The following is a 57671-nucleotide window of genomic DNA, read 5'->3' as shown; positions in this document are numbered from 1 at the left end:
GGCGCGCGTGACAAACGCTGGCAGGGTGACTCCTACCCCGTGAGATACCGCCGCGATGCGGCGTTCCGCCAGTTTACGTGATGCGGGGCCGGGGATTTCGGTGACCAGCTTACGGCTTTGCTCGACGCTGGTCACATGGATCCTCCTGGTTGCGACACGCTGGTTGCGTCGCGGATAAAGTGTAGCTGTTTAACGGGGTTTTCATGCCGGGTGAGTGGCGCTCGGCCATGTCTCCAGAGGGCGGGGAGTGTGCGCACTGCGCCGGTTGGGTGCTACTTGGGTCCTGCCGGACTAGATGGGCACACACAGGACGGTTACTGGTGCGCGCCTGCCGGTCGGCTTGGCAGCGTTGCGCGCAATACCGATACGTTAAGGACAGGCGGGTCAATGGAGAGTTTGGTTTTATTCTTGCCGTTCCTGCTCATCATGGGTGGGTTCATGTTTTTCGCGTCGCGGCGTCAAAGACGTGCGATGCGGGCTACGATTGATTTGCATGACTCGCTGCAGCCAGGTGACCTAGTGCACACTACCTCCGGTCTGCAGGCTACCGTTGTCGCCATCACAGGCGAAACGGTCGATCTGGAGATCGCGCCGGGTGTCGTGACTACTTGGATTAAGCTGGCGATTCGTGACCGGATCGTAGCTGACGACGAGGACATGGACGAACACGAGGCCGAGTTGGGGGACTTCGCGGACCGCGATGACCTAGAAGAGTCCGACAGCTCCGTTAACGTGGAGAAACGAGTGCTTTAGGGATTCTTGACAGCGCTTGTGCGAAACGGTCCAGTTACGTGACACGTAGGCTCTGTCGGGAAAACCGAATTTCAAGGAGATACAAGGAACGTGGCATCGTCTTCGGCGCCGGTGCATTCTGGCCGTTACTTGTCGGTGTTTCTGGTGTTGCTCATCGGGGTCTATCTGTTGGTGTTTCTCACCGGGGACAAGCGGGTAGCTCCCAAGCTCGGCATCGATCTTCAGGGCGGCACTCGCGTCACGTTGACTGCGCGCACACCAGACGGCTCGCGTCCGAGCCGGGAGGCATTGTCACAGGCGCAGCAGATCATCAGCGCCCGGGTTAACGGGCTCGGAGTCTCCGGTTCGGAGGTCGTCGTTGATGGCGACAACCTGGTTATCACGGTGCCTGGGAACGACGGCAACGAGGCCCGCAATCTGGGGCAGACCGCGCGTCTTTACATCCGGCCTGTGCTCAACTCATTGCCGGTGCAAAGCGGTCAAACACCTGCGCCGGGTCAGCCAGCCGGCACGCCGCCGGCGACTTCTCCCGCACCGGGGGGAGCGGCACCCAGTCCTGCACCGGTGCTGCCTGGCCACCCGGGCGTGCAACCGCATCCCTACCCGCAGGACCCGACGCCGCTACCTAGCCCAGCCCCGCCACCGAAGCCGGGCATTAACACACCGGCACCCTCAGCCGGGGTAACACCACCGGCTGAGGTGCCTCCGGGTGAGCAACCCGCGCCACCGGATCCACGCAAGGACCTCGCCGAACGCATTGCTGAGGAGAAAAAGTGGCGGCAGAGCACCAATCAGAGCATGCAGTTCTTCGCTTTGCAGTTCGAAGCTACCCGCTGTGACAAAGAAGATATTCTGGCCGGCAACGACGATCCGAATCTGCCTTTGGTGACCTGCTCGGCTGAGCATAAGATGGCGTATCTGCTGGCGCCATCGATCATCAGTGGCGATCAGATCCAAAACGCCACCTCTGGTATCAATCAGCGTGGGGTTGGCTATGTCGTCGATCTGCAGTTCAAATCTGCGGTGGCAAATATCTGGGCTGACTTCACCGCCGCCCATATTGGCACCCAGACCGCTTTCACGCTGGACTCTGAGGTGGTAAGCGCCCCGGTAATCAACGAAGCAATCCCGGGTGGACGTACCCAGATCAGCGGTGGAGATCCACCGTTTAGTGCAACAGCCGCGCGCCAGCTGGCCAACGTCTTGAAATATGGATCGCTACCGTTGTCCTTCGAATCGTCGGAAGCCCAAACGGTTTCGGCGACTTTGGGGTTAACATCGTTGCGGGCAGGTCTGATCGCGGGTGTGATTGGACTGATCTTGGTATTACTCTATGCGTTGCTGTACTATCGGGTGTTGGGCTTACTTGCGGCGTTTTCGCTGGTTTGCTCCGGGGCAGTGGTTTTTGCCATCTTGGTGCTCTTGGGCCGATATATAAACTACACGCTAGATCTTGCCGGCATCGCAGGTCTGATTATAGGTATCGGCACCACCGCCGACTCGTTTGTGGTGTTTTTCGAACGAATCAAAGATGAGATCCGCGAAGCCCGCTCGTTCCGGTCAGCGGTTCCTCGCGGCTGGGTGCGGGCCCGTAAAACGATCGTGTCGGGCAATGCCGTCACCTTTCTGGCCGCTGCAGTGCTGTACTTTTTGGCGATTGGCCAGGTGAAGGGATTCGCGTTTACCCTGGGTCTTACCACGATCCTGGACCTGGTGGTGGTGTTCTTGGTGACCTGGCCTTTGGTGTCTCTGGCTCCCAAGTTCTCGATGTTGGCAAGGCCGGCCTACAACGGATTAGATGCGGTTGCGCAGGTTGCCCGTGAACGACGGGCCACTGCGCATATGAAGACTGACTCAGCGGCTCGCTCCGGGGCCACCAAGACAGGACGGGGGTAGCGGATGGCCTCCAGTGCTAAGGTTGGCACCGAGATCACCAAGGGCATCGGCGAACCAGACCGAGATGACAACACCGATGGCGAGAGCGCCGGTGCGGTCTATGTCAACGAAGGCGCCGAAGATGCCATGAAGCTGGCTGACGATACTGTCATACACCTGCCGCGGCACGGCTTTCTTTCCCGGCTCTACACCGGTACGGGTGCGTTTGAGGTGGTGGGACGCCGACGGCTGTGCTACGCGGTAGCAGGTGCCATTGTGGCGCTCGTTGTTGTGTCTATCGTCGTTCGTGGGTTCACTTTCGGGATTGATTTCAAGGGTGGCACCACCGTGTCAATGCCTGTTGCAGGTACAACAGGCACAATTGCGGTTGCGCAAGTTGCTGATCTTTTTAAGAAGACCCTCGGTAGTGATCCGGAATCGGTGGTAATCGTCGGTAGCGGCACGTCAGCTACAGTGCAGATCAGTTCGAAAACGCTGTCCAATGATCAGACGTCGAAGTTGCGTAACGCCTTGTTCGACGTATTCGGACCTACAGGCGCCGACGGTAAGCTTAGCAAGCAGGCCATCAGCGACGCGGAGGTATCGGAGACCTGGGGCGGTCAGATCACCAAGAAGGCAGTGATAGCCCTGGTGGTGTTCCTGTTGCTCGTCGGCCTATATATCACCGTGCGGTACGAGCGTTATATGGCCGTCTCCGCACTGACGACCATGTGTTTCGACCTGACCGTCACCGCCGGCGTGTACTCGCTGGTAGGTTTCGAAGTCACTCCAGCCACTGTCATCGGCTTGCTGACGATCCTCGGTTTCTCTCTCTATGACACCGTCATCGTGTTCGACAAAGTTGAGGAGAACACACATGGCTTCCAGCACACCACTCGGCGTACTTTCGCCGAGCATGCCAACCTGGCGATCAATCAGACTTTCATGCGATCGATTAACACCAGCCTGATCTCGGTATTGCCGGTGATGGCGCTGATGGTGGTCGCGGTGTGGCTGCTGGGCGTAGGCACGTTGAAAGACCTGGCACTGGTGCAGCTGGTCGGCATCATCGTCGGCACCTATTCGTCGATCTTTTTTGCCACTCCACTGTTGGTCACGCTTCGTGAACGCACCGAGCTGGTACGCACTCATACCCGTCGGGTAGTCAAACGGCGCATCCCCGGTTCGCATGTGCCCGCAAAAAACGTTGACAGCAACACTACATCAGACACCGCAAAACCGCAGGATCAAGCGGAATCCTGTGCTGACGCATCGTTGCAGGAGGACACCGAGGCTGCCATCATGTCCGCTTCGACAGCACCCAGTAAGCCGGAACCAGGGGCGCGTCCGGTGCGGCCGACCGGTACTCGACGTCCTAGCGGCAAGCGGAACGCCGGCCGGCGGTAGTCAGGGTGGCCACCCTAGGTCGGCGAGCCGTGGGCGATGGTGACTTGTTGGCCGGCTTACTCGGAGTTTTGCCGTGGATCGCGGTAGGTTTGATCGCGACGCTGGTGACTTCTTTGACGTTGACCGCATGTTCTGGCAGCGCCGCGGGGGAGATCGTCTATGTGGTCGATGGTGCGTTGAGCACCTATAACACCAACACCGTCGTCGGTGCCGCGTCGGCCGGAGCGCAAGCGTTTGCCCGCACGCTCGTTGGTTTTGGCTATCATGGCCCGGATGGACAGGTGGTCGCTGACCACGATTTCGGAACCATTACGGTGGTGGACGGTACGCCATTAGTGCTCGACTATCAGATCGCTGACAATGCTATCTACTCCGACGGCAAGCCGGTGACCTGCGACGATCTGGTGTTGACCTGGGCGGCCCAGTCCGGGCGGTTTCCTGGCTTCGATGCTGCTAACCAGGCTGGTTACCGCGACATCGCCAATATTGAGTGTCTGGCCGGGCAGAAGAACGCGCGAGTGTCCTTCGTCCCGGATCGCGGCGTTGTCGACTACAATCATCTTTTCACCGCAACCTCAATAATGCCGTCACACATCATCGCCGAGCAGCTGGATATCGACGTCACGGCGGTATTGTTGTCCAACAAGGTGCCATTGGTGGCTCAGATTGCGCGATTGTGGAACACCACCTGGGACCTCAAACCAGCTGTCGATTTGAAACGTTTCCCATCATCAGGCCCATACAAGATCGAATCCGTTCTGAATGGTGGCGGTGTCGTCCTTGTTGCCAACGACCGTTGGTGGGGCTCCAGGGCGATCACCAAGCGGATCACAGTATGGCCGCAGGGAGCTGATATCGGTGACCGAGTCAACAACCGAAGCGTCGACGTTGTCGACGTCGCGGTTGGGTCGTCGGGATCGCTGGCCACTCCGGACAACTACGCGCGTACCGACTCGCCGTCGGCGGGCATTGAGCAACTGATCTTTGCGCCGCAGGGGCTGCTGGCTGCGGCTGCCGCTCGCCGTGCGCTCGCGCTATGTACGCCTCGGGATGTGATCGCTCGGGACGCGGGGGTATCGATCGCCAACTCACGTCTGTTTCCGACCACCGAGGATGCCATCGCTGTGACCGACGGTGCCCCTGAAGCCAGCCAGTTCAGCAAGGCGGATCCCGCCGCAGCGCGTGCCACGCTTGGTGGTGCAGTGCTGCCGGTGCGGATCGGTTACCAAGGGCCCAACGCACGGTTGGCGGCCACCGTCGGGACCATCGCCAATGCGTGCGCTGCAGCTGGTATCATTGTGTCCAACGTCACCCTGGATTCCGCGACGGATCCCTCGGGCCCGCGGGCGCTTCGGGACGGAAAGATCGACGTGCTGTTGGCCAGTACCGGTGGTGCCACCGGCAGTGGATCAAGTGGGTCATCCGCGATAGACGCCTACGACTTACACAGCGGCAACGGCAACAACCTGTCAGGCTACGCAAACGCTCAGGTCGACAACACTATCGGTGCGCTGGCGGTATCTGCTAATCCGGCCGAGTGCGTTCGGCTGCTCGCCGATAGTGCACCGGTGCTTTGGGCAGATATGCCGACATTGCCTCTATACCGGCAGCAGCGAATGCTGCTGAAGTCGAGGACGATGTATGCAGTGAACAGGAATCCGACCCGTTGGGGCGCAGGTTGGAACATGGACAGATGGGCGTTAATACAGTGAAACGTCCTAGGGGGGGTGCTTCCGTAGCCGACCTTATCGCTGCTCGGACCCGGGATGTAATCGATTTCCCGACGCCAGGAATCCAGTTCAAAGATCTCACTCCGTTGTTCGCCGACAACCAAGCAATGGCCACGGTGATCGATGCACTAGCCGACGTTGCGGCTGGCGCTAATTTGGTCGTCGGCATTGAATCCCGAGGGACTATGGTGGCGGCGGCTACCGCGGCCCGGCTCGGTGTCGGTGTGCTGGCTGTTCGCAAGGGCGGCAAGCTGCCGCCGCCGGTGTTCAGCGAGGATTACATCATGGAGTACGGCAGCGGCACCGTCGAGATTCCCGCTGACAGTGTCGAGCTGCGCGGCCGCAACGTGGTGATCATTGATGACGTCTTGGCCACTGGCGGCACCCTCGGTGCGGCGTGCCGGTTGCTGGAGCGCAGTGGGGCTGGTGTCATTATGGCGGCGGTGGTGATGGAACTTACGGAATTGGGTGGTCGCGAGGCGGTTGTGCCGCTGCAGGTACACAGCTTGAGCCGTGCCTAGCTTCGCGACCCGAGTACTTCCAACCGCGCCGGAGTAGCCCGGGAACAGTGGGGTAGTTGGACTCAGAGATACCCTCAAGGTCGGAGGTGACCAACGTGGCGGATGACCAGGGCCCGGCGCAAGTTCTGCAACCGTTGGCACCAGCTTCGCTGGTCTTTGGGCCGGCTGTTGAGCCATCGGAGCCGTCTGTCGAAAACTTGAAGACTGCTAGCAGTGCTTCTCGTCGAGTCCGGGCTCGGTTGGCCCGCCGGATGACCGCACAACGCAGCACGATCAGTCCCGTACTCGAACCTCTGGTGGCGGTGCATCGGGAAATTTATCCTAAGGCAAACCTGTCGCTGGTACAGCGAGCCTTTGAGGTTGCCGCCCAACGGCATGCCAGTCAACTACGGCGTTCCGGTGATCCGTACATCACTCATCCGCTGGCCGTTGCCAACATTTTGGCGGAGCTAGGCATGGACACCACTACCCTGGTGGCCGCGCTATTGCACGATACGGTTGAGGACACCGGCTACACGCTGGAAGCACTGTCCGAAGAATTCGGCGAAGAGGTAGGCCATCTCGTCGACGGGGTGACCAAGTTGGATCGGGTGGTGCTGACCAGCGTCGCCGAGGGTGAGACCATCCGCAAGATGATTACCGCGATGGCCCGCGATCCGCGGGTGTTGGTGATCAAGGTAGCTGACCGGCTGCATAACATGCGCACTATGCGCTTCCTGTCCCCGGAAAAGCAGGCGCGCAAGGCCCGAGAGACATTAGAAGTCATTGCGCCACTTGCGCATCGGCTGGGTATGGCTAATGTTAAATGGGAGTTGGAAGATCTTTCCTTTGCGATTTTGCACCCCAAAAAGTATGAGGAGATCGTTAGGCTGGTTGCGGGTCGTGCGCCATCGCGTGACACCTACCTGGCCAAGGTCCGTGCCGAGATCATCAGCACCTTGGGTGCGTCGAAAATCAAGGCGACGGTGGAAGGACGGCCTAAGCATTACTGGTCGGTCTATCAGAAAATGATCGTCAAAGGGCGAGACTTTGACGACATCCACGACTTGGTCGGCATTCGCATCCTGTGCGACGAGATCCGAGACTGTTATGCTGCTGTCGGCGTGGTGCATTCGTTGTGGCAGCCAATGGCGGGACGATTTAAGGATTACATCGCTCAGCCGAGATATGGTGTGTACCAGTCGCTACACACCACGGTCGTCGGGCCTGAGGGCAAACCGCTGGAGGTGCAGATCCGCACTCGCGACATGCACCGTACAGCTGAATACGGTATCGCTGCGCACTGGCGCTACAAGGAAGCCAAGGGCCGCAACGGTCTTCTTCATCAACATGCGGCCGCCGAGATCGATGATATGGCCTGGATGCGGCAACTGCTCGACTGGCAGCGAGAGGCAGCCGATCCGGGCGAGTTCTTGGAGTCGTTGCGTTACGACCTTGCGGTGCAAGAGATTTTCGTTTTCACCCCCAAAGGGGATGTCATCATGCTGCCGACGGGTTCGACGTCGGTGGACTTTGCCTACGCGGTGCACACTGAGGTCGGGCACCGCTGCATCGGTGCCAGAGTCAACGGGCGACTGGTGGCACTGGAGCGTAAGCTGGAAAACGGGGAAGTCGTTGAGGTTTTCACGTCCAAAGCGCTTAATGCCGGACCATCGCGGGATTGGCAGCAGTTTGTGGTGTCGCCGCGTGCGAAGACAAAGATCCGCCAATGGTTCGCCAAGGAGCGACGTGAGGAAGCACTGGAGGCGGGTAAGGATGCGATGGCCCGTGAGGTGCGTCGCGGTGGACTTCCGTTGCAACGCTTGGTGAATGGTGATTCCATGGCGGCAGTGGCCCGCGAGCTGCATTACGCTGACGTGTCCGCGCTGTATACCGCAATCGGTGAGGGACACGTGTCCGCCCGGCACGTCGTGTACCGACTGTTGGCCGAGCTGGGTGGTATCGATCAGGCTGAAGAGGAATTGGCCGAACGGTCGACACCGACGACTGTGTTGCGCCGTCAACGCAGTACCGACGATGTCGGGGTTTCGGTCCCTGGCGCCCCAGGCGTGTTGACCAAGCTAGCCAAATGCTGCACGCCGGTGCCCGGCGATGCGATCATGGGATTCGTCACCCGTGGCGGCGGGGTCAGTGTTCACCGTACCGACTGCACCAACGCCGCATCTCTGCAGCAGCAGGCCGAGCGCATCATCGAGGTGCTATGGGCGCCGTCGTTGTCGTCGGTGTTTTTGGTGGCGATTCAGGTTGAGGCGCTCGACCGGCATCGGCTGCTATCGGACATAACACACGCGCTGGCCGACGAAAAGGTGAACATCCTGTCGGCGTCGGTCACCACGTCAGGCGACCGGGTAGCGATCAGCCGGTTTACTTTCGAAATGGGTGACCCCAAGCATCTCAGACACCTGCTCAATGTGGTCCGCAATGTCGAAGGCGTCTATGACGTTTATCGGGTGACGTCTGCGTCCTGACGTTGCGGTTACACGGTAAGCTCACCGTGCCCCGATGCGGGCGACTGGCCGGTTAGTCGAGCAGTAACGACTTGATGGTGACTTTGATGGCTGGTGGCCCGTCTTCACCGCCGCCGGCGACTCCACCCTGGGCGATCTTGTCCAGTGTAGCCAGCCCGTCGGCCTGGATCGTGCCGAAGACGGTGTATTCGGGCGGTAGCTGTGAATCCTGGTAAACTAAGAAGAATTGGCTGCCATTGGTGTTCGGACCGGCATTGGCCATTGCCAGCGTGCCACGGGGATATAGAACAGGCTGCTGCAATTTGGGGTCATTAGGCGGATACTGATCAGCAGGGTACTCGTTAGCGAACTCATAGCCCGGGCCGCCGGTACCGTTACCTTTCGGGTCGCCGCACTGTAAGACGCCCAGCATCGGGGATGTGGTCAACCGGTGACATTTTGTGTCGTTAAAGAAGCCTTGGCCGGTCAGACTGGCGAAGCTGTTTACCGTGCAAGGTGATTTGGCGTTGTTTAACAGCAGCCCGATATTGCCCTGATTGGTAACCATGCTCGCGCTCACCGTGGCTGGATCGGTAGGCACCTTGCCGGTCCGTGGCGGTTTGACCGGCTTGGTGGCCTTGTCCGCCGATGGCGGGTACTGGCAGTTGGCGCCCAGTTTGTCCGACGGCTGGAACGATGGTAACTGTGGAACCGACGGCGTGACAGCGGAAGCCTTAGTCGTTGTCGCCGAGTTGCTGGCGGTCGTCGAAGCGGCATCGCTCTTATGACTATGCTTATTGGCCACGATGGTAACCACTACCGCGGCGATCATGGCCGCCACCACTACCACACCACTACTGATCACGAGGACTCGGCGCCATCGGGCCTGCCTAGCGCGGCGTTCCAGCTGCCGTTTGAGTTTACGTTTGGCGCTCACGCGTCGCTGTTCGTTGGTCGGCATGTCCGGTATGCCTCCATGGTTATCCGATAGTGGGAGCCGAGTTTGCCAGCCCAGGCTAATGTGGTCGCCTTGACCCGTGTCAAGTCTTCATTTCCTGGCATCTTGTCCGGCTGCTGAGCGGGCCGTCGCAGCCCGCATCGTCGACGGCGGCTAGGGATGGGAAACTGGGGCCGTGTTAATCACCGGATTTCCCGCCGGGATGCTGCAGTGTAACTGTTATGTGCTGGCCGATCGGCCGGGCACGGATGCCGTTATCGTGGATCCTGGCCAGCGTGCGATGGGTCCGCTGCGGCGCATCCTCGACCAGAATCGTTTGACCCCGGTTGCGGTGCTGCTCACCCATGGACACATCGACCACATGTGGTCGGCTCAGAAAGTGTCCGACACCTATGGTTGCCCGACGTACATTCATCCCAAGGACCGGTTCATGCTGACTGATCCGATCTTCGGCTTCGGTCCGCGGATGGCACAGGTCGTCACGGGGGCGTTCTTCCGCGAGCCTAAGCAGGTCGTCGAGTTAGACCGGGATGGTGACAAGCTCGACTTGGGCAGTGTGACCATCAATGTCGATTACACACCCGGACATACCCGCGGTTCTGTGTGCTTCCGGGTCACGGCAGACACCGATGTGGTGTTGACCGGCGACACGTTGTTCGAGCGCACCATCGGCCGCACCGACCTGTTCGGTGGCAGTGGCCGTGACCTATACCGCTCCATCGTCGAAAAATTGATGGTACTCGACGACAAGACCGTGGTACTACCCGGGCATGGCAACTCCACCACTATAGGCGCTGAGCGTCGTTTCAATCTGTTTCTCGAGGGTCTATAGCTTGTGATAGAGGTGTTTACTGCGTTTTCTGGGCCCAAAGGGGTGCCAGACTATCTTCCGCCGGACTCGGCGCAGTTTGGTGCGGTACGTGATGGGTTGCTTACTGCCGCCCGTCGGGCCGGTTACGGCGACATCGAGTTACCCGTCTTCGAGGACACTGCGCTGTTCGCGCGTGGTGTTGGTGAATCCACTGACGTGGTGGCCAAGGAGATGTATACGTTCGTTGATCGTGGTGACCGCTCAGTGACGTTGCGTCCCGAGGGCACCGCTGGGGTGATGCGGGCAGTGATTGAGCACTGTCTGGATCGCGGCATGCTGCCGGTGAAGTTGTGCTACGCGGGTCCGTTTTTCCGATATGAGCGCCCCCAGGCCGGCCGATATCGTCAATTGCAACAGGTCGGCGTCGAAGCGATCGGTGTCGATGACCCGGCCCTAGACGCCGAAGTGATCGCCATCGCCGACGCAGGCTTCCGGTCGTTGGGTCTGGACGGGTTCCGACTGGAAATCACCTCGCTGGGTGATGAAAACTGCCGCCCCCAGTATCGAGAACTGTTGCAGAAGTTCCTCTTTCAGCTCGATCTTGACGAGCACACCCGCCGACGCGCCGAGCTCAACCCGCTTCGGGTGCTCGACGACAAACGACCCCAGATTCAAGCGATGACAGCCGCAGCGCCGGTGCTGCTTGACCACTTGTCCGATGTCGCCAAGCAGCATTTCGATACTGTGCTGGCTCATCTGGACGCCCTGCGAGTGCCATACGTCATCAACCCACGGATGGTGCGAGGGCTGGATTACTACACGAAAACAACCTTCGAGTTTGTCCACCCTGGCTTAGGCGCGCAATCCGGCATCGGAGGCGGTGGACGGTACGATGGTTTGATGCGCCAACTCGGCGGACAGGACCTGTCGGGCATCGGATTTGGACTCGGGGTGGACCGGACCCTGCTGGCGCTGCACGCCGAGGGCAAGACCGTGGCGGAAACCACTCGCTGCGACGTGTTCGGCGTGCCGCTGAACGAAGCCGCTAAGCTCAAGGTGGCGGTGTTGGCCGGACGGTTGCGTGCTGCTGGGGTCCGTGTTGACTTGGCTTATGGGGATCGCGGGCTCAAGGGCGCGATGCGCGCGGCTGACCGTTCCGGTGCCCGCGTTGCGTTAGTAGTCGGTGATCGCGATATTGAGGCCGGCAGCGTCGGGGTAAAGGACCTGGCCACCGGTGAGCAGGTCTCAGTATCTGTAGATTCTGTTGTTGCCAAAGTGATTTCGCTTTTGACGCTGGGTTAGCTCGGCCGAGCTCGTCGAACGAAACTTATCGTTCGTCTGAACCAGGCATTGCCGTTATTTGCCATACGATTGAGGAATTGATGCGGCTGTAGAAGCCGGTTCGTGAGGATGCTTAGGTGTTGGGAGCAGGGGCATGTCGTTTGTGATTGCGGTCCCCGATCTGGTGGCGGCCGCAGCGACGGATCTGCACGAGATCGGTACTTCGCTGAGCGAAGCCAATGCCGCAACTGCTGCCCAGGTAACCGGAGTGCTGTCGGCCGGAGTTTATGAGGTGTCGGCAGCTATTGCGGCGTTGTTTTCTGGATATGGCCAGTCCTACATCAAGCGCTCAGCACGTAGATAGTGCAATTTCACCAACAGTTAGCCTAGGCATTAAATGCCGGTGCGGCGCAGTACGCCGGCGCTGAGGCGACGAACGTCTCGCAGTTGCAGACCCTGGAGTAGGACCTGTTGATCTGATCAACGCTCCCGCCAAGGCGCTGCTGAGATGCGCGTTGATTGGCAGCGGTATCTCCGGAGACGGCGGCATAGCCCAGCGAGAGCCCGGAGGCTTGTTGTATGGCAATGGTGGCAATGGCGGTCAATTGCCGGGCACTTCAGGGATGAATGAGGTGATAAAGCGCTTTCGGTCGAGACCTTGACGAATTATCGAACAAATGTTCGTCTATGGGCATACGCTGGGCTGATCAGACCGTCGCGGTCAACAGGATGCCCGTCGATGACGGGGACGCTTCCGGGGCTGCAGCGGATTGGCTTCGTCCGAAGTGTCCGCATTCCGCGTTTTGCGGACATCATCTCTCACGAGGTGCTATGTAAATCAGTGCTGAACAAGCTGCCAGACTCGGCCGCGTTGCCGTTTCAATATACTGTTAACAGTTACGATGGCTGCTCGCATGGCTGTCGTTATTGTTTCGAGCTTCTCAGCCGCGAATGTCTGGATTGCAACTGCGGTAACGACTTGGACACCCAAGTGGTGGTGAAGACCAACGTTGCCGATGTTTTTTGCCGTGAGCTGCGGCCACCGTGGTGGTGGCATGAAACGGTCGCCCTGGGTGCCAACACCGATCCTTACCAGGGTGCCGAAAGCCACTATGCCCTGATACCCGGTATAACCAGTGCGTTTGTCGGGTCCGTTACGCCACTGTCAATCTTGACCAAGGCCGCCTTGTTGCGCTGAGACCTGCCGCTCGTCGCCGACGCGGCGCAACAGATCCCGGTGTCGGTGTCTGACGTGGAACTGCATCGTGACGTCGAACCGAGCACACCAACGCCGCAGGCGCGTCTAGGGCTGATCAGCGCGATCTGCGACGTCAGCTTGGACTACCATGTGATAGTGGCACCGAGTCTGGCCGCATCGCACTGACTCCATAGAACACCTCAATCGGCTGCTTGGCCAGATCGCGGCTGCCTGGCACCACCGATGTGACGGTTTTCGGCCTACATCTGCGTGGCTCAATTTCTTGGCTGACCGGTGCGTCTCCCGAGCTTGTCGGCCAATACCGTGAGCTCTACTGGCATGGCCGTGTACAACACTGCGACAATGGTGTTCTCGTCACACAGCCCAGTTGGCCACCCGCGTGCATCATTCGTTTTGGGTGGCTTTGACTGCCAGTACCAGAACATCGACCGGGCTGGTCACTTCGTTGGGATCGATGCCTATCGGACCGGGTACCATGATCCGATTGTTGCCGTCGGGTCGCAATTTGATGCTGTCGCGCGAAGCGTGGCCACATACCAGTACCAAATGCTCGGCCGTATGCAAAAGTGCGGTGACCGTCGTTCCGGCAGCGTCGGGACCGACCAATCTGATTTTGGTTGTGGGGTTGGTGGCGGCATGGTCGAAATTACACCGCTATCTAGACTGGGTAGTCGTTAGTTGTCAAGTACAAAGGAGGTGTTTGTGCTGCGTAGCCACGGTGCTGGCATGGTGCGGAAAAGCGATGCCGGGCAACAGGTGACATTAGCCGGCTGGGTGGCTCGCCGCCGCGATCACGGCAGTATTATCTTTATCGATTTGCGAGATTCTTCGGGCATTGTGCAGGTGGTGTTCCGCGAACCCGGAGTGATGACTCAGGCGCATCGGTTGCGCGCTGAATTCTGTGTCGCGGTCTCCGGTGTAGTCGAGATTCGCCCGGAGGGTAACGCCAACGTCGAGATCTCCACCGGAGAGATTGAGATCAACGCCATCTCGTTGACCGTGCTCGGCGAGAGTGCACCACTGCCGTTCCAGCTCGACGAGCCCGCGAGCGAGGACTTACGGTTGAAGTACCGTTACCTCGATCTGCGTCGTGACGGCCCAGGTGCGGTAATTCGATTGCGTTCCAAGGTGAATGCCGCTGCGCGTGTGGTGCTGGCGCGGTACGACTTCGTCGAGATCGAGACACCGACGATCACTCGCTCGACCCCGGAGGGGGCACGCGACTTCCTTGTGCCGGCCCGGTTGAGGCCAGGTACGTTCTATGCTCTGCCGCAGAGCCCGCAACTATTCAAGCAATTGTTGATGGTGGCCGGGATGGAGCGTTATTATCAGATCGCCCGCTGTTACCGCGACGAGGACTTCCGCGCCGACCGTCAGCCCGAATTCACCCAGCTTGACGTGGAAATGAGCTTTGTTGGTGCTGAGGACATCATCGCGATCTCCGAGGAGATCCTGACCGAGCTGTGGGCGCTTATCGGCTATCAGATTCCGACGCCGATCCCACGGCTCAGCTATGCAGATGCCATGCGACGGTTTGGCTCTGACAAGCCCGACCTACGGTTCGGGCTGGAGCTCGTGGAATGCACAGAGTTCTTCTCCGAAACTACGTTCCGTGTCTTTCAGGCGCCGTATGTCGGTGCGGTGGTAATGCCTGGCGGTGCTGCACAGTCGCGACGTACGCTGGATGGATGGCAGGATTGGGCCAAGCAGCGCGGGCACCGCAGTCTATCCTACGTGCTGGTAGCCGACGACGGCACACTCGGTGGTCCAGTGGCCAAGAACCTCAGCGACGCCGAACGTTCTCGGCTGGCTGCTCACGTGGGTGCCGAACCCAGGGACTGCATTTTCTTCTCAGCGGGTACAGCTAAGTCGTCGCGAGCACTGCTGGGGGCTGCTCGTGGCGAGATCGCCAACAGGCTGGGCCTGATTGACCCCGAGGCGTGGGCATTCGTTTGGGTGGTAGACCCGCCGCTTTTCGAACCCGCCGAAGAGGCCACTAAGGCTGGTGAAATGACAGTGGGCTCTGGAGCGTGGACCGCGGTGCATCACGCTTTCACCTCGCCGAAACCAGAATTCGAGGACAGCATCGAATCCGATCCTGGCGGCGTGCTAGCCGACGCCTACGACATTGTCTGTAACGGTCACGAGATCGGCGGCGGTTCGGTTCGTATTCATCGCCGCGATGTTCAGGAACGGGTGTTTGCGGTGATGGGCCTGGACAAGGCCGAGGTAGCAGAGAAATTCGGATTTCTGTTGGAGGCGTTCACGTTTGGCGCACCTCCGCACGGAGGGATCGCATTCGGCTGGGATCGTATCAATGCCTTGCTGGCCGGGATGGACTCAATCCGTGAGGTGATCGCGTTCCCAAAGACCGGCGGTGGGATTGACCCGCTCACCGATGCGCCGGCACCGATCACCGCCCAACAGCGCGAGGAGTCCGGAATAGACGCTAATCCCAAAGAGGTTAACGAGGCGTGATCGAATTACCGGACGCTGATGCCCTAATGCATTCAACAAAACCATCGTCGACGAATGTCGGGCTAACGGCAGTGAGGTCAGCGGGCAATTTGTCAATTTGAGTTTGCTGCTGCTCATCACGACGGGCGCCAAGTCCGGCCAACGCCGGGCTTCGTCGCTGGCTTATTTCCACATCGACGGCACATTGGGTCCTTCGCCGGTGTCCCGGTCAGTGCAGCCTGGGTTTACAACTTGCGTGCTAGCCCGCCGGCACACATCGGGATCGGGGTGGACGCGTTCGACGTGACAGGGCGCGAACTTCTGTCGCCGGAGTACGACCAGGTCTTCCCGAAAGTTACCGCGGTGGCACTAGGGACTCTCCTACTGCCAGGCCAAGACCAGCCGGGTGATCCCGCTGTTCGAGCTGTGCCAGGTCTAGCGGTGGGTAATCGGGACGAGCTCTTGTGGCTTTGCAAAAGCTCACGTTCTAAACACAATTCGGCGGTTTCACGGCGTAGGGGATCAGATCCTGCGCGTGCATTAACACCCAGCTTATGCCAGCATAGCCCAACCTGACCGTTTGGTGTTGGAGGCGGACAACCTGCTCCCAGAGGTCAACCCCACTGTCACGGATAGGGGGAGGAGAGTACCCCTTCAGGGCTGTGCACTTTTGTAACAGTTTTCATGTTAGATGCCGGGAGTGTAGATGGATTTAACCTGTTGTGCTTGTCGCATCCCTGTGATGCATCGGTCACGACTTGGCATCGTGAGCTCCGGTGGTGCGGACAGTACAAGCGAAAAGCATTGACCACTCCCTGGCAGTTCGTTCGTAATGTTGAGCAGGAGTGGAGGTTGGCATGTCTTTGGTGATCGTAGACCCGACGACGTTGCAGGCAGTCGCTAATGTGTTGAGGCAAGTTGACAAGCAATGAGGTGGTTAGCATCGAGCTTAGGATGGTACCAGTAACGACCAGCGTTTCGTGCCCCAGGTTACGACGTGGTCCCAATAATAAACATGTAGAGCGTTTCTTGGTCGCGCACACAAAAAATTTAGCACGAAGTCAGCACCCGATCCTGGTCAGGGATTCTTGACCAGTTTGCGAGGACAGCTATTTGACCGCTGAGGAGAATGCCAGGTCCTCGTTGTAGGCGATTCCTGCACAAGCTGACGCGACACGAATAGTGGCAGCTGTTACTAGCTAAACGGGGCAAAGCGGTTGTTTGAATTTGAATTTGGTGGACTTTAGTGCGCTAACGTCAGAGGTGAACGCTGAGTTACTGGGTGACGCTGGGGGTGCTAAGTCGTTGTTTCTTGCTTTAAGGTCTTTGGTGTGACCTGTAACGTCAGCTGTGGATAGCGGTGGGCAATATTTACGGGTGCTTAGGGCACTGTCGAGAGCGTGGATGGTCCTACAGCGACGGGAATGGTCAAGGCAGGCACGCGGTGCTTGGTTTGGCTGTTGGATACCACAACTTATGTCGAAGTGACTGAGGCGCAGATCGAGCGTATCGCTGTAACCTACGCTGCGGCGATGGTGCCCACGCAGACCTGCACTGCACTTCCGTGCTGATATTGACTTGCAGATCGCTCAGGATCGGTTCGGAGAAAATTATCCATTGATCGCGGACAAAAAGGCCATGTACCTAGCAATACTAGGAAAATGGCTCTGAGGTAATAAAGACCCATGCCTAAAGAGGTGTCAACTGTGCTGTCGTGGATGATTCTGCGTGCGGATACGCCGCAAAGCATTCTAAGACCAAGCTGGTTAAGATGTCGTTGTGCCGCGTGCAATAGCGGGCAGCAGAATCAGTGTGTATGTGCTGTTCGCCGAATATTATCCGGGCCTGCGTCGAGACTTGCAGAGGGTGATCGATCTTCGGCAGTGTTGATCCGTTGGGCGACTTACGGCAAACCCTACCGATTGTGCGCCAGCTATGGTCCGCTTAGTGTCGCTTGCCGGCCGAGCCCACGCGAGGTATGAGTGTGATGTGATCGACTTTTACCATCTACCGAGCTTGTCTCGTGGAGTAGGTCGGTATCGAAACGCAGGAAGTTGCTTTTTGCCAGGAGATAGCACATTGTCGTCTGATACTTTGTTAGACTTGTCGCTAGCCACGCATCTGGTCGGTCGGTCCCAAGGTTTCTGGCCAGTTGTTGGCTGGTTACTGCCCGGTGTGGGCGCACAAGCCGTTATTTGACGTGCGCGATAGCCAGTTCGGTTTCGTTGAATACGACGAGTGCGTTGACTGCCGCCGGCAACGTCCGGCCGGGCTGGCGCGAGCTGGCCGAAGTCATTGGCGAGCACGGACGTGCTTGCCTGAGCTTGCTGTGCGCAACGGTAAGTGCGTTGGTTGGCAACGATGACATCATCATGTTGCTATCAATCGCAGCGACCTGTCCGGTCGGCACTCCAGCGTGCCTGTATCCTGGAGCCTAGATGCGTTACCGTTCTCGCTTACTTCGTAAGACTGGGCCACGCTGGAATTCGTTGTTGTGCAACACAACAGGTTGCTCGATGTGGTGTTGCTGACCTCTACTGGCTGCGTCACCAGTGGAATGTTGCCGGCTACACTGCTGCTCGGTCACCCTGACTGCGTTCGGGCGGTCAATGCCATCGAAGTACCGGGCCAGCACCAGCTTTTTATGCGCGGCTGCGACATCAGTCGGAACTGGTTCGGGAGCTTTCTGGTCAATGCGGACTGGATGCAGGCACCGTCGGGAGCCGGATGTGCGCTGGCTGACCGTCAGGTCGTCGCGTACGCAGCTCCCGACCGATACGAACGGGTCGGGCTGTGTCCGGCGTAACTGTTTGTGCAGACATTGCGGCTGGCGCTGATTGATGCCGCACCCGAAGCTGCCGAGGATCCGGTGGTCGTGATGGTAACCACTGACATTCACTCCGAGACAGTGTTCGACCAGGTCTACCTGGCATCCGTGTCGGGTTTCCCGCTGGTGGGAAGCGCTGACCTGATGGTGTGCGACGGCAAGCTGTGGGTGCGGTCGCTGGGCACCCTGAAACAGGTCGACGTGGTATTGCGCCGGGTCGACGTTGCCTATACTGATTCACTGGATTTGCGATCCGATTTGAAGCTAGGCGTGGTGAGGTTGGTCGAGGTGCTGTGGCGCAGGGCTGTGGGTCAACACACTGGACAGTGGCGTCCTGGAACATGCGGGGCTCATCCGGTTCCTTCCGAGTCGCCGCTATAGCTGCTTGGTGCAGCCCCACTGCTGCCGACGGCCACGCTGTACCGGACCCCGGTATCGATAGTGAGCTTTCGTACCTGCTGACACACTCTGTCGTTGTTGGCCATCAAGTCGACTGTCGGCGGCGAGGCGATCGTCGGTCCCATGTTGTTGTTGATGCAGCACCAGAAGTTGGCCGTGCGTGTGTTGCATTGAAGCCGGGCCCTGGCAGTGGGTCGGTCAGGAGCTGACACAGTTTTCTTTCGCGCCCACCGAGCCACTACCTGGGCAGGTTGACTGTTGCCGGTGTTGGGATGCGGTTGTTTACTGTCTCCCAACGCAGTAGTTACGCACCGATGACCGGTTGGCCTGGGGTATACTTTATCTCGGGTAACGTTGCGTACAGCCCAGATGCCGTTGCGGTTAAAGATATCTGGGTCAGGCCGCCGACCCGGGCCCGTGCTGAGGTCGCCATTTCATCGGTTGAGTTGACGGCGAAGCCCGGTGGCACTCACTGAATCAGCTCACCACGGGTGCTGTCTGACATGTTTTGAGTCGGACGTTGCGCCAAGCGCGCTGAAGGCATGGCTTGATTACTGGCCGCTATTTGCGAGCGGTACCACAAATTCCATCACCGCGAGGACACCGACGGCAGTGAATGCGTGTCGGTACTGCTTGCAGCACTTGGGCAGGTTACTGGCACCGATACCGCCGGAACCGGTGTGTCAGCGACGCTGTGGTTGTTGACCGCTGACCCAAGGCGTCCAGAATCGCTAGTGTAGTCGGTCGCACGGCTTGGGTTGGCTGCGTTGGCGGTGCGGGATTGTAGTGTCGAAGGGCACCTGGGATGGTGCTCGGCAGTGTCGAGTGGTCACTGGCGTAGCTGTCGACACCGGTCTAGGCGGTGTCTAGGTAGTCCCTCAAGCTAGCTACTCTGGTTAATCATCCATACTCGCCGACAACGCCGAATTGGCCGCGGTGCAGGTCATGATGCTGGCCGGCATGCTGGTGTTGTCTGGGGGTGGTGGTTGAATCGGTGGTGCGTGATGTCGACTGGGCCATGACTGATATCGGCAAACGGATCGAACGCGGGCAGTAGCTGGCTGTGCTGTTGGAGGCCACTTTGCTTAAGGTACGCAGCCGCGCTGCCGAGCGAAGAGCATAGAGTCCATGCTGCTGGCCTGCGAGTCGTTGGTGATCTACATGCGGCGCAACTTCGGCGCAGTCAGCATTGTCACGGTTGCCGAGTTGGTGCTTTTCGAGATGGAGAACCCGCGGTCGCTGGTCTGCCAGCTGGAGTGGCTGCGGGCGTTCTCTGGGACGTCGGGCTCGTTGCGAGCCGAACGGTTGGTCGACGACATCAGTACCCGGCTGCATCGGCTTGATCCGGCAGACCTCGAGGTGGTCACCGCCGATGGGGAGCACACCGAACTGGCCAGGTTGCTGACCGGAATCTACAACGGGCTGCTTGACCTGGCCATCACCATCACCCCCAGTTCTCGCTGCCTAGCGGGATGCAGCCACTGTGGGGCCCAGATCAGCGTCAGGTGATGTTATAGATGAACGCAGTTGACAGCGCGGCGATCTGGCGCTATGCCCCTGCCCGCTATACTGACCACTGCTGTTCTGACGTTGTCGCCAGTTCTCACGGCTGCGGATTTTTTTTACTTCTCGCGATTCACTGAGCCAACGCTGTGTTGGCTATCGGTTGCAGATCGCGCCAAACCCCCGCCGACAGCTCAACTACCCGCGATGGCTACGGAAACGTCAGCTCCTACTTCTACGTCACCAAGCCGCATCGTGCTCTGACCGTCACCAGCGAATCCATCGTCGACGTGTATCCGACCTCGCCCGAACTGTTGACCAGCTGGTCGGCATCTGCACCATGGTAAGCAGCTCGGCTGGCCTGGCCGCGGGGAGTGCTAGCAACTGAATTCACCATTGAATTTTAATCCACCGGAGATAAAAGCACATATAATACACTACGCTCAGTTTCGAGCCGCAGTGTCCATTGATCTGAGGTGATGCGTGACTTCACCACGCGTATCTACATCGATATCGATTGCACCTATCGATCGGGTTCCACGACGATTTCCATCGGAGTCAACGAGGTTCTGCTGGCCCGAGATAAGGGTATGCAAGAATTTTACTTGGCTGGCTATTGTATGCCTGCGGGCCAACGGTCTGACAGCCACCTACATATCCGAGTACTTGGCACCGAACCTCTGTTGGGTAAGGATCGGATGATTTGGTCTCGATGTGACCCATGCCTGGACCTCGGTGTCGATGCTGCAACAGCCCGGCCAGTTCGAGTGGCTGGGACTAGATCTCACTAATGACAAGCTGGTCAATGAGCGATACGTCGTCGTCGGCCGGGGCCGGCGACAACGCGGACGTGCTGCCGTTGCGCGGCATCATTTACACGGACTCCCAGCACAGTGCGATCAACGTTGCTGTTGACGTAGCGCAGTGCGAAGGTAACGTGTTATATGTGTGGTTTACGATTTCCTAAATTGTGGGTAACGCCTGGCGTTCGAGAACTCCGCTGTGTTTGTCTTGCGGCAGCGTGTTAGGGTTTTCGCTGAAGGACATGGTGTTGCTGGTGATTGGCGACGCCGATCACGTCGGTGCCGTTGCTTCCGGCGATTATCAACTGTTTGCCAATCTTCTTCTAGCCGAAAAGAACTGGCTAGTCACCGTCGCCCAACCTGGCGGGCTATGCACGTCATGTGTGTTGACACTAACAATGGCCGTACGATGTGGACATTATTGGTCTGACGGAGTTCACCCGAGCCGAAGCAGCTAAGCGGTGGTTGATCGTGGAGCTCAACGAGCTGAAGCTGCCGGTTTTTGGGCGTAATCAGGATCCCGACTTTGGACTGACGTTTCATCTGTTGTCCAGTGAGCACGAGAAGGTGGTCATCGGGCATGACGGCGGCGTAATCACACTGGATTTGGCCGATGGCAGCGATGTTCACCGCGCGCAGTGACGGGTTGAGATGGACGAGACCTACTGCACCCGGCTCGGGCACTTCCGCCATGAGATCGACGCATTACATAACTTCTACCGGCTGATCGCCAACTCGAGTGTGTCCCTGGAGTACTTCTGTGAACTATCTTGGTGATCTTGGCACCGACTACTCTAAGGTGTTAGACTAACATTACCGTGACGGTGTGCCTGCGTATTGGCAGGAGCATTTCGTGTTTTCGTATTGTGGGCATGCACGCCGCCAAGGATTGGGGGCCGATATATTCGCTCACTACCTGCAGATCCACGACGCCCTGGCATATTTCAGCTTGGTGTGGTTTGGTGCCAGCAACCTTTGAGCGACGAGCATTGTTTCCCAGTGCTTTCCTGCCACATCCACGTGTGGCTACCATTGTTGTGGTCGCTGAGCATAGTCAACCGTTCGGTAGGCCATGACGAGCTAGATCCTTTTGTGTTGCTGCTCAACGTTTTAGACAAGATTCAGTTTACCCACGCCGTCATCGACGAGGTGCCTTCAGTCCAAACGGTAGCATCGAGGTACGTGGCCGGGGTTGGCCCAGCTCGTATGCGGGGTGAGGGTCCAGGTTGGTGTACCGGCTGGTTCAGCGCAACGACCTGACCGCTGGAAAGCTTTCTGTTAGGTGTAGGTCTGAATAAGTGCGGACATCGGGAAGGCGACGAGCAGACCTATCACGCCGAGCGCTTCATCAGCGAGCTCCGCAGTAACCTGCACCAGTCAGGACAGTAGCATGTTGTCGAGGTTGCCACGGATCGTCGAGAAGCTGGTCTTCACAGCATTGGCGGGCGCAAGGGATTGATCGGTCACAAACGTGATAGTGAACTAGCTTACGAACTCGAGAGGCACCGCCGGGATGACGCACGCCAGCGCGAGGATTGCGGTGGCAACGAGCAACAGTGGACCGGTTACCATGACACTGCTTAGATTGCGCGGCTTGATGAACGTCCCGACGGTCACTGGTTTCTTGTCCGCACTATCGAGGCAGCCCGTGGTGATTCCGGTGTGGATGAAGATCCCCATCGCGTATAGTGGACGATCAAGACAACGATCGCGGCGGGAGTCAGCGCCATGTTGATTGGTTCGCCGGTGACATCGTAGTCGCCTATGTTGATGTGGTGCTCGTACTGTTCGAGAGGTCGAAGACCAACGTCACAGCCGCGCCGGCGAATAGTGCCACCGTTACTCGGTAGGCGAGGACTGATTTACGCTAGTGTGCTGGAATGTGTTCTACGATCAGCTGATTCTGTCATCGACATCGAATTGCGGTGTCAACGGGTGGCTCGGCGGTGGTGGATAGCCGGGAAGGCTCTATTCTTCCCGCTCTGTGGGTCGGGTGGGTTAATTGTTTTATAGTCTGGAGCTGGCTAGTTACTTACCGTCCTGATTTGATTTATGGCTTACTGCGCTCAGTACGTGTGCGGGACTTGGCAATCTGGAACTTAGCAGATATGATGGAAATCATACTTTTGATCTTATGAGAGATTTGCTACAGCGCCCGTCGGGAACCTGACTATCAGGGGTTTATCCCCGAACGACGTGTCTGTTCTTCGTGGTATTTCTACTGTCGTGTCCGACAGTTTGTTTGACCTGTTTGAGGCGCCGCAGCCGACCGATCACGCTTCAGAGGCCTCAGTTGGGACCCCGCTGGCGGTGCGGATGCGTCCGGCATCACTGGACGAGCTGGTCGGGCAGGGTCACTTGTTGACTCCTGGGTCGCCGCTGCGTCGTCTCGTCGAAGGTTCGGGTGTGGTGTCGGTCATCCTTTACGGTCCGCCAGGATGCGGTAAGACGACCCTGGCAGCGCTGATTTCGCGGGCGACTGGGTGCCGGTTCGAGGCGCTGTCGGCGTTGTCGGCGGGTGTCAAAGATGTTCGAGCTGTTATCGAGAGTGCGAGAACGGCACTGCTTCGCGGTGAGCGGACTGTGCTGTTCGTCGACGAGGTGCACCGGTTCTCCAAGACCCAGCAGGACGCCCTGCTATCCGCGGTAGAGAACCGGGTAGTTTTGCTGGTTGCCGCAACCACCGAAAACCCGTCGTTTTCCGTGGTGGCGCCGCTGCTGTCTCGATCACTGATTCTGCAGTTGCGGCCATTGACCGCCGACGATATCCGTGCTGTGGTGCAGCGGGCTATCGACGATCCCCGCGGTCTGAGCGGACAGGTCGCAGTGGCGCCCGAAGCTGTTGATCTGTTAGTGCGGTTGGCAGGTGGCGACGCCCGCCGGGTTTTGACCGCGTTGGAGGTGGCTGCTGCAGCCGTCCAAGCCGGTGACGAGTTGACGGTCATGGCCATCGAGCAATCCCTGGACAAAGCTGCGGTGCGCTACGACCCGGACGGCGACCAGCACTATGACGTCGTCAGCGCCTTCATCAAATCGGTGCGTGGCTCCGACGTGGATGCTGCGCTGCACTACCTAGCGCGCATGTTGATCGCCGGAGAGGATCCACGGTTCATCGCGCGCCGGCTGCTGATCTTAGCTAGCGAAGATATCGGTATGGCTGACCCAACCGTGCTTCCGCTTGTGGTCGCCGCTGCGCAGACTGTGCAGCTAATCGGCATGCCCGAAGCCCAGCTGACGCTGGCACATGCCACCATTCATCTGGCCATTGCGCCGAAGTCGAACGCCGTCACAACCGCGCTGGGTGCCGCGATCGACGACATTAAAGCCGGCAAGGTCGGTTTGGTGCCGGCTCATCTGCGCAACGGGCACTATTCTGATATAGCGGCGCTGGACGACGCTAAAGGCTACAAGTATTCCCACGATGACCCCGATGGTGTTATCGCCCAACAGTATCCGCCGGATGAGCTGGTGGGAGTCGACTATTACCGGCCCACCGGCCGCGGCAGTGAACGTGGGATCGCCGATCGATTGGGCTGGCTACGAGCGATCATCCGCGGCCGGCAGAGCTAGCCGTTCGAGTGTGCCGCTGGCCCACACATTCGGCATCAGCCCAGTTCGGGCACCTTGATAGTGTGCGATTGCCAGGTTCAATTCGGCTACGTCGAGTACCTCGGCTCCCAAATCCCGGACTCGCTTGCTGCACCACTTGGTCGCCCGATTGCGGTTGCGTGTCATTGTGTCTACGCTGTCGAATGTCGAACAGGACACCGCACGCCGGGATGCGGGATGGTTGATCACTAGGCTGGCGCTGCAGAGCCCGTCGAGTTTCTCTAGTTTCGGAAGCATCGATGTTCGGTAGAAATCCAGCGATCGGCTGCGCTGGTCCGATACCATTTTGAACTAGGTGGCCCGCACCCATGTACCCTAGTGCAAGCGACAGTCGCGATGTAGTAGAGCAATCTCCTATCTTCGATTCTGTGCATTGCCGTCGAACATTAGTGCAGCCTGATCGGCGAAGAGGTGCTACCCGCGCAGCGCTAAGATGCATCGCCTGGCCGCTCTCTCAAGAGCTGGTGGCGATGCATCTGCCGAACTACCGGTCGACCAACAGTAACAATTCGACACACCTGGCGATCTCCTGCGGTACGCAGCATTATGACATCGCGAACGTGCACAATATTCCCTAATGTCGACCGGCAGGGGTTACGCCTGGATGGTGTTAGAGTGTGCGTGCACGATTAATCTTAATTATTTTATTGGGGCAGCGCTCCGGTGGCGGCCTACCAACTACTTTTCTTTTCTCCAACCTGACAGTGCTTCTTGGTGGGCTTTCTTGAGGGTTGCGCATCGGATTGGCAGGCCGGCAAGCCGCGCCCGTCGGCTGGATTGCGTGCATACCGAGGTGCCGGAGGTAGACACAGCCCATCGCCGCCCATCGCCGCATCGTGGATTTCATCGACGCGGTATGCGGATTCTGTGCGGCTCACAGCGTCGGTCTATGCAACATGTTCGTCTCGCACGCCACGGCGGAGCTGGCGATCGTTGAAACTGGTGTGGGCTCAGACGACGACTTGATCGACATGCTGGAACGGCTATTGCCGCGCGACGGTTGTTACCGGCATACACATGGCTCCGTGAGCCACGGCCCCGACCATAGTTATTGCCGGGGACCTGGTAAAGCGTCGTTCTGATCGATCTCAACCGAGATAACCCGCGGTGGTCGGTGTGGTTGACTTTACGTGGAGGCATAACTGGCGCTACACGGAGCACACGTCGATAACGTCAGACCGGTAATCTGTGCGGTCGAAAGTGTCGTTAGACGGCCTTTCAATTGTCTGGCACATAGGTTTGGAAATCGACTTCAAGCACATTGCCGGGTGCTGTCCCGGCAGAACTACCAGAATTTAAGGGAACTAGGGAAGAAGAGTTAGAGTGCAGACACACGAGATCAGGAAGCGGTTCCTTGATCATTTCGTGAAGGCGGGCCACACCGAGGTGCCTAGTGCGTCGGTGGTCCTCGACGATCCGAATCTGTTATTCGTCAACGCTGGCATGGTCCAGTTCGTGCCATTTTTTCTGGGGCAGCGCACACCACCGTACGCGACGGCCACCAGTATCCAGAAGTGCGTCCGCACTCCCGACATCGATGAGGTGGGTATCACCACTCGGCACAACACCTTCTTTCAGATGGCCGGCAACTTTTCGTTCGGAGACTACTTCAAGCGCCAGGCTATCGAACTGGCCTGGACGTTGCTGACCAACAGTTTTGCTGATGGAGGATATGGTCTTGACCCGGAAAGGCTCTGGGTAACGGCGTATCTTGATGACGACGAAACTGTCGTCCTATGGCAGGAGATCGCCGGGCTGCCACCCGAGCGAATCCAGCGCCGCGGTATGGCCAATAACTATTGGTCGATGGGCATCCCTGGGCCATGCGGTCCCTCCTCAGAGATTTACTACGACCGCGGTCCTGAGTTCGGCCCCGAGGGCGGTCCTATCGTCAACGAGGACCGCTACCTTGAGATTTGGAACCTCGTGTTCATGCAGAACGAGCGTGGCGAGGGCATCACTAAGGAGGACTATGAAATCTGCGGTCCGTTGCCTCGCAAGAACATTGACACTGGCATGGGTGTCGAACGGGTAGCGTTGGTCTTGCAGGACGTGCAGAACGTTTACGAGACCGACCTGCTGCGGCCAGTGATCGACCTAGTGACCACTTGTGCGCTGCACCCGTATAGCCCCGAAAATGAAGAAGCTAACCACGTCGACAACGTTCGTTACCGCATCATCGCTGACCACAGCCGCACCGCCGCAATCCTCATCGGCGACGGCGTCAGTCCCGGCAACGATGGTCGTGGTTATGTGTTGCGTAGGTTGCTGCGCCGGGTGATCTGTTCGGCCAAGCTGCTAGGTATCGATGGCCCTATCATGGGCGACCTGATGGCCACTGTACGCGATTCGATGGGTCCGTCCTATCCCGAGCTGGTTGAAGATTTCGATCGGATCGACTACATGGCCGTCGCCGAGGAAACGGCGTTTAACCGCACCTTGGCCTCAGGTTCGAAGCTGTTTGACGACGTTGCCGGTGCCACTGTGGCGTCGGGCTCCACCGTGGTTGCCGGTTCGGATGCCTTCACCCTGCACGACACCTACGGCTTCCCGATTGAGCTTACTTTGGAGATGGCGGCCGACGCCGGCTTGACCGTGGACGAGAAGGGATTTCACGAGTTGATGCTGCAACAGCGTCAGCTTGCCAAAGCCAACGCTGCCGCCCGCAAGCACGCACACGCCGACCTGACTGCATACCGCGATCTGGTCGACGTTGGTCCAACCGAGTTCACTGGTTTTGACGAATTGACTACTAAGGCAAGAATTCTAGGAATTTTCGTCGATGGCAAACGAGTTCCGGTAGTCGCGCACACCGTCCGCGGCGAAGCCGGCATCGTCAATCGGGTGGAGCTGGTGTTGGACCGCACTCCACTTTATGCCGAGTCGGGTGGTCAGATCGCGGACGTCGGCATTATCAGAGGAACTGGTGCCGGCGAGAACGCCCGGGCGGCGGTAATCGACGTGCAAAAGATCGCTAAAATTCTTTACTTGCAACGTGTTAACATCGAGTTCGGAGAATTCGTCGAGGGCGACACCGTCGTTGTGGCAGTAGATCCGGACTGGCGTCGGGGTGCCACGCAAGGACACTCGGGCACCCACATGGTGCACGCCGCGCTGCGCCAAGTACTGGGGCCCAACGCTGTGCAAGCGGGATCGCTGAATCGGCCGGGCTACTTGCGCTTCGACTTCAATTGGCAGGGTCCACTGACCGACAAGCAACGCACCCACATCGAAGAGGTGACTAACGAGGCCGTGCAAGCGGACTTTGAGGTACATACCTTCACCGAGCAGCTTGACAAAGCCAAGGCGATGGGAGCGATGGCGTTGTTCGGTGAGAGTTACCCCGACGAGGTGCGGGTGGTGGAGATGGGCGGACCGTTCTCGCTGGAGCTGTGCGGTGGCACGCACGTACACAACACAGCGCAGATCGGCCCGGTGACGATCTTGGGCGAATCATCGATCGGCTCCGGAGTGCGCCGGATGGAGGCTTACGTCGGACTGGATTCGTTTCACTACCTGGCCAAGGAGCGTGCACTGATGGCCGGGCTGGCCGCGTCGCTGAAGGTGCCTTCCGAAGAGGTGCCCGCCCGGGTAGCCACGCTAGTGGAGCGGCTGAAGATCGCTGAGAAGGAACTTGAGCGCGCTCGGCAGGCAAACGCCCAGGCGGTGGTGACCAACGCTGCGGCAGGTGCGGAACGGATCGGGAATGTGCGGGTCGTGGCGCAACAGATATCCGGTACAATGACACAGGCCGATCTGCGTTCCCTGGTTGGCGATATCCGCGGCAAGCTAGGAAGTGAGCCGGCGGTGGTCGCGCTGATTGCGGTGACTTCGGACGGGCCGACCTCAACGGTGCCGTACGTGGTCGCCACCAATCCCGCTGCCCAGGATTTGGGAATTCGCGCTAACGATCTGGTCAAACGGCTAGCCATGGTCGTCGACGGGCGTGGTGGTGGTAAAGTCGACCTAGCGCAAGGTTCGGGAAAAGACCCGACTGGCATCGACGCCGCGCTTGATGCGATACGTGCCCAGATAGCGCGGGTTGGTTGAGTGATATCGTCACAGCAAGCCTCTGGGCGGGGACGGCGGCTTGGCATCGATATGGGCAGTGTTCGCATCGGTGTGGCTTCCAGTGATCCGGACGGCATCCTGGCCACCCCGGTGGAGACACTGCGCCGCGACCGTTCCGCCAAGCACCTGCGCCGATTGGTTGAACTCGTAGCTGAACTGCAGGTGGTCGAGGTGATCGTCGGCTTGCCGCGGACGCTGGCCGATCGAACCGGCCCGTCGGCGAAAGACGCGATCGAAATCGCCGAAGCGCTGGCACGCCGTGTTGCTCCGATACCGGTTCGACTCGCCGATGAGCGGTTGACTACCGTCAGCGCGCAGCGAACGCTACGCGCCGCAGGTGTAAGAGCCAAAGACTGGCGGGCGGTGATCGACCAGGTGGCGGCGGTGGTGATCCTGCAAAGTTGGCTAGATCAACGCCGTGCGTCGGCGGTTGCGTCTATAGTTGTATCGGCGGCTGAAGAAGTCATCGATGGCTGATTACCTAGCGCGCCACCGTACCGTGCCTGAGGCGATCGGGATGGGTCGTCACCAGATGAGCAGAAGGGACCGGGGTGGGCGCTATCTGGTAAAACGCGGACATCGTCGGCGGCGCTTCACAGGCAAAGTAGCCTTTGGCTTGCTCGTTGTGGTCGTGGTGGTCGCTGCCTTTGTTGGAGTCAGACTGTGGCACACGCTGTTCAGGTCTGCTGACGATTACATGGGCGCCGGCAAGCACGACATCATGATTCAAATCCATGCTGGTGACTCAACTACCGTGATCGGTGAGACGCTGCACAACCGGGGGGTGGTCGCCTCGGTCCAGGCATTCGTCGACGCTTCGCGCGGTAACGCCGCGATTTCGTCGATCCAGCCGGGCTTCTATCGGATACGCACCGAAATCCCGGCGGCTGCTGCGGCCGCGCGGCTTGCTGATCCGAAGAACCGGGTGGGGAAGCTGGTCATCCCGGAAGGTCGTCAACTTGATGACACCACCGACATGAAGACCGGCAAGGTGAATCCTGGTATATTCTCGCTGATTTCTCATGCCACCTGCGTGGATCTCGACGGCAATAGACATTGCGTCTCGCTGGACGACCTTCGCGCGGCGACGAGCGGAACCTCACCGCCCAAGCTGTCGGTGCCAGCTTGGGCGCTTGAACCGGTGATGGAGTTGGGCAACGATCATCGCAGGATCGAGGGGCTCATCGCGCCGGGAACGTTCAATGTTGATCCGTCGGCCTCAGCCGGGAGTACGATGGCCAATCTGATCAGCGCCAGCGCCGTGGGGTATACGGAATCCGGGTTGGTAGACACCGCGCATTCCCTGGGCTTGTCGCCCTACGACATCCTTGTGGTGGCGTCGCTGGTGCAACAAGAGGCCAGCCCGCAGGACTTCCCGAAGGTAGCGCGTGTCATCTATAACCGTCTTTATGAGCATCGCACGCTGGAATTTGATTCGACCGTGAACTATCCGTTAGACCGCCGCGAGGTGGCTACCAGCGATGCTGATCGTGGCCTGCGAACGCCGTGGAACACCTATGTGTCGCAAGGACTGCCAGCCACCGCGATCTGTTCTCCCGGCATCGACGCGCTACACGCTGCCGAGTATCCTGAGCCAGGTGACTGGCTGTATTTCGTCACTATTGATGCCCAGGGGACGACGCTGTTTACTAGGGACTATCAGCAGCATTTGGCCAATATCGAACTCGCGAAACACAATGGTGTCCTCGACAGCACGCGTTAATACGATGCCCCGAAAAGCTGGCATTCTCGGTTCGAGAATCGAGCATTCCCGTTCTCCGTGCCTGCATCGGGCCGCTTACTGTGCACTGGGCTTGCAGGACTGGACGTATGAACGGATCGAATGCGGCGCCGACGAGTTCCCGGTTGTCGTCGGTGGGTTGGAGTTGCAGTGGGTCGGCGTCTCAGTGACCATGCCGGGCAAATTTGCCGCGTTGCGGTTCGCCGATGAGCACACTGCACGTGCCGGCCTAGTTGGATCAGCTAACACACTGCTGCGGACCCCGCGCGGCTGGCGGGCCGACAACACCGATATCGACGGCGTGATAGGGGCGCTGGCGGCGATCGGGCCGTTAGCGGGGCGTGCTCTGGTGTGTGGGTCGGGTGGCACTGCCCCGGCGGCTGTGGTGGGGTTGGCCGAACTCGGCGTCACCGATATCACCGTTGTGGCACGCAATCCGGACAAAGCGGCTCGGTTGGTCGATCTCGGGGCGCAGGTCGGTGTGGCAACCCGATTTTGCGGTCTGGACAGCGGTGGCTTAGCCGATGCGGTGGCAGCCGCCGAAGTTCTGGTTAGCACTATCCCGGCCTACGCGGCTGCGCAGTATGCCACTACCTTCGCAAGGATCCCGGTGCTGCTAGATGCTATCTATGATCCGTGGCCCACGCCACTGGCCGCGTCGGTGGCCGAGGCAGGCGGTCGAGTGATCAGTGGTTTGCAAATGTTGCTGCATCAGGCGTTCGCGCAGGTGGAGCAATTCACTGGTATGCCTGCACCGCGAGAGGCGATGGCTTGCGCTTTGGCGGCTCTCCATTAGCGTGCCGCGTATGCGAGTTGGAGTCGCGTGTGTTGCTGGTCTAGCCGGCGGTACTGAGCTGTTTATGACATCGCCGAACAACCGGTTACCGAACGTCTTGACGTTACTCGGAGGGGGTGTGATTCTGTTGATCGGCGTCAGCGTCGGCCGCGGAGGGTCCGTGCTGGCCGGTGCGGCAGCATTGACTGGGGGTGTATCTTGATGGCGCTGGCAGCGATAGAGGTCGGTAGATGTCAAGTTGGCGATCGGGCTGGGCGGACTAACTGGCTGTTTTGGCGTCGAAGTGTGGTTTCTGGTAACGCTGGATGTGGCCGCTCGGTTTTTAGGTGCCGCCAGGGTTTTGTTGTGTGGTCCCTCGATGTGTTTGGCTGCCGTAGGCGCTGTGAGCCGGCTTTCGTGTGACCTCACTGTTGAAATCCACGCCAGCACGGAAAGTGCGAGAGAACCATACGTTGGTGCCGGTTTCGATGAAAGCGCGCATTTTGGGCGGATCCAAAACGGCATGGGAGGATAGTCAAGTGCTGCGCTGGATCACCGCAGGGGAGTCGCATGGCCGTGCGTTGGTGGCCGTTGTCGAGGGCATGGTTGCCGGCGTGGAAGTCACCTCTACCGCCATCGCTGATCAGCTGGCGCGTCGCCGGCTCGGCTACGGTCGCGGTGCGCGGATGGCATTCGAGCGTGACGCGGTGACGGTGCTGTCCGGGGTACGCCACGGCATCACTATGGGGGGGCCGATAGCCATCGAGATCGGCAACACCGAGTGGCCGAAGTGGGAATCGGTGATGGCAGCTGATCCGGTCGACCCCGCGGAATTGGCAGATTCTGCGCGCAACGCCCCGCTCACCCGGCCACGTCCTGGCCATGCGGACTATGCGGGTATGCTCAAGTACGGTTTCGACGATGCCAGACCGGTGTTGGAACGGGCTAGCGCCCGGGAGACCGCCGCCCGCGTTGCGGCGGGAACGGTCGCGCGGCATTTCTTGCGTCAAGCGTTGGGGGTCGAAGTGCTCTCGCACGTTATCTCGATCGGTGCGTCGGTACCCTACTATGGGCCACCACCAGGCCCAGGAGACCTCACCGCGATCGACGCCAGCCCGGTGCGCGCATTTGATGGGCAGGTTGAAAAATCCATGCTTGCTGAGATCGAGGCGGCCAAGAAAGACGGCGATACTCTCGGCGGAGTGGTGGAAGCTGTGGTGCTGGGCCTACCAGTCGGGCTGGGATCCTTCACCAGCGGTGACGACCGGCTCGACAGTCAGCTGGCCGCAGCGGTGATGGGAATTCAGGCGATCAAGGGTATTGAGATCGGCGACGGTTTCGAGACTGCGCGTCGCCGCGGCAGCCGTGCCCACGACGAGATGTATCCTGGCCCTGACGGTTTCGTCCGCTCCACTAATCGAGCAGGCGGAGTTGAGGGTGGTATGACCAATGGTCAGCCGCTGCGGGTGCGCGCAGCAATGAAGCCGATCTCCACTGTGCCACGGGCGCTGGCCACCGTCGATTTGGCAACTGGTGCGGAAGCTGTCGCAATCCACCAGCGCTCGGATGTGTGTGCGGCGCCGGCCGCCGGGGTTGTTGTCGAGGCCATGGTTGCGCTGGTGCTGGCCCGCGCAGCGTTGCAAAAGTTCGGCGGTGACTCACTGAGCGAAATCCGTCGCAACCTGGAGGCGTACCAGCGCGTGGTTGTCGACCGGGAAACGCCAGCTGCGCAGACCCCGGCGAGCCGGGGATAGGCGGGTATGGGCGCGATGGCACCCAAGGCGGTACTTGTGGGCTTGCCGGGATCCGGCAAGTCCACCATTGGGCGGCGGCTGTCCAAAGCACTGGGGGTGAGTTTTCTCGATACTGATGCGGTTATTGAGCAGCAGACAGGTCACAGCATCGCCGACATCTTTGCCGCCGATGGGGAAGAGGAGTTCCGTCGTATTGAAGAGGGTGTGGTGCGGGCGGCGTTAGCTGAGCATGACGGTGTGGTGTCGCTTGGCAGTGGTGCTGTCACTAGCCCTGGGGTGTGTGCGGCGCTCGCCGGTCACACCGTTATTTATCTGGAAATCAATGCCGAAGAGGGTGTGCGCCGCACCGGCGGCAGCGCCGCACGGCCGTTATTAACCGGGCCCGACCGGGCGGAAAAATTCCGGGCGTTGACGGTCAAACGGACTCCCTTGTATCGGCGAGTTGCGACCATCCGGGTTGACACCACCAGCCGCAATCCGGGTGCGGTAGTCCGCTACATCGTGGCGCGGTTGCAGGCCAAACTGGTCACTCCTGCTTTTCGTGGTAATCGTAAGCGCGGCGAAGCCGAGTGCGGTGGGGCGTCGCTCAGCAAATTTAATCGGGTCACCAAATGACAAGTATCGACGCACCGGTCACCGTACAGGTGGCCGTTGACCCGCCATACCCAGTGGTAATCGGCACTGGGCTGTCTGACCAGTTGGATGAACTGCTCGCTAACCGGCATCGTGTCGCGATACTACATCAACCGGTACTGATCCAAACCGCGGAGGCGATCCGAAGACACTTGGTCGGCAAGGGCATCGACGCGCACCGCATCGAACTACCCGACGCCGAGGCCGGCAAGGATCTTCCTGTCGTGGGCTTCATCTGGGAAGTATTGGGCCGCATCGGACTTGGACGTAAAGATGCACTGGTCAGCCTTGGTGGCGGCGCCGCTACCGATGTCGTTGGTTTCGCGGCGGCTACTTGGCTACGCGGCGTCTCGATTGTGCATGTGCCCACTACGTTGCTCGGCATGGTCGATGCAGCCGTCGGGGGCAAGACCGGTATCAACACTGAGGCCGGCAAGAACCTAGTCGGCGCTTTTCATCAGCCGCTCGCCGTGTTGGCTGACTTAGCTACTCTGGAAACGTTGTCGCGCGAAGAAATCGCGTCTGGGATGGCCGAAGTGGTCAAGGCCGGATTCATTGCCGACCCAGTTATCCTTGACCTCATTGAAGCTGATCCGCAGGCTGCCTTGGATCCGGTGAGTAATGTGTTGCCGGAGTTGATCCGGCGGGCTGTTGTCGTCAAGGCGAATATCGTTTCCTCCGACGAGAAGGAATCGGAGCTGCGTGAAGTCCTGAACTATGGACACACTTTGGCACACGCGATTGAGCGCCGGGAGCGCTATGAATGGCGTCATGGTGCGGCCGTGTCGGTGGGTTTGGTGTTCGCCGCGGAGCTGGCCCGACTTGTGGGCCGTCTCGACGATACTACGGCGCAGCGACACCGCACCATCCTGGCTTCGCTTGGCTTGCCGATCAGTTATGACGCTGACGCGTTGCCGCAGCTGCTGGAATATATGGCTGGGGACAAGAAAACCCGGGCCGGCGTACTTCGATTCGTAGTCCTCGATGGGCTGGCTAAGCCGGGGCGGTTAGTGGGGCCGGATCCCAGGCTATTAGTGATGGCCTATGCGGGACTGAGTGCCTGATGACGATCGTAAACGTCATTAACGGCCCGAACCTGGGTCGGCTGGGCCTGCGTGAACCTGATGTGTACGGCAGCATCACTCACGACCAGCTGGTGGTTCTGATCGAGCGTAAGTCCGCCGAGCTTGGGATTAAAACTGTTGTGCGGCAAAGCGATAGTGAGTATCAGCTATTGGAGTGGATTCATCTGGCCGCTGATGCCGGGGAACCGGTGATCCTCAACGCCGGCGGATTGACGCACACGTCAGTGGCGCTGCGCGACGCGTGCACTGAACTTAGTGCCCCGCTGATCGAGGTACACATCTCCAATGTGCATGCCCGTGAGGAGTTTCGGCGCCATTCCTATCTCAGCTCGGTCTCGACAGGAGTAATCGTCGGTCTGGGAGTCCAGGGCTATCTGCTTGCTTTGCGTTATCTGGCGGAGACGTTTGGGAGTTAGTCTTTCTTCGGGATATCGCGCGGCGCGGTAGCGTCAGCGTCGTCTTTGGTACGGATCACTTCGGTGGGTGTGTCGTCCTGCTCGCCAGTACTGGATGTCTCGCGTTCGGCCGTGACAACCGCTGCGCCCTGTTCTTCAGGATGCGCCTCGGCGAGCTCTCCAGTTGGCGCGGGCAGCGGTGAAGATGTCAGTGTCAGCCTGGTCCTGTTTGGATCTACCGTGCTCGAGGCTTGGAGGCTACTGCGGTCAACGCGCCAACGCCCGAACGCCACACCGATGATCCCAGACAGAAAAACAATGAGGGCGGTAAACGACGCGAACGTTGTCAGCTCGTTGATCAACCCTCCGGTGTAGATGCCGTTGTGCAACAGCGAAATGAGCCAAGCGACCGCGCCGCTGGAGATCCCCGCTAGTATGCCAGTTAGCAGCCAGGTCATTGCCAGATCCTGGCGTCGGTCCGGATCTAGGCTCGCGGTGGCGTCGGCGTGGCCGTCGCGCACCGCCCACACGATCACCGCGATGATGAACACGGCCAGCAACACCACGCTGATTAATTCGGACTGTGCTTGACACGCGTTGATCATCGTCCCCTGAACCAAGCGGATGACGACCATCAAGGCGGCGAACACCGACCCGCGCAGCATCCAGTTACCCATGGGGTCTCAGCCTAGCTTGGTGACGATTCAGAGCGAAGCGATGAGGAGGAGCCGAGCAATTCAATCCAGCGAGTAGCGTCACAGCTGTGACACATTCCCAGCGCCGAGACAATCTCAAATCACAAATGGCTGCCACCAGGCTAGACGCAATGTTGGTTACAGATCTGATTAATGTGCGTTACCTGTCTGGTTTCACTGGGTCGAACGGCGCTTTGCTGGTGTTCGCCGACGAACGTGCCGCCGTGTTGGCCACCGACGGCCGCTACCGAACTCAGGCCGCACAGCAAGCATCTGGGCTCGAGGTTGTCATCGAGCGGTCTTGCGGACGCTATTTGGCTGGCCGAGCAGCTGACGACGGTGTGCACAGACTGGGCTTTGAAAGCCATGTGGTCACGGTCGACAGCCTGGACGTGTTAACCGGCGAGCTCGAGGGTCGCCACACCGAGTTGGTGCGCGCCTCCGGAGCCGTGGAGACGCTGCGCGAAGTCAAGGACGTTGGCGAGCTTGCGTTACTGCGGCTGGCCTGCGAGGCGGCCGACGCCGCACTGGCCGAGCTAGTGGCGCGTGGCGGCGTGCGTCCTGGCCGTACCGAACGTGAAGTGGGCCGCGAGCTGGAGAGGTTGATGCTCGACCACGGTGCTGACGCGCTGTCGTTCGAGACGATTGTGGCCGCTGGGCCGAATTCGGCGATTCCACACCATCGGCCGACTGACGCGGTACTGACGGCAGGCGATTTCGTTAAGATTGACTTTGGTGCGCTGGTCGCTGGGTATCACTCCGACATGACCCGCACCTTCGTGCTGGGACCGGCCGCTGACTGGCAGCTGGAAATCTATCAGTTGGTTGCTGATGCACAGCGTGCCGGTCGGGAGGCGTTACGACCGGGTGCCAAGCTGTGCGACGTGGACGCCGCGGCACGCAAATTGATAGTCGACGCGGGCTACGGTCAGCAGTTCAGCCATGGTTTAGGCCACGGTGTGGGACTGGAAATCCACGAAGCACCAGGTATCGGCGCCACTTCTGTAGGTACACTACTTGAGAGCTCCGTCGTGACGATAGAGCCTGGCGTCTACCTGTCCGGCCGCGGCGGTGTGCGTATCGAAGACACACTAGTGGTGGCCGCTAAGGCAATGTCAGAGACGCCGATAACGTCTAGACTCACCGGGCTCACGCCGGAATTGTTGACCCGGTTTCCCAAAGAACTAGCCATCCTGTAGGAGACTCATCGACCGTGGCGACTACTGCTGACTTCAAGAACGGGCTTGTGCTGGCGATCGATGGACAGCTTTGGACAATCATTGAGTTCCAGCACGTCAAACCTGGTAAGGGCCCGGCCTTCGTGCGCACCAAGCTCAAAAACGTCCTTTCTGGCAAGGTCGTCGACAAGACGTATAACGCTGGGGTGAGAGTGGATACGGCCACCGTCGACCGGCGCGACACGACCTACCTGTACCGCGACGGTGCCGACTTTGTGTTCATGGATAGCCAGGACTATGAGCAGTATTCACTGCCGGAGTCCCTGGTTGGCGAAGCGACACGGTTTCTGCTGGAGGGGATGCCGGTACAGGTGGCATTTCACAACGGTGTGCCGCTATACATCGAGCTGCCGGTGACCGTTGAACTAAAGGTAACTAACACCGAGCCAGGACTGCAGGGCGATCGGTCCAGTGCGGGCACCAAGCCGGCCACTTTGGAGACCGGCGCCCAGATCAATGTGCCGTTGTTCATCAACACCGGTGACAAGCTCAAGGTGGATTCGCGCGATGGCAGCTATCTCGGACGCGCGAACGCCTGATCATGTCTAAGCCGGTCAAGGGACGCCATCAGGCCCGTAAGTGTGCCGTCGAACTGTTGTTTGAAGCCGAGGCCCGTGGTTTAAGCCCACTCGAGGTGGTCGAGGTTCGTAGCGCACTGGCGGAGTCTCAGCCGGATGTGGCGCCGCTGCATCCGTATACAGTCGTCGTCGCCTACGGAGTTAGCGAGCATACCGCCCATATCGACGAACTGATCACCTCACATCTACAGAGCTGGACGCTCGATCGGCTGCCAGCAGTGGACCGCGCCATTCTGCGGGTCTCGGTGTGGGAGTTGCTCTACGCCGACGACGTACCTGAACCGGTCGCTGTCGACGAGGCGGTCGAGCTGGCCAAGGAGCTCTCTACCGACGACTCACCCGGCTTCGTCAATGGAGTGTTGGGCCAGGTCATGCTGGTTACGCCGCAGATCCGCGTGGCCACTCAAGCAGTCCAGCAGACAGTGCGCACGACCTCTGGCGCTTCTGAGAACCACATACCGCAGTCATGGGCAGGTTGCTGACCGACCCGGCCGAATCGCACCGCGAAATGATCGCGTGCTGAGCGCAGGCGGGTCACAATACTTGCTGGATCCAGCAAGTGGCTTGGACGGAAGCAGCATGAAACTCGATGCGGATAACCCGTTGTTGCATCGCCGTAGACGAACGTCGAATGTGTACGAACCGCGAAACCGCACATGGGTCACGCAGCTTCGCCCGATACCCACGATAATGATGAGTTGTACTGACGGCGGCTACCTGCACCAGAAGAGGTGACGACATGAATCGAGACAGTGGCCATCCGCGACGACTTCGTGTTTCCGCGTTAGCGGCAGTAGCAAACCCGTCATACACGCGCATCGACACGTGGAACGTGCTCGACGACGCATGCCGTCACCTGGCTGAGATCGACCGCGCCGGGTTAGACACCGCCCACGACGTTGCGCGGATCAAGCGCCTGCTCGACCGCATAGGTGCCTACGAGCGGTACTGGCTGTACCCTGGCGCGGCGAATCTGGCGGCTTTCCGCGGCTATCTTGCCGCCATGGCGACGGTTCGGCTATCGTTGGCCGTACGCTTGTTGTCTGAATATGGTGACCGCACAGCTCTTTTCGATACTTCAGCGCCGCTGGCCGACCAGGAACTGGTGGCTCAAGCCAAGCAGCAGCAGTTCTACACTGTGTTGCTCGCTGACGATGCTCCGTCCACGGCGCCCGACTGTTTCGCAGAGAGCTTGCGGGAGCTGCGCAATCCATCCGACGATGTGCAGTTTGAGCTCCTTGTGGTATCCAGTGTTGAAGACGCCATCACCGCAGTAGCGGTGAACGGCGAGATTCAGGCCGCGATCATCCGCCATGACCTGCCGCTGCGGTCCCGTGACCGGGTGCCGTTGATGAACACTTTGCTGGGAGCCAACGTTTCGGAGGGTGCGCTGGTTACCATCGATCGTCCGCACGACTGGGTCGAATGTGGTGAGTGGATCAGGGAGCTGCGTCCCCATATCGACCTCTATTTGCTCACCGACGAGTCGATTGCGGCGGGCAATGATGACGAACCCGATGTCTACGATCGGACGTTTTATCGGCTAAACGACGTTACCGACCTGAACAGCACTATACTGGCAGGCTTGCGTAATCGTTTCGCCACACCATTTTTCGACGCTTTGCGTGCTTACGCGGCGGCTCCGGTTGGCCAATTTCATGCTCTTCCGGTCGCGCGTGGCGCCAGCATCTTTAACTCTAGGTCGTTACAGGACATGGGCGAATTCTACGGTCGCAACATCTTTATGGCCGAGACGTCGACTACCTCCGGTGGTTTAGATTCGTTGTTGGACCCGCACGGCAATATCAAGAAAGCGACGGACAAAGCCGCGGTTACCTGGCGTGCTAACCACACCTACTTCGTCACTAACGGAACCTCCACCGCCAACAAAACTGTCGTACAGTCATTGACCCGGCCGGGTGACATCGTATTAATTGACCGTAACTGCCACAAGTCGCACCACTATGGCCTGGTATTGGCCGGTGCATACCCGATGTACCTGGACGCTTATCTGTTGCTGCAGTTCGCAATCTATGGTGCGGTTTCGTTACGCACGATCAAGAAGGCACTGTTGGATCTCGAGGCAGCCGGGCAACTGGACCGGGTCCGTATGTTGTTGCTCACCAACTGCACTTTCGACGGTGTCGTCTATAACCCGCAGCGGGTGATGGAGGAGGTGCTGACGATTAAGCCAGATATCTGCTTCCTGTGGGACGAGGCGTGGTATGCGTTTGCCACCGCGGTGCCGTGGGCCCGGCAGCGGACCGCGATGGTGTCTGCCGAGCAACTCGAACAGAAGTTATGGTCTGCCCAATACACCGAGGAGTACCGGAGTTGGTGTGCATCGATGGACGGGGTTCCCCGGTCAGAGTGGGTTGACCAGCGGCTGCTTCCGGACCCCAATCACGCGCGGATTCGTGTCTACGCTACGCACTCAACTCACAAGTCGCTGTCGGCACTTCGGCAGGCGTCAATGATCCATGTCCGCGATCAAGACTTCAATGCGCTGGCCCGGGACGCGTTCGGTGAGGCATTTTTGACGCACACCTCGACGTCGCCGAACCAGCAACTTCTCGTGTCGTTGGATCTGGCGCGCCGCCAGGTTGACATCGAGGGATTTCAGCTGGTCCGACTGGTGTACGACATGGCGCTGGTCTTTCGTCACCGCGTTCGCAAAGATCGGCTGATCAGCAAGTGGTTCCGTATCCTCGACGAGTCCGACCTGGTGCCCGACGAGTACCGGGCGTCTGCGGTTAGCTCGTACCGCCAGGTTCGACAAGGTGCCCTGGCGGAGTGGAATGAGGCGTGGCGGTCCGACCAATTCGTGCTTATGCCGAAGTAGGATCCACCAATGACCACCGTGTAATTCAGATCGCTGAAGTGAGTCAGACATAAGTAGTTCGATCCATATCCGTAAGTGTTTATGAGGCTCTTGATATCGGGCGTGCTAAAAGCGCCAACAATATGTTACACACTGTGTAAACCACGAATATGCAATCAAGAGTTCTGACCTCCGACACCAGTGGTGCGGGAATGGTGCGCCGATGGTAAACGACAAGCTGTCGGTGTAGGCACTGTTGTAGATGCCCGGTGCCGGGTTGCGATTCTTCAGGATAACGATCGCAACCGCGCTGCGGGTGTCTGTCGGAGTAGTTCTATTAGGTACTGCGTTCAAGCAGCGCAATCAGAAACCGGCGATCCAGCATTCCGACCGGCCTGATCTTTCCGGTGCCCGACCGCTGCTGGTCCGGCGCCAGAAAATTGACGGTGATCTACGCCTCCGACGGGTCATTTACCCAACCGCAGCACCGTCCGCTTAATGTGTAAGGCACTCTGTCGGCGTCAATCTCGGACACCGTGCGGTGGAGATTTATCGTTTGCGTGAGTGTGAAAGTTTCTACATTTTCGCAGCCGAAAAATTGATTGCCGACATTGGGAGGGTGACTGGGACAATCCCAGCGGTCACGGTAGTGGTAATGTCGGAACCGAAAGGTGTGATGGCGAACGGGACGTGGTGCCGTATTTGATTACTGTCGGTGTGTCGGTCACAGTCCAGCCTGAGATGGACATCGAACTGGATCCGTACAATAACGGGTCGTAGAATTCGGTGTTCGGGTTGACAAGTAAATTCGGGATTTCTGTAGGATATAGGACCATTATGAGGGCTGTCGTCATTGTCATGACCAGCTCAGTGATTCCAAATAAATACGCCGGCCACATGATGAAAACATGGTGCCAAAAACATTACTTTTATAGGTATATTAGGGTAATTTGACTACCAAAATTGCTGTGTAACGGTATCAAGAAAGTTTGTTATGCGGGTTGTGTGCACGTTATTGATGGGTGTGCCGATTTACCGACAGATGAATGCTTTACCTCGTCTACCAGAAAAAGACTGTATGGCACTTGGTATTCCGCGATATCGTAGTTCACAGAAAATTATCTAGCTTGTGCAATGACGACTGGCATTGGTCAAAAACAGCGTTACTGACATCCGCAGCGGGACCGGAGATAATCAAGGTTATGGCAACATAACTAGAACTTGTTTTAGTGCGTCGCAAGGTCATTCTGGTCACAGGCACAATGTGTCGACTGCGAGTGTCTTGACAGCCAGCTAGGTCAACTCAAGATATTTGAGTAAAGCAGGTTGTCGCGCGGTTAAGAGTCCATGGACCGGTAGACGGTGTGGCGGGCAAGCTTGTCCTACTAACGCGAAGCCGGCTTGTTTCGTCATTGCACCGAGAGCGTGTTGTCGACACTGCAGGTAGCCCGGACTCGGTACACATCCGAGTCGATGGTAAGCGCAGTAAGCAATACGGTGAGCACTTCCTATCAAAATCTCTATTCCACCACTGCCGACTGAGGCAGTAACCGATTTCGACGGAGTGCTGCACCGGGTGTTGACAGCTGGTCAGTCCGATGACTTAGCTGCTGTTTCGTAGCGTGATGGCTAGGTCCGCTTGCTGTAACTGACATTGGTGCGCTCGGCGATGACCCGTCGCGTTGTCGCGACGTCAGGGTGTGGCGTCCACAGCAGGCATCGCGTTATCTTAGGATCGTGGTCGACTCTTTGAAAGAGCGGCCCGGTGATCTGTTTAGGTGGGTAATCAACCATCTCCACTACAGCCCTAGCGTACGACTAGGTGTGATGGACGAACTTGAGTTGTGCTGTTTGCAGTTTCGCCTGCGAAGTGTTATCGACGGCGTCGGAGGACAGCATAGGCAAATTCTAGTAGAATCAGGTCGGCCTGCTACCCACGTCCCCTAGGCATCAGGTTAATTGAAAGTTCTGAGCCCGCCCGGCCTAGATAGTGGCGCATACTTTATTGGGTCGGTTGCCATCAACAGATTTCAACCTAAACCCACAACCACCCAGGGGTGGTACCCCAAGGAAGGTGTGTCTTTGCATGTTCGTCGGTTTGTGCACATCAGGCGCGTCGACTCTGCGGATAGCAGCCGCACGCCGTTGGTCATTCCGTCGCAGAGCGGCATCCGCGCGGACCGCATGTAGTCGTCGGCGGTAGACCGCAATCTGCCGTCGGTATGACATAATGATGGTAATTTGACATAGAGTGGTCTTATGACTTTGTGTCGTAACTGGTCTTTCTCGTTGAGTTAGTACATGGTCGTTGTGCGTCGTATGTCAGCAGAGATGAGGAATCTGGTTTCAGGCATGATATTTTGGGCCCAGGATTTGTTCGTCGAGAACCTGGTCAAAGGGTTTGCCCCTCGATGCGGAACGCGATGACGCCCAGCACGTCTGTCGAGTGGTTGTAAATGACTTGGTTGTTGGGCTAATCCACTAGCGAGAGCGTCGCCAGCTCGGTCAACCAGGCGTCTGAGTCTCAGACCGAATGGCAGTTGCAGGTATGTCCGTGGGATTGGTTCGAATGCCGAAAATCTGTAGGCCAGGACACTGGTATGGGTGAGCAGATTCTCGAGCAGTCTGGGGCGCCGCGTAGGGTATATTTGGTTTAGCGGATTGCCCTGTTAGTTGAGCACTCACGGCTCGGTCCATTCCGGCGCCCAGCGGGTGATTGGGTTGTGCAGTGCCAGCTTGTTTTCGTCGATCAGACGCATCGTCGCGGCCACCGTGACCGGCTTGATCATCGACGCGATACGAAACAACGTGTCTCTTTAGCAGCGGCAGGACTGCATCTTATGTCTCGGTAGCCGATCTCATTGAACTGCAGTTTTTTTCATAATACCAGACCACAGTCAGCGCGCTGGCCAGTAGGCCAGCATCGCAAACCTCGCGGATAGAGGTTTGATTACCATCGAGGTTCTACCTGGTTCAGCCCAGTTCGTGTCGCTGCGTGCGGACATACCAGAACGTCATTTCGATTTCGGCACTGTCCTGTTCGCGGCGAGCCGTGGTGGGTTCCAGTGACGCAATATCCCAGTTCGCGCCGCCGAGGACGTCTTGTGACATCTTCCGGGAGAAAGCGAGCAGTGGCTGTTCCACGTCCGACGGGTTGTCGTCGGAGAAGCAGTTGATCAACAGAGTGGCGTCGGGCCTGGTCGCACGATAAATCGTGGCAGCATAGCTGCGTTTGCCATCGTCGTTCGGCCAGTGGAACATGCCGCTGTTGATGACAATATTGATGTAGCTGTCGAGCTTGGTGGAGTCGGTCACCGCGAATGCTACCTCTACTTCGGCGTCCTTGGCCCGCCACTCGGCGGCGATAAACGCAGTCAACGAAATATCCAACCCGTTCACTTTAAAGCCGTTTTTGGTCAGGTAAATGGCGTTGTCGCCAAATCTGTGGCCGGTGTCGAGAACATCGCCTTCCACCCAACCGCTACTGTGCCACTCGATGACATTATTTTTATCCGCCTTGCTATCCCATGGCAGTGTGGACATCGGCAGGATGCCGTTGCCCGGGCTTTCACTCACGAAAACGGACATCGAAGTCCGCCGTCCGTCCGGGGGAAGTTCGTAGCCTAGCGTGGCTGTTGGATTACTTAGGCAACGTGAAATTCGGCCAGTGCAACAGCGATTCTGGTCTGTACCTCACTGACGAGTATCTCCAGCCGAACCGGTGATGGTGGTGCGGTGGAGTGGTAGTTAATTCTGATGGGCGTGGTTAATGTGTCTCTACGCCAGCGGTTTTTGTCTATCCTTGTGTTGACAGGCCGATCGGGTGCTTCCTTGATATGGCTGCAGCAGTCAGAGGATTCGACTCCGTTTGTTACGGTGGTTGGTCCACCGCGGTGACGCGTATTGGCTTGGTCGCGGTGACGGATTGGGGCATCCCAGTAGGGGTGTGACAGCGCTGATTCCGTAACTCGATGAAGTGAGCCAGCCCTTTCGGCAAGCGGCGTGTCCGCGATGCCATGACTATCAAGGCTCCTGAGCGCGGGTGACACTAGAGCTGGCGCAGTGTGGCTCGCGACCGAGTATCGGTGCCTGCGTCGATGACCAGGGTGCACGTCATCGCCAGGATGGGACCGTGCCTGTCGACCACCGCCGCGATGTCGTCACTACCTAGTAGCGTCTCGTCGGAGATGAGCAGGTTGACTGCTACAGATTGAGCCACTTCCTAGGTCGACCCGTGATGCGCTTGACTAACGTATAAGCTATCGTCTATCCACGTGCGTGGCCGTCGAATGCGGTATCGGCGGTCCGCTAAAGCGCCGCATATACCGACACATCGTGGAGGACTGGAAGTAACGCCGTCATCCAGTTCATGGCGTCGAGGCTGGCCGAACAGTCACGATGTGTTCGGCTTCGGCCTTGGCGGCCTGATCCATCACTGCTGTGCGTTGAGTCGATAAGCAATTTGTTTTGCTGCGGCCGCGATGCGCGCATCACTCATGTTGTCCAGTTTCGACATGTCGGCGCAGGGCTCTACGTTCAGTGCGTGGCGATTCTCAAGGTCCAAGCACGCTGACTCCCGTACGATCAGTGTGTCCTGCTACTCAGACAGCCACCCGGCCCCCAACGCGGCGAGCGTTTTTGACATCTCGTACATCCACACCTTCGCGAATACCAAGATGCCGCCTACCCCGAACGGGAGAATCCCGCTGCGCTAAAAGCGATCTCAGTGGCTACCCCCACAGTCACGCTGCTGACATCCTCACTTCAGCCTTGTGTGAGCGACGCGCTGTAGCCAGCACCGCGGCTGCCCGCATCTGATCTGCGGTGACTGCCGGTTCCACTTGCTCCAACTCAGCGATCCGAGCGACCAGCATAGCCTCATCGGCATGCAGACCCGTCGCCGTCAGCCCCCTAACTAGGACATACTTACGGTACTAGATCGTGGGCCGACAGAATGGCTTGGCAGGGATTAGCTGTCGATCCCGCCGGGTGCTCCGCATCGTCGCCGAGGGTCAGTAGTGCTACAATGCTTAGAGCAGTCGACGTCCTTTAACGATCCGTCCGGAGAGACGGAGAAGGAGGTCTGCTTACCACTATGTCTCCCATGGCTGCCGCGGATGACCCCAGTCCTGGCCTGGGATCCAGAGGTCTTATGTCCGCGACCGACGTCGGCCGCACCATTTCCCGCATTGCTCACCAGATCATCGAAAAGACCGCGTTAGACGGCCCTGATGCGCCGCGGGTAGTGCTCCTGGGAATCCCAACTCGCGGTGTCATCCTGGCCAAGCGCTTGGCCAGCAACATTGGCGAGTACAGCGGAATTGAGGTGGGTTGCGGAGGGTTGGACATCACCCTGTACCGCGATGACCTGATGATGCAGCCGCCGCGGCCGCTAGAGGTCACGTCGATCCCGGCCGGTGGCGTCGACGACACACTGGTGATCCTTGTCGACGATGTGTTGTACTCTGGGCGCTCGGTGCGCGCTGCTCTTGATGCGTTGCGTGACGCAGGTCGGCCTCGGGTTGTCCAGTTGGCCGTGCTGGTCGATCGCGGTCACCGGGAACTGCCGCTCCGTGCCGACTACGTGGGTAAGAACGTGCCTACCTCGCGCCGTGAGAGCGTGCATGTATTGCTGCGTGAGCACGACGGCTGCGACGGGGTGGTGATCTCCCGATGAGTCCAAGACATCTGCTGGCCGCCGGTGACTTGAGCCGCGACGATGCCACCGCAATCCTCGACGACGCTGACCGTTTCGCGCAGGCTTTAGTGGGTCGCGAGATTAAGAAGCTGCCGACACTGCGTGGTCGCACGATAATCATGATGTTCTACGAGAACTCGACTCGCACTCGAGTGTCGTTTGAGGTGGCCGGCAAGTGGATGAGCGCCGACGTGATCAACGTTAGCGCGGCCGGATCGTCGGTGGGTAAGGGCGAATCGTTGCGCGACACCGCGCTAACTCTGCGTGCGGCCGGGGCCGACGCGCTGGTCATCCGGCACCCGGCCTCTGGTGCTGCGCATCTGCTCGCCGAGTGGATTTCGATGAAAGACGATGGCCCGGCGGTGATCAATGCTGGCGACGGCATTCATGAGCATCCGACCCAGGCGCTACTCGACGCGCTCACCATTCGCCAGCGGCTCGGCGGCATCGAAGGCCGGCGCGTCGTGATCGTCGGCGACATCTTGCATAGTCGGGTGGCGCGGTCCAACGTTGTGCTGCTGGACACCTTGGGCGCTGAGGTGGTGCTGGTGGCGCCGCCAACCTTGCTGCCGATTGGGGTTGACGGCTGGCCCGCCACCGTCTCAGCTCACCTCGACGCCGAACTACCCGCCGCCGACGCGGTGTTCATGCTGAGGGTACAGGCTGAACGGATGAATGGCGGGTTTTTCCCGTCGGTCCGCGAATATTCCTATCTCTACGGGCTAACCGAGCGGCGCCAGGCAATGCTGCCTGGCCATGCCGTGGTGCTGCACCCGGGGCCCATGCTGCGTGGCATGGAGATCGCCTCTTCTGTGGCTGACTCGTCGAAATCAGCTGTTTTGCAACAGGTTGCCAATGGTGTGTATGTGCGGATGGCAGTGTTTTTCCATGTGTTGGTTGGGACCGAGTCGACCGAAAACGAGGGTGTGGCATGAGCGTGTTACTTCGCGGTGTTCGGCTTTATGGTGAGGGTGAACGAGTCGATGTCCTAGTTGAGGACGGTCAGATCATCAGCATTCGTGCGGGTCTTGATATTCCTGACACCGCTGACGTCATTGATGCAACAGACCAGGTGCTGCTACCTGGATTTGTCGACCTGCACACCCACCTGCGCGAACCGGGACGCGAATATGCCGAAGATATCGAAACTGGTTCAACAGCAGCGGCTCTCGGTGGTTACACTGCTGTTTTCGCGATGCCCAATACCACCCCGGTAGCGGACAGTCCGGTGGTGACCGACTATGTCTGGAGCCGCGGACAGCAGGTTGGTCTGGTTGATGTTCACCCCGTTGGTGCGGTCACCGTCGGGTTGGACGGAGCCGAGCTTACCGAGATGGGTATGATGGCTGCTGGGGCCGCGCAGGTGCGGATTTTCTCCGACGATGGCAACTGCGTGCATGACCCGTTGGTGATGCGCCGTGCTCTAGAGTATGCCACTGGTCTGGGGGTGCTGATCGCCCAGCATGCCGAGGAGCCGAGGCTGACCGTCGGCGCTGTTGCGCACGAGGGGCCTACTGCTGCCATGCTGGGACTGTCCGGATGGCCCAGGGGTGCTGAGGAATCGATCGTTGCCCGCGATGCTCTGCTGGCCCGAGACGCTGGCGCTCGGGTGCACATCTGTCACGTCTCTACCGCCGGCACCGCGGAGATCTTGAAATGGGCTAAGGAACAAGGTATTTCGATAACTTCTGAGGTAACTCCACATCACCTGTTGCTCGACGACAGCAGGTTAGCCGGCTATGACGGGGTGAATCGGGTCAACCCGCCGTTGCGGGAAGTCGCCGACGCAGTCGCACTGCGACAGGCGTTGGCCGACGGGGTCATCGATTGTGTGGCTACCGACCATGCCCCGCATGCCGAGCATGAGAAATGTATCGAATTTTCTGCGGCGCGCCCTGGTATGTTGGGTTTACAGACAGCGCTGTCGGTGGTGGCGCACACGATGGTGGTGCCTGGCCTGTTAAGTTGGCGCGATGTCGCCCGGGTGATGAGCGAGAATCCGGCTCGCATCGCCGGGTTGTCTGATCATGGTCGGCCACTGGAGGTGGGTGAACCGGCTAACCTGACGGTAGTGGACCCGGACGCTACTTGGACGGTCACCGGCGACGGCTTGGCCAGCCGGTCGTCAAACACACCGTACGAGTCGATGACCCTGCCAGCCACTGTGACTGCAACCCTACTGCGCGGGAAGGTCACTGCCCGGGATCAGAAGAGTGCGGTGTGAACTCCAGCACGCTGGTGGGATTGCTGGTTTTTGCGGCAGTACTGGTGGTGTTGATCGCAGTGACGATCCAACTGATGATGCACGGATGGCGGCGTCGTGGGCAGCGGCAGACAGAGCTGATCGACATCCTGCCCGACACGCCCGACGAGGTGGACTCGGTAACTATTATTACCCGCGGCATGTACGTCGGGTGCACGATGGTGCCAGCCTGGAATGAGCGGATCGCAGCCGGCAACCTTGGATATCGCAGCAAAGCGGTGTTGACCCGCTATCCCGGAGTAATCATGCTGCAGCGCATCCATACCCGTCCGATTTGGATTCCGCAGGATTCGGTTATTGTCATCCGTATCGAGCGTGGCATCGTCGGAAAGGTCGTTGCTCGCAATGGGATATTTGCGATCCGGTGGTGGCTGCCTTCAGACGTTGATATCGATGCTGGGTTTCGGGCGAACAACCGTGACGAGTATTCAGATTGGCTTCGGGAGGAGGTCGCGTGACTAAAGCCCTACTGATACTTGAGGACGGCCGAGTCTTCACTGGCACGTCATTTGGTGCGATTGGCCAAACGTTGGGTGAAACCGTGTTCAGTACCGGCATGTCCGGCTACCAAGAAACGTTGACCGATCCTAGCTATTACCGTCAGATCGTGGTGGCGACCGCACCGCAGATCGGCAACACCGGCTGGAATGACCAAGATGGCGAGAGCCGCGACGACAAAATCTGGGTCGCCGGTTACGCAGTGCGCGACCCGTCGCCGTGCGCGTCGAATTGGCGCGCCACCGGCACGCTGGAAGACGAGCTGGTGCGCCAGAATGTCGTTGGGATCTCCGGCATCGATACCCGGGCGGTAGTACGTCATCTGCGCAACCACGGTTCGATGAAGGCAGGGGTGTTCTCTGGCGGGGCAGTGACCGAACCTTTAAATATCGAAACGTTGGTGGAGCGGGTGCGGACCCAGCAGTCGATGTTGGGTGCCGATCTCGCCAGCGAAGTCAGCACACCGAATACATATGTTGTTGAACCCAAAGGGTTGCACCGGTTTACGGTGGCTGCACTCGACCTTGGGATCAAGACCAACACGCCGCGCAACTTCGCCCGACGCGGGATCCGCAGCTATGTGCTGCCGGCATCGGCGACATTCGACCAAATTGCCGAAATCAAACCGTGTGGCCTGTTTTTGTCGAATGGACCCGGCGATCCGGCTACCGCCGACCACGTCGTAGCGCTCACTCGGGAGGTGTTGGGTGCCAGAATTCCTTTGTTCGGCATCTGTTTCGGCAACCAGATCTTGGGCCGGGCGTTAGGCCTGTCGACTTATAAGATGATGTTCGGCCACCGCGGGATCAACATCCCGGTGATCGATCACGCTACCGGGCGAGTCGCGGTGACCGCGCAAAACCACGGCTTTGCACTGGAAGGTGAGGCGGGTCAGTACTTCGACACGCCTTTCGGCCCAGCGATGGTCAGTCACACCTGCGCCAACGATGGAGTGGTGGAAGGTATAAAACTTGTTGACGGTAGCGCATTTTCGGTGCAGTATCACCCGGAGGCGGCCGCTGGACCGCACGATGCGGAGTACCTCTTCGAAAGTTTTGTTGAACTCATGGCGGCTCAGCGATGACCGCGAACGCGCATATCTGTACAGTGACGTGCCGCGATCGTCGTGCACATGGGTACGCTCGTGCCCAGAAAGGGGGTCGCTAGTGCCGCGGCGGACTGACCTGAATCACGTACTGGTGATCGGCTCGGGGCCGATCGTCGTCGGGCAGGCATGTGAATTTGACTACTCTGGCACCCAAGCATGCCGGGTGCTGCGTGCCGAAGGGTTGCAGGTCAGTCTAGTTAACTCTAACCCCGCTACCATCATGACCGATCCGGAGTACGCAGACTTCACCTACGTCGAACCGATCACCCCGACCTTCATCGAGAGGGTTATCGCTCAGCAGGCCGAGCGCGGAAACAAGATCGATGCATTACTAGCCACTTTGGGTGGTCAGACCGCGCTCAACACCGCGGTTGCGTTGTATGAAAACGGGGTGCTAGAGCGCTATGGTGTCGAACTGATCGGTGCCGATTTCGATGCGATCCAGCGCGGCGAGGACCGGCAACGGTTCAAAGACATCGTCGTCAAGGTCGGCGGTGAATCTGCCCGCAGTCGGGTCTGTTTCACCATGAATGAGGTCCGTGAGACGGTTGATGAAGTGGGCCTTCCGCTTGTGGTGCGACCAAGCTTCACGATGGGTGGCCTGGGTTCGGGTATGGCGTACTCCGCCAAGGAAGTCGAGCGGATGGCTGGTGCCGGGCTGGCTGCCAGCCCCAGCGCCAATGTGTTGATCGAGGAATCGATTTACGGCTGGAAGGAATTCGAACTTGAGCTGATGCGCGATGGCCATGACAACGTGGTGGTGGTGTGCTCGATTGAGAACGTCGATCCGGTGGGTGTGCACACCGGTGACTCGGTCACTGTCGCACCAGCCATGACGCTGACCGACCGAGAATACCAGCGGATGCGCGACCTGGGCATCGCGATTCTGCGTGAGGTTGGTGTGGACACCGGCGGCTGCAACATCCAGTTCGCGGTCGACCCACGCGACGGCCGGCTGATCGTCATTGAGATGAATCCACGGGTGTCGCGATCTAGTGCGTTGGCGTCCAAGGCCACTGGTTTCCCGATCGCCAAGATCGCGGCCCAACTGGCCATCGGTTACACTCTTGACGAGATCGTCAATGATATCACCAAGGAAACGCCGGCCTGCTTCGAGCCTACCCTGGACTACATCGTGGTCAAGGCACCCCGGTTTGCGTTCGAGAAATTCCCGGGTGCCGATCCCACCTTGACTACTACGATGAAATCCGTTGGCGAAGCAATGTCGTTGGGCCGCAATTTTGTCGAGGCGCTCGGCAAGGTGATGCGGTCGCTGGAGACTAGTCGTGTCGGGTTCTGGACTACGCCTGACCCGCAGGGCGACGTTGAGGAAGCCATGACCCGGCTGCAGATCCCGACCGAAGGTCGACTCTATGATGTCGAGCTGGCGTTGAGGTTAGGTGCTTCGATTGAAAGGGTGGCCCAGGTCTCTGGCATCGATCCCTGGTTTGTTGCGCAGATCGGCGAACTGGTGAAGCTGCGCGGCGAGCTAGTTGCTGCCCCGGTCCTTGATGCTGAGCTACTGCGGCGCGCTAAGCATAACGGGCTGTCAGATTGCCAGGTGGCCGCGTTGCGACCGGAGTTAGCCGGAGAGGACGGAGTTCGGTCGTTGCGAGAGCGGATGTACATCCACCCGGTGTACAAGACGGTCGATACCTGCGCCGCAGAGTTCGCGGTTAAGACACCCTACCACTACAGTAGCTACGAACTCGACTTTGCCGCCGAGACGGAGGTGGTTCCGCAAACCGCGAAGCCCAAAGTGTTGATCCTAGGGTCCGGCCCCAACCGTATCGGCCAGGGCATCGAATTTGACTACAGTTGCGTTCATGCAGCAAAAACTTTGTCGCAAGCTGGTTTTGAAACGGTAATGATTAACTGTAACCCAGAGACAGTATCCACCGACTATGACACTGCCGACAGGCTGTACTTCGAGCCGTTGACGTTCGAAGACGTCCTTGAGGTGTTCCGTGCCGAAGAGCAGTCTGGGGCGGGTGGCGCCGGTGTCGCCGGCGTTATCGTGCAACTCGGCGGCCAAACTTCGCTCGGGCTTGCGCAACGGCTCGCCGATGCTGGGGTTCCTATTGTGGGCACCCCGCCGCCTGCCATCGACCTCGCCGAGGATCGCGGCGCGTTCGGCGACATGCTAGCGACCGCCGGGCTATCAGCACCAAAGTATGGCACTGCAACGACTTTCGCGCAAGCACGCCGCATCGCTGCTGAGATTGGCTACCCAGTGTTAGTGCGACCCTCGTATGTACTGGGCGGTCGTGGCATGGAGATCGTTTACGACGAGGAGACGCTGAGGGACTACATCACGCGTGCCACCGCGTTGTCACCCGAGCACCCGGTTCTGGTGGACCGCTTTCTCGAGGATGCGGTCGAGATCGACGTCGACGCACTATGCGACAGCACCGAGGTGTACATCGGCGGAGTTATGGAGCACATCGAGGAAGCCGGTATCCACTCTGGTGATTCGGCCTGCGTGTTACCGCCAGTAACATTGGGTCGCAGCGACCTCGAGAAGGTGCGTCAGGCGACTGAAGCTATAGCACGGGGGATCGGCGTGGTGGGACTGCTCAATGTGCAGTATGCTCTTAAAGACGACGTGCTCTATGTCTTGGAAGCTAACCCGCGTGCGAGCCGTACTGTGCCGTTCGTTTCTAAGGCGACCGCAATCCCGCTCGCCAAGGCCTGTGCTAGAATCATGTTGGGCGCCAGTATTTCCCGGCTTCGTTCCGAAGGCATGTTGGCAGCTTCCGGGGACGGTGGCAACGCAGCGCCACACGCCCCGGTCGCGGTCAAGGAAGCCGTGTTGCCGTTTCGCCGGTTCCGGCGCACCGACGGAGCCGCTATCGACTCCTTGCTCAGTCCAGAGATGAAATCGACCGGCGAAGTCATGGGAGTCGACCACGATTTCGGCAGTGCATTCGCCAAGAGCCAGACTGCTGCGTATGGCTCGTTGCCGACCCAAGGTACGGTATTTGTGTCGGTGGCCAATCGGGATAAGCGGTCGTTGGTGTTCCCCATTAAGCGGTTGGCTGACCTGGGGTTTCATGTTATAGCCACCAAGGGAACCGCGGAGATGTTGCGCCGCAACGGCATTCCCTGCGATGAGGTTCGTAAGCATTTTGAGCAACCGAAAGCGGGTCGCCCCGCGTTGTCTGCGGTCGATGCGATCCGGGCTGGTGACGTTGATATGGTGATCAACACGCCCTATGGTAACTTCGGTCCGCGTGTCGACGGCTACGAGATCCGCTCGGCCGCAATCTCGGTCAATATTCCATATGTTACTACGGTGCAGGGTGCTTCCGCTGCGGTGCAGGGCATCGAAGCGGGGATCCGCGGCGACATTGGAGTGTGGCCACTGCAAGAGCTGCACAGTGCTATTGGGGCGGGCAGTGCTGCTGATAGGGCCGATCAGGAGGTCCAATGACCGGTTTCGGTGCGCGACTGGCTGAGGCGACGTCACGCTGTGGGCAGCTGTGTCTGGGCATAGATCCACATCCCGAGTTGCTGCGCGCATGGGACTTGCCGACCACCGCGGACGGGCTGGCTATGTTCTGTGACATCTGTGTAGAGGCGTTTTCCGGTTTCGCCATCGTCAAACCGCAGGTAGCGTTTTTTGAAACCTACGGCGCCGCCGGGTTTGCGGTGCTGGAGCGCACCATCACTGCGTTGCAGTCTGTCGGCGTGCTGGTGTTGGCCGACGCCAAGCGGGGAGATATCGGATCGACGATGGCGGCCTATGCCGCTGCTTGGGTGGGCGATTCAGCGCTGGCCGCTGACGCGGTGACGGTCTCGCCCTACCTCGGGTTCGGCTCGTTGCGGCCACTGCTGGAAACCGCTGCGGCACACGATCGGGGTGTGTTCGTGCTGGCATCAACCTCCAACCCCGAGGGTGCTACTGTGCAACGCGCCACGTTTGACGGTCGTGCAGTGGCTCAGCTGATCGTAGACCAGGCCACTTTGATCAATGGGGAAGTGAGCCGATCCGCCAATCTGTCCGAGCCGGGATACGTTGGGGTAGTCGTAGGGGCAACGGTTTTCGAGGCGCCCGATGTTAGTGCGCTGGGCGGACCAGTGCTGGTGCCTGGGATTGGGGCGCAGGGTGGGTGTCCCGAGGCGCTCGGCGGTTTAGGTGGGGCGGCACCGGGACAGCTGTTGCCTGCGGTGTCACGTGCAGTGCTACGCGCCGGCCCCGGCGTCTCAGAGCTGCGAGCGGCGGGTGAGCGGATGCGCGACGCCGTCGCCTATCTCGCTACTGTTTAGTGGGTGCCGCAGCTCCGCAGACACGAGGTCTCGAGGTAAGCGGTAATGTGTACACTCCTCAACCGTCTTTGGTAGTGCGCTATGTTGTGCCCTAACCTCTCGCTAGTAATGGTATTCATATGCAATAGTGGTGTGAACTGCCTGTTGAATCCCTGTTGCATCCTTAATAGATGGAGTGTTTGTCATGACGTTGCGAGTCGTTCCCGGAGGCTTGGAAGGTGCCAGTGCTGCTATCGAGGCGTTGGTTACTCGGCTAGCCGCGGTACACGCTGAGGCGGCTCCGTTTATCGCGGCGGTGATCCCGCCTGGGTCCGATCCGGTGTCGGTGCAGAACGCGGTTGGGTTCAGTGTTCATGGTTGTCAGCATGTGGCAATGGCCGTTCAGGGGATTGAGGAGCTTGGCCGCTCGGGGACCGGGGTAGCTGAATCGGGTGCTAGTTATGTGATGGGGGACATGCTGACGGCAGCGTCGTACCTCGGCAGTGGGTTGTGATGGACCCGTGGATGGCCTTTCCTCCAGAGGTACACTCAGCGATGCTGAACCTCGGTGCGGGGGTCGGGCCTATGTTGAACTCTGCTTCGTGCAATTCACAGCTTGCCATGAAATATGAAGAGGCGGCATCAGATGTTGAGGCATTATTAGGAGAGGTATGGTCCTGGGGATGGCAGGGGCAAGCTGCCGAGGCGTTTGTGGCCGCGTGCCTGCCGTTTCTGACATGGCTGATGAAAACTGCCGCCGTCTGCATAGAAGTGGCTACACAACAAGAGGTCGTGGCTGCGGCTTACACCGTTGCGGTAGCCGCCATGCCGACTCAGCTTGAGCTGGCCGCCAACCGTGTCATGCGTGAGGTGTTGGCTGCGACCAATTTCTTTGGCGTCAACGCCATCCCCATTGCGATTAATGAGGAAGAGTATGTGCAGATGTGGGTACGGGCCGCCACCACGATGGCGACCTATTCGGCAATCTCTCAGTCGGCGTTGGCTTCGACGCCGCAGACCGGCGCCCCGCCGCTGATCCTGAAATCTGACGCGCAACTGGATAACGGCGAGGAGGCCTTCTTCCATGACGGTCACGGCCATGGCGGTCACAGCCATGGCGGTCATGCCAGCGTGATCGATAACGCCTTTGCGGAAATCCTGCGTAACGTCAGTGCAGGACGTTTAGTTTGGGATCCCCTCCACGGCACTCTGAATGGACTGGACTACGACGATTATGTCTTTTCAGGCAACCCGATGTGGTGGCTTGCTCGAGGCCTTGAGTTTTTTCAAGATGGTGAACAGTTTTGGGAACTGTTGTTCATTGATCCGACGGCGGCTTTTCGGTTCCTCCTTTACATTCTCGTGTTGGATTGGCCTACGCATATTGCCCAGCTTGCGCCCTGGCTGGCCGAGTCCCCACAGTTGCTGGCGGTTGCTCTCGGTGGTACCAGCGCTAGCCTGGGAGTGGTAGCCGGCTTGGCAGGGCTATCTGGCCCGGGTACTTTTCCGTCTGCGGTGGTTCCGACGTTGGCACCTGTTGCGGCTGTGCCTGCCATGTTGGCGGTCACCGGGGGAGTGCCGGCAATCGTCGCGCCAGGTTCGCCGCCCACCTCGGCCTCGACCCCAGCCTCAGCCCCAGCGTCGGTAATCAGCGCTGCTACAGCTGCTCCGGCACCACCGGCTGTTGGTTTCGGAGATTTCCCTTCTTACTTCGTCGGTGGTGGCGGTCCAGGGATTGGATTCGGCTCCGGACAGTCGGCTTACACCAATGCCTCAGCGTCGGCCTCCGATTCCACTGCGGCCGAGGCGGCCGTCCAGGCCTCGGCGCGTAATCAGGCGAGGGCTCGGCGGCGGCGACGCTCGGCGACGGAGGAACGTGTCCACCGTCAAGAGCCCATGACGATGGACACAGGTTTCGATGTGGTAGGTTCGTCCCCAGAGGACCGGCCGGATGCCCGGACGTCCGATCGTGGTGCGGGATTCTTTGGGTTTGCTGGCACGGTACGCCAAGAGACCGTTGTTGAGGTGGCTGGGTTGACCACGTTGGTCGGTGATGACTTTGGCGGTAGCCCAACGATGCCGATGGTCCCGGGCACCTGGGGCCCCGACCAGAAGGCAATCGACGAAGTACGGTGACCCTATAGTCGACGATGTCGAATGGATGACCCGAAGGCTGAGTTCATCAGTTTGGAGTTTGCCGCCAGTGCGGCGTAGATTTGCAGCGCGATCGATGAAGCCGGGTAATCTGCACTGTCGGCACAGACGTTTTTGTCGGAGATGCTGCGGCAGTGTTTCAGACCGCTACATCCGAGTTTGTGGTAGCGGTGCCATTTGTGCGGTGTGTACAGGCCTTTGGGGGACCGTTGCAGCAGTTCTGATGTGTCTGCGGTGGTGAGGGTTGTGTGCATCAAGGTGGTGTTTCTTTGTGTTAAGTGGTGGTGTTGGTGTCGTTGCGGAGCGGTCGGTAGATGGTGTCGGAGAGTTGTTGTTTGAGGTAGTACATTGTTTCGTTGTGGTTTTTGCTGCTCGCGGGTTTGCGTAGGTAGTAAGTTTTGCCGCTGGTGTTTCGTCGGATTGGGTGGTAGCCATGATGTGGAGGCACAAGTTGAGTTGGCGGTCGCAGGCTCGGGAAAGCCGGTGATAGACGGCGTTTCTGGACGATACGAAGATACTTCGATCGGTGCGGTGTCGGGATAGTTGGTGAACAGTCGCTGGCGAATCGAACTGCGGGATGGATCCGACTCTGGACAGGATCTTGGCGGCGGTAGAGGCGCCGATGCCGTGGAGATGGGTCGGAGGCTTGAATGGCAGTCTCGACGTCGGAGAGAGTGGCTTTGTCGATCTCGCGGTCGAGCCTGTGCAACTCAGCGGTTGGGTCAGCAGCCAGTGCGCGCAGTGTCTTGCTGGCGGTATCGCGGGGACCCACGGTGCGCAACAGATCAGCGGCTTGTTCGGCGTTTAAGTATGCGGCTTGCGTCACCAGAAGCCAGGTGTGTGAGAACGATGTGGAGTCGGTTGATGGTCTGGGTTCTGGTCTTGAATTAAGTTGTCCAGGTGCTCGACCGGAGCATGTAATGTTTTTGTGCTCGAGCCGATTTCGACAAGGTTGAGTGATCCGGAGGTTTGGGCGGTTATACCGACCGACACGGTGTTAGCTTCGTCGCTCTTTTGGCCGTGTCCTATCGAGAGCAATCTGATCCGAGCTGGGAGTTTGACGGGGGCTTCGACGGTGTTGATGTCATCGTTTCGCAGGCGAACGGTCAGCGGCGCCCCGAGACTGGCCGTGCTTTTGATTGCCTATCATGGCGCGGGGACAGCGTCGTGCGGTCGTTGTGGTCTACGATCTTTATGTGGGGATCGACTGTTATTACCGCTGTGGGTGTTGAATTGTCCTTGCTCGTATAGCAGCTGTTGCTTCGTTCGAGTGGCCTTTGGATGCGGTTAGGGCCCAGCAATTTTAGGTATGCTTG

The 57671-nt window shown here is 59.0% G+C and carries 42 protein-coding genes and 9 pseudogenes (1 of these 51 running past the window's edge); 40 read left to right on the top strand and 11 right to left on the bottom strand.

Translation table 11 applies throughout. The features are described 5' to 3' along the window. A protein-coding gene (gene gabT, locus MUBE_RS10975; protein ID WP_116540543.1) for a 4-aminobutyrate--2-oxoglutarate transaminase crosses the window boundary here: on the bottom strand, positions 1-135 show its 5' end (the start). Its footprint begins 1206 nt before the window's first position; 135 of the gene's 1341 nt are visible here — the first part of the coding sequence; the start codon lies at positions 133-135; its stop codon lies beyond the left edge, outside the window. Between the two features lie 252 nt (positions 136-387). Between gabT and yajC the strand changes: the two genes are divergently transcribed. The 6 genes from yajC to MUBE_RS10945 all read left to right on the top strand — a co-directional run bounded on the left by yajC (position 388) and on the right by MUBE_RS10945 (position 8754). After that, the gene (yajC, locus tag MUBE_RS10970; protein WP_116540542.1) at positions 388-753 is read left to right on the top strand and encodes a preprotein translocase subunit YajC; all 366 of its coding nucleotides are present in this window, start codon (positions 388-390) and stop codon (positions 751-753) included. A gap of 90 nt (positions 754-843) precedes the next feature. Further along, a complete protein-coding gene (gene secD / locus MUBE_RS10965; RefSeq protein WP_116540541.1) occupies positions 844-2649 on the top strand; it encodes a protein translocase subunit SecD in 1806 nt (601 codons plus the stop codon). A gap of 3 nt (positions 2650-2652) precedes the next feature. Beyond that, on the top strand, positions 2653-4035 hold the full coding sequence (secF, locus tag MUBE_RS10960) for a protein translocase subunit SecF (RefSeq protein ID WP_116540540.1): 1383 nt from the start codon (positions 2653-2655) through the stop codon (positions 4033-4035). A 44-nt stretch (positions 4036-4079) separates the two neighbouring features. Further along, the gene (locus MUBE_RS10955; RefSeq protein ID WP_116540569.1) at positions 4080-5747 is read left to right on the top strand and encodes an ABC transporter substrate-binding protein; all 1668 of its coding nucleotides are present in this window, start codon (positions 4080-4082) and stop codon (positions 5745-5747) included. Further along, positions 5729-6286: an adenine phosphoribosyltransferase gene (locus MUBE_RS10950; protein WP_116540539.1), complete on the top strand. Its 558-nt coding sequence runs from the start codon at positions 5729-5731 to the stop codon at positions 6284-6286. Before MUBE_RS10955 ends, MUBE_RS10950 begins: the two co-directional genes overlap by 19 nt. A 95-nt stretch (positions 6287-6381) precedes the next feature. Then, positions 6382-8754, top strand: coding sequence for a RelA/SpoT family protein (locus MUBE_RS10945; RefSeq protein ID WP_116540568.1), 2373 nt, complete (start codon positions 6382-6384; stop codon positions 8752-8754). Between the two features lie 52 nt (positions 8755-8806). On the opposite strand, the gene MUBE_RS10940 is transcribed toward MUBE_RS10945, so the two are convergent. Further along, positions 8807-9694, bottom strand: a complete 888-nt coding sequence (locus MUBE_RS10940) for a peptidylprolyl isomerase (protein WP_116540538.1) — start codon at positions 9692-9694, stop codon at positions 8807-8809. A 172-nt stretch (positions 9695-9866) separates the two neighbouring features. Here MUBE_RS10940 and MUBE_RS10935 point away from each other — a divergent pair, with 172 nt between their 5' ends. The 4 genes and pseudogenes from MUBE_RS10935 to MUBE_RS10920 all read left to right on the top strand — a co-directional run bounded on the left by MUBE_RS10935 (position 9867) and on the right by MUBE_RS10920 (position 13409). Further along, on the top strand, positions 9867-10523 hold the full coding sequence (locus MUBE_RS10935) for an MBL fold metallo-hydrolase (protein ID WP_116540537.1): 657 nt from the start codon (positions 9867-9869) through the stop codon (positions 10521-10523). A gap of 6 nt (positions 10524-10529) precedes the next feature. After that, positions 10530-11804 carry a histidine--tRNA ligase gene (gene hisS, locus MUBE_RS10930; protein WP_116540567.1) on the top strand — a complete coding sequence of 425 codons (1275 nt, stop codon included), beginning with the start codon at positions 10530-10532 and terminating at the stop codon, positions 11802-11804. A gap of 133 nt (positions 11805-11937) precedes the next feature. Then, complete coding sequence (locus MUBE_RS10925) at positions 11938-12147, top strand: PE family protein (protein ID WP_243633007.1); 210 nt, start codon at positions 11938-11940, stop codon at positions 12145-12147. A gap of 329 nt (positions 12148-12476) precedes the next feature. Next, positions 12477-13409, top strand: a pseudogene (locus MUBE_RS10920) (radical SAM family protein). Here MUBE_RS10920 and MUBE_RS10915 read toward each other — a convergent pair. Next, positions 13387-13608, bottom strand: a complete 222-nt coding sequence (locus MUBE_RS10915) for a hypothetical protein (RefSeq protein WP_116540536.1) — start codon at positions 13606-13608, stop codon at positions 13387-13389. The pseudogene MUBE_RS10920 and the gene MUBE_RS10915 overlap by 23 nt on opposite strands. Before the next feature lie 90 nt (positions 13609-13698). On the opposite strand from MUBE_RS10915, the gene aspS reads away from it, so the two are divergent. The 5 genes and pseudogenes from aspS to MUBE_RS10870 all read left to right on the top strand — a co-directional run bounded on the left by aspS (position 13699) and on the right by MUBE_RS10870 (position 22251). After that, positions 13699-15480, top strand: a complete 1782-nt coding sequence (gene aspS, locus MUBE_RS10910; protein WP_116540535.1) for an aspartate--tRNA ligase — start codon at positions 13699-13701, stop codon at positions 15478-15480. 43 nt (positions 15481-15523) lie between these two features. After that, positions 15524-15898 (top strand): annotated as a pseudogene (locus MUBE_RS10905) (nitroreductase/quinone reductase family protein). A 1680-nt stretch (positions 15899-17578) separates the two neighbouring features. After that, positions 17579-20202, top strand: a pseudogene (locus MUBE_RS20430) (circularly permuted type 2 ATP-grasp protein). Next, a pseudogene (locus tag MUBE_RS20425) lies at positions 20203-21155 on the top strand (transglutaminase family protein). It abuts the pseudogene before it with no gap. Between the two features lie 14 nt (positions 21156-21169). Then, a pseudogene (locus tag MUBE_RS10870) lies at positions 21170-22251 on the top strand (putative zinc-binding metallopeptidase). 222 nt (positions 22252-22473) lie between these two features. On the opposite strand, the gene MUBE_RS10865 reads toward MUBE_RS10870, so the two are convergent. Next, positions 22474-22671 carry a hypothetical protein gene (locus MUBE_RS10865; RefSeq protein ID WP_116540531.1) on the bottom strand — a complete coding sequence of 66 codons (198 nt, stop codon included), beginning with the start codon at positions 22669-22671 and terminating at the stop codon, positions 22474-22476. A 534-nt stretch (positions 22672-23205) separates the two neighbouring features. Between MUBE_RS10865 and MUBE_RS10860 the strand changes: the two genes are divergently transcribed. Further along, a complete protein-coding gene (locus tag MUBE_RS10860; RefSeq protein ID WP_165849823.1) occupies positions 23206-24561 on the top strand; it encodes a replication-associated recombination protein A in 1356 nt (451 codons plus the stop codon). Here MUBE_RS10860 and MUBE_RS18205 read toward each other — a convergent pair. Beyond that, positions 24529-24837, bottom strand: a complete 309-nt coding sequence (locus MUBE_RS18205) for a hypothetical protein (RefSeq protein ID WP_243633006.1) — start codon at positions 24835-24837, stop codon at positions 24529-24531. The genes MUBE_RS10860 and MUBE_RS18205 overlap by 33 nt on opposite strands. A gap of 434 nt (positions 24838-25271) precedes the next feature. Next, complete coding sequence (locus tag MUBE_RS20420) at positions 25272-25478, bottom strand: hypothetical protein (RefSeq protein ID WP_133297102.1); 207 nt, start codon at positions 25476-25478, stop codon at positions 25272-25274. Between MUBE_RS20420 and MUBE_RS18200 the strand changes: the two are divergent. The 10 genes and pseudogenes from MUBE_RS18200 (at position 25416) to aroQ (ending at position 35075) form a co-directional block, all read left to right on the top strand. Continuing rightward, positions 25416-25771 (top strand): annotated as a pseudogene (locus MUBE_RS18200) (YjbQ family protein). The gene MUBE_RS20420 and the pseudogene MUBE_RS18200 overlap by 63 nt on opposite strands. 152 nt (positions 25772-25923) lie before the next feature. Continuing rightward, a complete protein-coding gene (gene alaS / locus MUBE_RS10845) occupies positions 25924-28650 on the top strand; it encodes an alanine--tRNA ligase (protein WP_116540530.1) in 2727 nt (908 codons plus the stop codon). Further along, a complete protein-coding gene (gene ruvX / locus MUBE_RS10840) occupies positions 28651-29148 on the top strand; it encodes a Holliday junction resolvase RuvX (RefSeq protein ID WP_243633005.1) in 498 nt (165 codons plus the stop codon). It begins immediately after the preceding gene. Positions 29149-29188: 40 nt separating this feature from the next. After that, positions 29189-30394: an endolytic transglycosylase MltG gene (locus MUBE_RS10835; protein WP_424399087.1), complete on the top strand. Its 1206-nt coding sequence runs from the start codon at positions 29189-29191 to the stop codon at positions 30392-30394. 4 nt (positions 30395-30398) lie between these two features. Then, positions 30399-31208, top strand: a complete 810-nt coding sequence (locus MUBE_RS10830) for a shikimate dehydrogenase (protein ID WP_424399086.1) — start codon at positions 30399-30401, stop codon at positions 31206-31208. A 10-nt stretch (positions 31209-31218) separates the two neighbouring features. Further along, positions 31219-31593: pseudogene (locus tag MUBE_RS20415) on the top strand (hypothetical protein); the annotation flags it as partial. 133 nt (positions 31594-31726) lie between these two features. Continuing rightward, positions 31727-32941 carry a chorismate synthase gene (aroC, locus tag MUBE_RS10820; RefSeq protein ID WP_116540565.1) on the top strand — a complete coding sequence of 405 codons (1215 nt, stop codon included), beginning with the start codon at positions 31727-31729 and terminating at the stop codon, positions 32939-32941. 15 nt (positions 32942-32956) lie between these two features. Then, positions 32957-33556 carry a shikimate kinase gene (locus MUBE_RS10815; RefSeq protein ID WP_116540564.1) on the top strand — a complete coding sequence of 200 codons (600 nt, stop codon included), beginning with the start codon at positions 32957-32959 and terminating at the stop codon, positions 33554-33556. Further along, a complete protein-coding gene (gene aroB, locus MUBE_RS10810; protein WP_116540525.1) occupies positions 33553-34638 on the top strand; it encodes a 3-dehydroquinate synthase in 1086 nt (361 codons plus the stop codon). The genes MUBE_RS10815 and aroB overlap by 4 nt, the downstream gene beginning before the upstream one ends. Next, positions 34638-35075 carry a type II 3-dehydroquinate dehydratase gene (gene aroQ, locus MUBE_RS10805; protein ID WP_116540524.1) on the top strand — a complete coding sequence of 146 codons (438 nt, stop codon included), beginning with the start codon at positions 34638-34640 and terminating at the stop codon, positions 35073-35075. The genes aroB and aroQ overlap by 1 nt, the downstream gene beginning before the upstream one ends. Here the strand turns inward: aroQ and MUBE_RS10800 are convergent. After that, a complete protein-coding gene (locus tag MUBE_RS10800; RefSeq protein ID WP_116540523.1) occupies positions 35072-35731 on the bottom strand; it encodes a B-4DMT family transporter in 660 nt (219 codons plus the stop codon). The genes aroQ and MUBE_RS10800 overlap by 4 nt on opposite strands. Before the next feature lie 86 nt (positions 35732-35817). Here MUBE_RS10800 and MUBE_RS10795 point away from each other — a divergent pair, with 86 nt between their 5' ends. The 5 genes and pseudogenes from MUBE_RS10795 (at position 35818) to MUBE_RS10775 (ending at position 40885) form a co-directional block, all read left to right on the top strand. Continuing rightward, positions 35818-36948, top strand: coding sequence for an aminopeptidase P family protein (locus MUBE_RS10795; protein ID WP_116540522.1), 1131 nt, complete (start codon positions 35818-35820; stop codon positions 36946-36948). 14 nt (positions 36949-36962) lie between these two features. Then, positions 36963-37526, top strand: coding sequence for an elongation factor P (gene efp, locus MUBE_RS10790; protein ID WP_116540521.1), 564 nt, complete (start codon positions 36963-36965; stop codon positions 37524-37526). A gap of 2 nt (positions 37527-37528) precedes the next feature. After that, positions 37529-38047 carry a transcription antitermination factor NusB gene (gene nusB, locus MUBE_RS10785; protein WP_116540520.1) on the top strand — a complete coding sequence of 173 codons (519 nt, stop codon included), beginning with the start codon at positions 37529-37531 and terminating at the stop codon, positions 38045-38047. Between the two features lie 257 nt (positions 38048-38304). Beyond that, positions 38305-40401 (top strand): annotated as a pseudogene (locus MUBE_RS10780) (PLP-dependent aminotransferase family protein); the annotation flags it as partial. A gap of 247 nt (positions 40402-40648) precedes the next feature. Continuing rightward, positions 40649-40885 carry a hypothetical protein gene (locus tag MUBE_RS10775; RefSeq protein WP_116540519.1) on the top strand — a complete coding sequence of 79 codons (237 nt, stop codon included), beginning with the start codon at positions 40649-40651 and terminating at the stop codon, positions 40883-40885. A gap of 2182 nt (positions 40886-43067) precedes the next feature. Here MUBE_RS10775 and MUBE_RS18190 read toward each other — a convergent pair. The 3 genes and pseudogenes from MUBE_RS18190 to MUBE_RS10755 all read right to left on the bottom strand — a co-directional run bounded on the left by MUBE_RS18190 (position 43068) and on the right by MUBE_RS10755 (position 45260). Continuing rightward, the gene (locus tag MUBE_RS18190; protein WP_243633004.1) at positions 43068-43193 is read right to left on the bottom strand and encodes a serine hydrolase; all 126 of its coding nucleotides are present in this window, start codon (positions 43191-43193) and stop codon (positions 43068-43070) included. A gap of 166 nt (positions 43194-43359) precedes the next feature. Continuing rightward, the gene (locus MUBE_RS10760; RefSeq protein ID WP_116540518.1) at positions 43360-43974 is read right to left on the bottom strand and encodes a class I SAM-dependent methyltransferase; all 615 of its coding nucleotides are present in this window, start codon (positions 43972-43974) and stop codon (positions 43360-43362) included. Between the two features lie 56 nt (positions 43975-44030). Next, a pseudogene (locus tag MUBE_RS10755) lies at positions 44031-45260 on the bottom strand (HNH endonuclease). Positions 45261-45490: 230 nt separating this feature from the next. On the opposite strand from MUBE_RS10755, the gene pyrR reads away from it, so the two are divergent. From pyrR to MUBE_RS10710, 9 genes are all read left to right on the top strand, one after another. After that, a complete protein-coding gene (pyrR, locus tag MUBE_RS10750; protein ID WP_116540517.1) occupies positions 45491-46063 on the top strand; it encodes a bifunctional pyr operon transcriptional regulator/uracil phosphoribosyltransferase PyrR in 573 nt (190 codons plus the stop codon). After that, positions 46060-47019, top strand: coding sequence for an aspartate carbamoyltransferase catalytic subunit (locus MUBE_RS10745; protein WP_116540516.1), 960 nt, complete (start codon positions 46060-46062; stop codon positions 47017-47019). Before pyrR ends, MUBE_RS10745 begins: the two co-directional genes overlap by 4 nt. Next, positions 47016-48308, top strand: a complete 1293-nt coding sequence (locus MUBE_RS10740) for a dihydroorotase (RefSeq protein ID WP_116540515.1) — start codon at positions 47016-47018, stop codon at positions 48306-48308. Before MUBE_RS10745 ends, MUBE_RS10740 begins: the two co-directional genes overlap by 4 nt. After that, entirely contained in the window at positions 48305-48805 is a 501-nt protein-coding gene (locus tag MUBE_RS10735; protein WP_116540514.1) for a PH-like domain-containing protein, read from the top strand. Before MUBE_RS10740 ends, MUBE_RS10735 begins: the two co-directional genes overlap by 4 nt. Then, positions 48802-49929 (top strand): glutamine-hydrolyzing carbamoyl-phosphate synthase small subunit, encoded by a 1128-nt coding sequence (gene carA / locus MUBE_RS10730; RefSeq protein WP_116540513.1) that lies wholly within the window; start codon positions 48802-48804, stop codon positions 49927-49929. The genes MUBE_RS10735 and carA overlap by 4 nt, the downstream gene beginning before the upstream one ends. 82 nt (positions 49930-50011) lie before the next feature. Beyond that, complete coding sequence (gene carB, locus MUBE_RS10725; RefSeq protein WP_116540512.1) at positions 50012-53386, top strand: carbamoyl-phosphate synthase large subunit; 3375 nt, start codon at positions 50012-50014, stop codon at positions 53384-53386. Further along, on the top strand, positions 53383-54222 hold the full coding sequence (pyrF, locus tag MUBE_RS10720) for an orotidine-5'-phosphate decarboxylase (protein ID WP_116540511.1): 840 nt from the start codon (positions 53383-53385) through the stop codon (positions 54220-54222). The genes carB and pyrF overlap by 4 nt, the downstream gene beginning before the upstream one ends. Positions 54223-54406: 184 nt before the next feature. Continuing rightward, the gene (locus MUBE_RS10715) at positions 54407-54715 is read left to right on the top strand and encodes a PE family protein (RefSeq protein WP_116540563.1); all 309 of its coding nucleotides are present in this window, start codon (positions 54407-54409) and stop codon (positions 54713-54715) included. Then, positions 54712-56337, top strand: a complete 1626-nt coding sequence (locus MUBE_RS10710) for a PPE family protein (RefSeq protein ID WP_116540510.1) — start codon at positions 54712-54714, stop codon at positions 56335-56337. Before MUBE_RS10715 ends, MUBE_RS10710 begins: the two co-directional genes overlap by 4 nt. Before the next feature lie 292 nt (positions 56338-56629). On the opposite strand, the gene MUBE_RS18185 is transcribed toward MUBE_RS10710, so the two are convergent. After that, complete coding sequence (locus tag MUBE_RS18185; RefSeq protein WP_243633003.1) at positions 56630-57181, bottom strand: hypothetical protein; 552 nt, start codon at positions 57179-57181, stop codon at positions 56630-56632. Positions 57182-57671 lie beyond the last annotated feature (490 nt).

This window comes from Mycobacterium uberis, assembly GCF_003408705.1.
Lineage (GTDB): Bacteria > Actinomycetota > Actinomycetes > Mycobacteriales > Mycobacteriaceae > Mycobacterium > Mycobacterium uberis.
This window is presented reverse-complemented; position numbering and strand designations above follow the sequence as displayed.

Bases quoted from the DNA above. Each gene is read 5' to 3' on its own strand.
- yajC (WP_116540542.1), top strand. From the start codon at position 388: ATGGAGAGTTTGGTTTTATTCTTGCCGTTCCTGCTCATCATGGGTGGG.
- secF (WP_116540540.1), top strand. From the start codon at position 2,653: ATGGCCTCCAGTGCTAAGGTTGGCACCGAGATCACCAAGGGCATCGGC.
- MUBE_RS10950 (WP_116540539.1), top strand. From the start codon at position 5,729: ATGGGCGTTAATACAGTGAAACGTCCTAGGGGGGGTGCTTCCGTAGCC.
- MUBE_RS10940 (WP_116540538.1), bottom strand. From the start codon at position 9,694: ATGCCGACCAACGAACAGCGACGCGTGAGCGCCAAACGTAAACTCAAA.
- MUBE_RS10925 (WP_243633007.1), top strand. From the start codon at position 11,938: ATGTCGTTTGTGATTGCGGTCCCCGATCTGGTGGCGGCCGCAGCGACG.
- MUBE_RS10865 (WP_116540531.1), bottom strand. From the start codon at position 22,671: ATGGGGATCTTCATCCACACCGGAATCACCACGGGCTGCCTCGATAGT.
- MUBE_RS18205 (WP_243633006.1), bottom strand. From the start codon at position 24,837: ATGCTTCCGAAACTAGAGAAACTCGACGGGCTCTGCAGCGCCAGCCTA.
- MUBE_RS10835 (WP_424399087.1), top strand. From the start codon at position 29,189: ATGGGTCGTCACCAGATGAGCAGAAGGGACCGGGGTGGGCGCTATCTG.
- MUBE_RS10830 (WP_424399086.1), top strand. From the start codon at position 30,399: ATGCCCCGAAAAGCTGGCATTCTCGGTTCGAGAATCGAGCATTCCCGT.
- MUBE_RS10815 (WP_116540564.1), top strand. From the start codon at position 32,957: ATGGCACCCAAGGCGGTACTTGTGGGCTTGCCGGGATCCGGCAAGTCC.
- aroB (WP_116540525.1), top strand. From the start codon at position 33,553: ATGACAAGTATCGACGCACCGGTCACCGTACAGGTGGCCGTTGACCCG.
- aroQ (WP_116540524.1), top strand. From the start codon at position 34,638: ATGACGATCGTAAACGTCATTAACGGCCCGAACCTGGGTCGGCTGGGC.
- MUBE_RS10800 (WP_116540523.1), bottom strand. From the start codon at position 35,731: ATGGGTAACTGGATGCTGCGCGGGTCGGTGTTCGCCGCCTTGATGGTC.
- nusB (WP_116540520.1), top strand. From the start codon at position 37,529: ATGTCTAAGCCGGTCAAGGGACGCCATCAGGCCCGTAAGTGTGCCGTC.
- MUBE_RS10775 (WP_116540519.1), top strand. From the start codon at position 40,649: ATGCCCGGTGCCGGGTTGCGATTCTTCAGGATAACGATCGCAACCGCG.
- MUBE_RS10760 (WP_116540518.1), bottom strand. From the start codon at position 43,974: ATGTCCGTTTTCGTGAGTGAAAGCCCGGGCAACGGCATCCTGCCGATG.
- pyrR (WP_116540517.1), top strand. From the start codon at position 45,491: ATGGCTGCCGCGGATGACCCCAGTCCTGGCCTGGGATCCAGAGGTCTT.
- MUBE_RS10745 (WP_116540516.1), top strand. From the start codon at position 46,060: ATGAGTCCAAGACATCTGCTGGCCGCCGGTGACTTGAGCCGCGACGAT.
- MUBE_RS10740 (WP_116540515.1), top strand. From the start codon at position 47,016: ATGAGCGTGTTACTTCGCGGTGTTCGGCTTTATGGTGAGGGTGAACGA.
- pyrF (WP_116540511.1), top strand. From the start codon at position 53,383: ATGACCGGTTTCGGTGCGCGACTGGCTGAGGCGACGTCACGCTGTGGG.
- MUBE_RS10715 (WP_116540563.1), top strand. From the start codon at position 54,407: ATGACGTTGCGAGTCGTTCCCGGAGGCTTGGAAGGTGCCAGTGCTGCT.